General features: G+C 71.1%; 52 protein-coding genes (2 of these 52 only partly in view). 20 read left to right on the forward strand and 32 right to left on the reverse strand.

The annotated features are described in order from the left end of the window. Window positions 1-126 carry the beginning of a sugar phosphate isomerase/epimerase family protein gene (locus AW271_RS26265; RefSeq protein ID WP_083977241.1) on the reverse strand. 684 nt of this gene lie to the left of the window's left edge, so 126 of the gene's 810 nt are visible here — the first part of the coding sequence; its start codon is at window positions 124-126; its stop codon lies beyond the left edge, outside the window. Next, entirely contained in the window at window positions 123-977 is an 855-nt protein-coding gene (locus AW271_RS26270) for an SCO3242 family prenyltransferase (protein ID WP_062340274.1), read from the reverse strand. The genes AW271_RS26265 and AW271_RS26270 overlap by 4 nt, the downstream gene beginning before the upstream one ends. A 121-nt stretch (window positions 978-1,098) precedes the next feature. On the opposite strand from AW271_RS26270, the gene AW271_RS26275 reads away from it, so the two are divergent. Then, window positions 1,099-1,605, forward strand: a complete 507-nt coding sequence (locus tag AW271_RS26275) for a hypothetical protein (protein ID WP_157554640.1) — start codon at window positions 1,099-1,101, stop codon at window positions 1,603-1,605. On the opposite strand, the gene AW271_RS26280 is transcribed toward AW271_RS26275, so the two are convergent. From AW271_RS26280 to AW271_RS26305, 6 genes are all read right to left on the reverse strand, one after another. Continuing rightward, window positions 1,602-2,615 (reverse strand): ABC transporter ATP-binding protein, encoded by a 1,014-nt coding sequence (locus AW271_RS26280; protein ID WP_062340276.1) that lies wholly within the window; start codon window positions 2,613-2,615, stop codon window positions 1,602-1,604. The two genes, AW271_RS26275 and AW271_RS26280, sit on opposite strands and share 4 nt — an antisense overlap. Then, complete coding sequence (locus AW271_RS26285) at window positions 2,615-3,637, reverse strand: ABC transporter ATP-binding protein (protein WP_062340277.1); 1,023 nt, start codon at window positions 3,635-3,637, stop codon at window positions 2,615-2,617. The genes AW271_RS26280 and AW271_RS26285 overlap by 1 nt, the downstream gene beginning before the upstream one ends. Next, window positions 3,634-4,647 (reverse strand): ABC transporter permease, encoded by a 1,014-nt coding sequence (locus AW271_RS26290; RefSeq protein ID WP_062340278.1) that lies wholly within the window; start codon window positions 4,645-4,647, stop codon window positions 3,634-3,636. Before AW271_RS26290 ends, AW271_RS26285 begins: the two co-directional genes overlap by 4 nt. Before the next feature lie 72 nt (window positions 4,648-4,719). After that, window positions 4,720-6,489 (reverse strand): ABC transporter substrate-binding protein, encoded by a 1,770-nt coding sequence (locus tag AW271_RS26295; protein WP_062340279.1) that lies wholly within the window; start codon window positions 6,487-6,489, stop codon window positions 4,720-4,722. A 46-nt stretch (window positions 6,490-6,535) separates the two neighbouring features. Further along, complete coding sequence (locus AW271_RS26300) at window positions 6,536-7,537, reverse strand: ABC transporter permease (protein WP_062340280.1); 1,002 nt, start codon at window positions 7,535-7,537, stop codon at window positions 6,536-6,538. Window positions 7,538-7,833: 296 nt separating this feature from the next. After that, window positions 7,834-8,325, reverse strand: a complete 492-nt coding sequence (locus AW271_RS26305) for a hypothetical protein (RefSeq protein WP_062340281.1) — start codon at window positions 8,323-8,325, stop codon at window positions 7,834-7,836. Between the two features lie 181 nt (window positions 8,326-8,506). Between AW271_RS26305 and AW271_RS26310 the strand changes: the two genes are divergently transcribed. Beyond that, window positions 8,507-9,613 (forward strand): LuxR C-terminal-related transcriptional regulator, encoded by a 1,107-nt coding sequence (locus tag AW271_RS26310; RefSeq protein WP_157554641.1) that lies wholly within the window; start codon window positions 8,507-8,509, stop codon window positions 9,611-9,613. 88 nt (window positions 9,614-9,701) lie between these two features. Further along, entirely contained in the window at window positions 9,702-10,631 is a 930-nt protein-coding gene (locus tag AW271_RS26315; protein ID WP_062340283.1) for a hypothetical protein, read from the forward strand. Here the strand turns inward: AW271_RS26315 and AW271_RS26320 are convergent. Beyond that, window positions 10,628-11,278, reverse strand: coding sequence for an HAD family hydrolase (locus AW271_RS26320; protein ID WP_062340284.1), 651 nt, complete (start codon window positions 11,276-11,278; stop codon window positions 10,628-10,630). The two genes, AW271_RS26315 and AW271_RS26320, sit on opposite strands and share 4 nt — an antisense overlap. 117 nt (window positions 11,279-11,395) lie before the next feature. Here AW271_RS26320 and AW271_RS26325 point away from each other — a divergent pair, with 117 nt between their 5' ends. From AW271_RS26325 to AW271_RS26345, 5 genes are all read left to right on the forward strand, one after another. Then, complete coding sequence (locus AW271_RS26325) at window positions 11,396-12,250, forward strand: PAC2 family protein (RefSeq protein ID WP_062340285.1); 855 nt, start codon at window positions 11,396-11,398, stop codon at window positions 12,248-12,250. 124 nt (window positions 12,251-12,374) lie between these two features. Continuing rightward, a complete protein-coding gene (locus AW271_RS26330) occupies window positions 12,375-13,388 on the forward strand; it encodes a sensor histidine kinase (protein WP_245653203.1) in 1,014 nt (337 codons plus the stop codon). After that, a complete protein-coding gene (locus AW271_RS26335; protein ID WP_062340286.1) occupies window positions 13,385-13,990 on the forward strand; it encodes a response regulator transcription factor in 606 nt (201 codons plus the stop codon). Before AW271_RS26330 ends, AW271_RS26335 begins: the two co-directional genes overlap by 4 nt. Before the next feature lie 89 nt (window positions 13,991-14,079). Beyond that, entirely contained in the window at window positions 14,080-14,985 is a 906-nt protein-coding gene (locus AW271_RS26340; RefSeq protein WP_062340287.1) for a CPBP family intramembrane glutamic endopeptidase, read from the forward strand. Window positions 14,986-15,180: 195 nt separating this feature from the next. Beyond that, the gene (locus AW271_RS26345) at window positions 15,181-15,690 is read left to right on the forward strand and encodes a TetR/AcrR family transcriptional regulator (protein ID WP_157554643.1); all 510 of its coding nucleotides are present in this window, start codon (window positions 15,181-15,183) and stop codon (window positions 15,688-15,690) included. On the opposite strand, the gene AW271_RS26350 is transcribed toward AW271_RS26345, so the two are convergent. From AW271_RS26350 to AW271_RS26380, 7 genes are all read right to left on the reverse strand, one after another. Further along, on the reverse strand, window positions 15,603-16,355 hold the full coding sequence (locus AW271_RS26350) for a sirohydrochlorin chelatase (RefSeq protein ID WP_157554645.1): 753 nt from the start codon (window positions 16,353-16,355) through the stop codon (window positions 15,603-15,605). The two genes, AW271_RS26345 and AW271_RS26350, sit on opposite strands and share 88 nt — an antisense overlap. Then, window positions 16,352-17,536 (reverse strand): uroporphyrinogen-III synthase, encoded by a 1,185-nt coding sequence (locus AW271_RS26355; RefSeq protein ID WP_062340289.1) that lies wholly within the window; start codon window positions 17,534-17,536, stop codon window positions 16,352-16,354. Before AW271_RS26355 ends, AW271_RS26350 begins: the two co-directional genes overlap by 4 nt. Beyond that, on the reverse strand, window positions 17,533-17,856 hold the full coding sequence (nirD, locus tag AW271_RS26360) for a nitrite reductase small subunit NirD (RefSeq protein ID WP_062340290.1): 324 nt from the start codon (window positions 17,854-17,856) through the stop codon (window positions 17,533-17,535). The genes AW271_RS26355 and nirD overlap by 4 nt, the downstream gene beginning before the upstream one ends. Next, on the reverse strand, window positions 17,853-20,270 hold the full coding sequence (gene nirB / locus AW271_RS26365; protein WP_062340291.1) for a nitrite reductase large subunit NirB: 2,418 nt from the start codon (window positions 20,268-20,270) through the stop codon (window positions 17,853-17,855). Before nirB ends, nirD begins: the two co-directional genes overlap by 4 nt. Then, entirely contained in the window at window positions 20,267-21,670 is a 1,404-nt protein-coding gene (locus AW271_RS26370; protein WP_062340292.1) for an FAD-dependent oxidoreductase, read from the reverse strand. The genes nirB and AW271_RS26370 overlap by 4 nt, the downstream gene beginning before the upstream one ends. Further along, the gene (locus tag AW271_RS26375; protein ID WP_083977243.1) at window positions 21,667-23,769 is read right to left on the reverse strand and encodes a molybdopterin oxidoreductase family protein; all 2,103 of its coding nucleotides are present in this window, start codon (window positions 23,767-23,769) and stop codon (window positions 21,667-21,669) included. The genes AW271_RS26370 and AW271_RS26375 overlap by 4 nt, the downstream gene beginning before the upstream one ends. Before the next feature lie 78 nt (window positions 23,770-23,847). Then, the gene (locus AW271_RS26380; RefSeq protein WP_062340294.1) at window positions 23,848-25,173 is read right to left on the reverse strand and encodes an MFS transporter; all 1,326 of its coding nucleotides are present in this window, start codon (window positions 25,171-25,173) and stop codon (window positions 23,848-23,850) included. A gap of 276 nt (window positions 25,174-25,449) precedes the next feature. Between AW271_RS26380 and def the strand changes: the two genes are divergently transcribed. From def to AW271_RS26405, 5 genes are all read left to right on the forward strand, one after another. Continuing rightward, window positions 25,450-25,923 carry a peptide deformylase gene (gene def, locus AW271_RS26385; protein ID WP_062340295.1) on the forward strand — a complete coding sequence of 158 codons (474 nt, stop codon included), beginning with the start codon at window positions 25,450-25,452 and terminating at the stop codon, window positions 25,921-25,923. Window positions 25,924-26,016: 93 nt separating this feature from the next. Further along, window positions 26,017-26,802, forward strand: coding sequence for a peptidoglycan recognition protein family protein (locus tag AW271_RS26390; protein WP_062340296.1), 786 nt, complete (start codon window positions 26,017-26,019; stop codon window positions 26,800-26,802). Between the two features lie 456 nt (window positions 26,803-27,258). After that, entirely contained in the window at window positions 27,259-27,999 is a 741-nt protein-coding gene (locus AW271_RS26395) for a glycosyltransferase family 2 protein (protein WP_245653204.1), read from the forward strand. Window positions 28,000-28,023: 24 nt separating this feature from the next. Continuing rightward, window positions 28,024-31,878, forward strand: a complete 3,855-nt coding sequence (locus AW271_RS26400; RefSeq protein ID WP_062340298.1) for a lipopolysaccharide biosynthesis protein — start codon at window positions 28,024-28,026, stop codon at window positions 31,876-31,878. 42 nt (window positions 31,879-31,920) lie between these two features. After that, the gene (locus AW271_RS26405) at window positions 31,921-32,406 is read left to right on the forward strand and encodes a winged helix-turn-helix transcriptional regulator (RefSeq protein ID WP_062340299.1); all 486 of its coding nucleotides are present in this window, start codon (window positions 31,921-31,923) and stop codon (window positions 32,404-32,406) included. Here AW271_RS26405 and AW271_RS26410 read toward each other — a convergent pair. From AW271_RS26410 to AW271_RS26425, 4 genes are all read right to left on the reverse strand, one after another. Beyond that, window positions 32,364-34,034, reverse strand: coding sequence for an MBL fold metallo-hydrolase (locus AW271_RS26410; protein ID WP_157554648.1), 1,671 nt, complete (start codon window positions 34,032-34,034; stop codon window positions 32,364-32,366). The two genes, AW271_RS26405 and AW271_RS26410, sit on opposite strands and share 43 nt — an antisense overlap. A gap of 77 nt (window positions 34,035-34,111) precedes the next feature. Next, window positions 34,112-35,011 (reverse strand): glycosyltransferase family 2 protein, encoded by a 900-nt coding sequence (locus AW271_RS26415; protein ID WP_063818129.1) that lies wholly within the window; start codon window positions 35,009-35,011, stop codon window positions 34,112-34,114. After that, window positions 35,008-36,414, reverse strand: a complete 1,407-nt coding sequence (locus AW271_RS26420) for a GH39 family glycosyl hydrolase (protein ID WP_157554650.1) — start codon at window positions 36,412-36,414, stop codon at window positions 35,008-35,010. The genes AW271_RS26415 and AW271_RS26420 overlap by 4 nt, the downstream gene beginning before the upstream one ends. 48 nt (window positions 36,415-36,462) lie before the next feature. Continuing rightward, a complete protein-coding gene (locus AW271_RS26425; protein WP_062340302.1) occupies window positions 36,463-37,707 on the reverse strand; it encodes a cytochrome P450 in 1,245 nt (414 codons plus the stop codon). Window positions 37,708-38,011: 304 nt separating this feature from the next. Here AW271_RS26425 and AW271_RS26430 point away from each other — a divergent pair, with 304 nt between their 5' ends. Further along, the gene (locus tag AW271_RS26430) at window positions 38,012-38,914 is read left to right on the forward strand and encodes a GNAT family N-acetyltransferase (RefSeq protein ID WP_245653205.1); all 903 of its coding nucleotides are present in this window, start codon (window positions 38,012-38,014) and stop codon (window positions 38,912-38,914) included. Next, a complete protein-coding gene (locus tag AW271_RS26435; RefSeq protein WP_062340304.1) occupies window positions 38,911-39,987 on the forward strand; it encodes a GNAT family N-acetyltransferase in 1,077 nt (358 codons plus the stop codon). The genes AW271_RS26430 and AW271_RS26435 overlap by 4 nt, the downstream gene beginning before the upstream one ends. Here AW271_RS26435 and AW271_RS26440 read toward each other — a convergent pair. The 7 genes from AW271_RS26440 to AW271_RS26470 form a co-directional block, all read right to left on the reverse strand. Beyond that, window positions 39,965-41,284, reverse strand: a complete 1,320-nt coding sequence (locus AW271_RS26440; protein ID WP_157554652.1) for an LVIVD repeat-containing protein — start codon at window positions 41,282-41,284, stop codon at window positions 39,965-39,967. The genes AW271_RS26435 and AW271_RS26440 overlap by 23 nt on opposite strands. A gap of 44 nt (window positions 41,285-41,328) precedes the next feature. Continuing rightward, a complete protein-coding gene (gene mshC / locus AW271_RS26445; RefSeq protein ID WP_062340306.1) occupies window positions 41,329-42,534 on the reverse strand; it encodes a cysteine--1-D-myo-inosityl 2-amino-2-deoxy-alpha-D-glucopyranoside ligase in 1,206 nt (401 codons plus the stop codon). Between the two features lie 9 nt (window positions 42,535-42,543). Beyond that, entirely contained in the window at window positions 42,544-43,284 is a 741-nt protein-coding gene (locus AW271_RS26450; RefSeq protein ID WP_245653206.1) for an NRDE family protein, read from the reverse strand. A gap of 104 nt (window positions 43,285-43,388) precedes the next feature. Next, the gene (locus AW271_RS26455; protein ID WP_062340308.1) at window positions 43,389-44,135 is read right to left on the reverse strand and encodes an SCO1664 family protein; all 747 of its coding nucleotides are present in this window, start codon (window positions 44,133-44,135) and stop codon (window positions 43,389-43,391) included. Beyond that, window positions 44,132-44,701, reverse strand: a complete 570-nt coding sequence (locus AW271_RS26460; protein ID WP_062340309.1) for a DUF3090 family protein — start codon at window positions 44,699-44,701, stop codon at window positions 44,132-44,134. Before AW271_RS26460 ends, AW271_RS26455 begins: the two co-directional genes overlap by 4 nt. A 10-nt stretch (window positions 44,702-44,711) precedes the next feature. Then, entirely contained in the window at window positions 44,712-45,392 is a 681-nt protein-coding gene (locus tag AW271_RS26465) for an MSMEG_4193 family putative phosphomutase (protein WP_062340310.1), read from the reverse strand. Further along, complete coding sequence (locus AW271_RS26470; RefSeq protein WP_174553120.1) at window positions 45,389-46,207, reverse strand: undecaprenyl-diphosphate phosphatase; 819 nt, start codon at window positions 46,205-46,207, stop codon at window positions 45,389-45,391. Before AW271_RS26470 ends, AW271_RS26465 begins: the two co-directional genes overlap by 4 nt. Window positions 46,208-46,250: 43 nt before the next feature. Here AW271_RS26470 and AW271_RS26475 point away from each other — a divergent pair, with 43 nt between their 5' ends. Then, entirely contained in the window at window positions 46,251-47,183 is a 933-nt protein-coding gene (locus AW271_RS26475; protein WP_062340312.1) for an aldo/keto reductase, read from the forward strand. Between the two features lie 40 nt (window positions 47,184-47,223). Here AW271_RS26475 and AW271_RS26480 read toward each other — a convergent pair whose 3' ends face one another. Beyond that, window positions 47,224-48,237 (reverse strand): cellulose binding domain-containing protein, encoded by a 1,014-nt coding sequence (locus AW271_RS26480; RefSeq protein ID WP_062340313.1) that lies wholly within the window; start codon window positions 48,235-48,237, stop codon window positions 47,224-47,226. Between the two features lie 239 nt (window positions 48,238-48,476). Here AW271_RS26480 and AW271_RS26485 point away from each other — a divergent pair, with 239 nt between their 5' ends. Continuing rightward, entirely contained in the window at window positions 48,477-49,370 is an 894-nt protein-coding gene (locus AW271_RS26485; protein ID WP_062340314.1) for a hypothetical protein, read from the forward strand. A 6-nt stretch (window positions 49,371-49,376) separates the two neighbouring features. Here AW271_RS26485 and fabI read toward each other — a convergent pair whose 3' ends face one another. Both fabI and fabG read right to left on the reverse strand, forming a co-directional pair. Next, complete coding sequence (gene fabI / locus AW271_RS26490; RefSeq protein ID WP_062340315.1) at window positions 49,377-50,141, reverse strand: enoyl-ACP reductase FabI; 765 nt, start codon at window positions 50,139-50,141, stop codon at window positions 49,377-49,379. Window positions 50,142-50,143: 2 nt separating this feature from the next. Further along, on the reverse strand, window positions 50,144-50,848 hold the full coding sequence (fabG, locus tag AW271_RS26495; RefSeq protein WP_062340316.1) for a beta-ketoacyl-ACP reductase: 705 nt from the start codon (window positions 50,846-50,848) through the stop codon (window positions 50,144-50,146). Window positions 50,849-50,966: 118 nt separating this feature from the next. On the opposite strand from fabG, the gene AW271_RS26500 reads away from it, so the two are divergent. After that, on the forward strand, window positions 50,967-52,460 hold the full coding sequence (locus AW271_RS26500; protein WP_062340317.1) for a TldD/PmbA family protein: 1,494 nt from the start codon (window positions 50,967-50,969) through the stop codon (window positions 52,458-52,460). Beyond that, window positions 52,457-53,824, forward strand: a complete 1,368-nt coding sequence (locus AW271_RS26505; RefSeq protein ID WP_062340318.1) for a metallopeptidase TldD-related protein — start codon at window positions 52,457-52,459, stop codon at window positions 53,822-53,824. Before AW271_RS26500 ends, AW271_RS26505 begins: the two co-directional genes overlap by 4 nt. A gap of 54 nt (window positions 53,825-53,878) precedes the next feature. On the opposite strand, the gene AW271_RS26510 is transcribed toward AW271_RS26505, so the two are convergent. Next, a complete protein-coding gene (locus AW271_RS26510) occupies window positions 53,879-54,094 on the reverse strand; it encodes a dodecin (RefSeq protein WP_030452318.1) in 216 nt (71 codons plus the stop codon). A 54-nt stretch (window positions 54,095-54,148) separates the two neighbouring features. Between AW271_RS26510 and AW271_RS26515 the strand changes: the two genes are divergently transcribed. Further along, the gene (locus AW271_RS26515; RefSeq protein WP_062340319.1) at window positions 54,149-54,466 is read left to right on the forward strand and encodes a DUF3099 domain-containing protein; all 318 of its coding nucleotides are present in this window, start codon (window positions 54,149-54,151) and stop codon (window positions 54,464-54,466) included. 217 nt (window positions 54,467-54,683) lie between these two features. On the opposite strand, the gene AW271_RS26520 is transcribed toward AW271_RS26515, so the two are convergent. Continuing rightward, window positions 54,684-56,368, reverse strand: the 3' portion of a protein-coding gene (locus AW271_RS26520; RefSeq protein ID WP_062340320.1) for a WD40 repeat domain-containing serine/threonine protein kinase. It continues 277 nt past the right edge of the window; 1,685 of the gene's 1,962 nt are visible here — the last part of the coding sequence; its start codon lies off the right edge, out of view; the stop codon is at window positions 54,684-54,686.

Raw genomic sequence — 56,368 nt, forward strand, 5'->3', positions numbered from 1 at the left:
GTCGGGGCCGAGGTGGCCGTGGTCGAGGGTGAGCGCCACGCCGGTGTACCCGAGGTCGGCGAGCACGCTGAGCGCGTCGTCGAGGGAGTGGTCGCGGAACCCGTTCGAGCAGTAGCCGAAGTTCATGCCGTCGACATCTTCGACGAGAGCCAGCGGCCCACCGGGAGCGCGGCCAGCAGGCCCAGCCCCGACAGCGTCTTGCCGCCGCCCGCCACGGCGGCCGACTGCAGCGGCACGAAGCCCATGATCGAGGCCCGGACCGCCTGGCGGACCTGCTCGGGGTCGGGCTTGCCGCGCAGCGCCAGCGTCGCCTTGCCGCCGCTGGCGGCGTACCCGGCGATGAGGGCGGCCGCGGTGGCCTTGTCGACGGCCGAGCCCGCGCCCCTGGCCACCGAGACGGCCGCGAGGCCGGTGGCGGCGGCCGTACAGGCCAGGGCTCCGCGGACGGTGGCCGGGCTCGCCCCGGACACCTCCGCGCGGCCGAGGATGCTGATCCCGTAGGTGTGCGCCCCCACGGCGAATGCCATCGGCGTGGGACGGCCGGCGCCGAGCATCACGTCGAGCGTGCGGCAGGCCGCCATCGAGGCCGGCCCGGCCGGGGTGTGCTTCAGGCCCATGTCGTACGCCCACACCGCCCCCGCCAGCAGCGCGGAGATGGCGAAGCCCTTCCTGCCGCCCGCGAGCGTGGCCGCGGCGATCCCGGCCCCGGTGAGGCCGGCGGCGATGCCGAGGGCCTGGTTGGCTGAGATGCGCCCGGAGGGGATGGGCCGCTCGGGCCGCTCGACCGCGTCGATGTCGCGGTCGGCCCAGTCGTTCAGGGCCATCCCGGCCCAGTAGAGCAGCACCGAGGCGGCGGCCAGGCCGGGGGTTCCGCTGCGCCCGGCGAGCGCGGCGCCCGCCATGGTGTCGCCGGGGACGGAGAGGGTGGCCGGGGCGCGCACCAGTTCGAGTGCCGCCCTTAACCCGATTCGACTCATTTACGACTTCCGATCACTTACCAAGCTAGATGATCGGATGTTTCCAGACTTTTCGTCCGGAAGCGAGCCCTTGACCTGCTTTAAGGGAGATATCCGCTCATAAAGGGAACTGGGAGCAGGCATGGTTCGTCCCCCTGACGAGGGGGTGGCCATGGCGAAGGCATCGTGGTCCCGGCGGCTGCGATACGCGCTGACAATGGCGTGGGTCGTGCCGGTGGCCGCCGTCGAACACGTCCTGGTCCGGCTCGGCCTCCGGCCGGGGGTGATGCCCGTCCCGGTGCCCCACCCCGACGGGTCGATGACGTGTCTCGTGATCGCGCACGGTTTCCCGGTGCCGGAGAACGCGATATCCCACCACGGATGGACGCCCGGACTCCTGACGGTCCACCGGGACCGGGTGGAGTTCCGGCTCTTCGACGACGAGGTGGTGGGCTCGTTTCGCCGTGAGGGCGTGGTCGTCACCCTCAGGTGGCCCGGCGAGGGCGTGCTGAAGCGCGCGGTCATGGCCCGCGTGCGGGTGGAACTGCCCGACGGGCGGGTGTTCCGCATCAACCTGCGGACGGCGTACAAGGAGGTCGTCGAGGACCTGGCGGGCCGCCCGCTCGGGAAGCGGGCGGCCGGCGGCTAGGCCACCGTCGCCGGGGTCTCCGTCTTCGACGGCGCGTTCTCGGGGAAGTGGCAGGCGACCGCGTGACCCGGCGCGAGCTCCGCCAGCGGCGGCTCCTGGGTCTTGCAGATCTCCTGGGCCTTCCAGCAGCGCGTGTGGAAGCGGCAGGCCGGCGGCGGGTTGAGCGGCGAGGGCACGTCGCCGGTGAGGCGGATGCGCTCGCGGCCCTCACGCTGCTTCGGGTCGGGGATCGGCACCGCCGACAACAACGCGTTGGTGTAGGGGTGCATCGGCGCGCTGTAGAGGCCCGCGCGCTCCCCCACCTCGACGATCTTGCCGAGGTACATGACCGCGACCCGGTCGGAGATGTGCCGCACGACCGACAGGTCGTGGGCGATCACCACGTAGGTCAGGTCGAGCTCGTTCTGCAGGTCTTCCAGCAGGTTGACGACCTGGGCCTGGATCGACACGTCGAGCGCGGAGACCGGCTCGTCGGCGATGATCAGCTTGGGCTTCAGGGCGAGGGTGCGGGCGATGCCGATACGCTGCCGCTGGCCGCCGGAGAACTCGTGCGGGTAGCGGTTGTAGTGCTCGGGGTTGAGGCCGACCAGCTCCAGGATGTCCTGGACGGCCTTCTTGATGCCCTGCTCGGTCTGGATGCCCTGGATCCGGAACGGCGCGCCCACGATGGCCCCGACAGTGTGCCGGGGGTTCAGGCTGCTGTACGGGTCCTGGAAGATCATCTGCATGTCACGCCGGAGCGGGCGGAGCTTGCCCTGCTTCATGTGCGTGATGTCGTGACCCTCGAAGGTGATCTTCCCGCCGGTCGGCTCGATCAGCCGGGTGATCAGGCGGCCGGTGGTGGTCTTGCCGCAGCCCGACTCGCCCACCAGGCCCAGCGTCTCGCCCTTGCGCACGTCGAAGCTGATGCCGTCGACCGCCTTGACCGCGCCCACCTGGCTCTTGAACAGCCCCTTGGTGACCGGGAAGTGCTTCTCCAGCCCCTGGACGGACAGGATGCTTTCGGACATCAGGACTCCAGCTTCGGCTTGATCTCGGTGGCCCAGATGTCCCGCCGCTCCTCACGGGAGAGGTGGCAGCGCACCAGGTGGCCTCCCTCGGTCTCGACCAGGTCGGGCACCAGCGTGCTCCCCTTGCCGCCGGTCCGCGGCTCGAAGGCGCACCGCGGGTGGAAGGCGCAGCCGGACGGCACGTTGATGAGCGAGGGCGGGCTGCCCTTGATCGGCAGCAGCCGCTCGGTCACCTCGCGGTCGAGGCGGGGCATGGACCCCAGTAGACCCCAGGTGTAGGGGTGCTCGGGCCGCTCGAAGATGTCCTCGGCGGTGCCGTACTCGATGCACTTGCCGCCGTACATGACCAGGATGTCGTCGGACAACTCGGCGACCACGCCCAGGTCGTGGGTGATGATGATCAGCGCGGCGTTGAAGTCGCGCTGCAGGTCGCGCATCAGGTCGAGGATCTGCGCCTGAACGGTCACGTCGAGCGCGGTGGTCGGCTCGTCGGCGATGAGCAGCTCGGGGTCGCACGACAGGGCCATGGCGATCATCGCGCGCTGGCGCATGCCGCCGGAGAACTCGTGCGGGTAGCTGTCGACGCGGCGGTCGGGCTGCGGGATGCCGACCCGGCCGAGCATGTCGATCGCGTGCTTCTTGGCGACCTTCTTCGAGACGGCGTTGTGGATCCGGTACGCCTCGATGATCTGGTCGCCCACCGTGTAGTACGGGTGCATCGCCGACAGCGGGTCCTGGAAGATCATCGCCATCTTCTTGCCGCGCAGCGAGCGCACGTGCTCCTGCGAGGCCGAGACGAGCTCCTCGCCGTCGAGCCAGATCTCGCCGGAGATCTTGGCCCGGCCGCCCTTGTGCAGGCCGAGGACGCTGAGCGAGGTGACGCTCTTGCCGGAGCCCGACTCGCCCACGATGCCCAGGGTCTTGCCGCGTTCGAGCTGGAACGACAGGCCGTCGACCGACTTGACCAGGCCGTCGTCGGTCGGGAAGTGCACCTTCAGGTCGTTGAGCTGGAGGAAGGTCATGACAGCCGCACCCTCGGGTCCACGACCGCGTAGAGCAGGTCGACGATCAGGTTGGCCACGACGATGAAGAACGCGGCCAGCATGGTGAAGCCCATGATCTTGGGCAGGTCGTTGGCGGCGATGGCCGTCGTGGCGTACTTGCCGAGGCCCTGGAGGGAGAAGGCGTTCTCCGTCAGGATCGCGCCGCCGACCAGGATGCCCACGTCGAGGCCGAAGATCGTGACGATCGGGGTGAGCGCGGCCCGCAGGCCGTGCTTGCCGATGACCTTGCTCTCCTTGAGGCCCTTGGCTCTCGCGGTGCGGATGTAGTCCTCACCCATCGTGTCGAGCATGCCGGCCCGGGTGAGCCGGGCGTAGGCCGCGGCGTTCAGGAACGCCAGGGTGAGCCAGGGCAGGATCAGGTTGTACGCCCACAACCCCGGATTCTCCGTCAACGGGGTGTACGCGCCACCTGGGGCGGTGATGCCCAGACCGTACGAGAGCAGGGAGAGCGCCACCAGACCCGTGAAGAAGGGCGGCAGCGACACGCCCGCCAAGGCGATGATCATCGCTCCCCGGTCGAAGATCGAGCGTCTCTTCAGCGCGGAGAGCACGCCGACCGAGACGCCGATCACCAGCCAGATGACCGAGGCGCCCGCGGCGAGCGAGAGCGTCACGGGTAGCCGGTCGACCAGGTCGGGCCAGACCGGTTGCTTGGTGACGAAGGAGTACCCGAGGCAGGGGGCGGGGCACTGCTCGACGCCCGTGCCGTAGTCGTACTCGGCACCGACGAAGACGCCTTTCACCCATCGGCCGTACTGGACGACGACGGGGTCGTGCAACCCGAGCTTCTCCGCGACGGCGGTGACCGTTTCCGCGGTGGCCGCGCGCCCGACGTACCGGTTGGCGATGTCGTCGGGCGTGACGCCCGCGAGGCGGGGCACCACGAAGAAGATCGAGAACGTGACCGCGCTGACGATGAACAGCATGGCCAGGGCGCCGATCAGGCGCCGGATGATGTAGGTGACCACTGTCCCCCCTCGGCGATAGGGGGCCGGTCCGGTGGGACCGGCCCCCTGCCTGCCGAACCTAAGGCCGGTTTGTTACTGCTGGACGCCGAGCGCCAGGTAGTCGTACATGTCGAAGGCGCCGGTGATGAACTGGTTCGTCACACCCTTGCCCCGGAGCAGCAGACCCTTGGCGTAGACGGCCGGGAGGACGTAGGCGCCCTCCATGACCTTCTGGTCGATCTCGCCCCACACCGCGTCACGGGCGGCGGTGTCGGCGGTGGCGAAGGCCTTGTCGACGAGGGCGTCGATCTCGGGCGACTTCACCGACAGGTTGTAGTTGCCGGCCTCGCGGATGGTGCGGCTGTCGACGATCTGCGACAGGAAGCCGAAGCCGTCGTTCCAGTCGGCGCCCCAGCCGTTGGTGGCCAGGCCGATGCCGTTGGCCTTGGTGTACTCGGGCTTGCCGGCGTAGGCGGTGAAGTACTCCGAGGTCGGGAAGCCCTTGAGGGTCAGCTTGATGCCGACCTTGGCGAGCGCCTGCTGCATCGACTCGGCCGCCGCGACCTCCTTGGGACGGTCGGAGCGGAAGGTCATCGTGGTCTCGAAGCCGTTGGGCTGACCGCAGGCCGTGAGGGCCTCCTTGGCCTTGGCGTCGTCGCCGCTGGCGGTCGGGTAGAGGTCGAGCTTCTTCCAGCCGCCGATGCCGGAGGGCAGCAGCGAGGTGGCGATGTCACCCGCGAGCTGGCCGCCGTAGGCGTTCTGCAGGCCCACGCGGTCGGCGGCGTAGATGACCGCCTTGCGGCACTCGACGTTGTCGAGCGGCGGGTTGTCGTTGAGGATCGAGATGTACCAGGTGCGGGCCGAGACCGGGTTGTCGGCGCGCTCACGCAGGGCCGGGTCGGTCTGGATGGAGCCGAGGGCGGCCGGCTGGACGCCGGTGCCGGCGATGTCGATGTGCAGGTCGCCGGCGATGATCCGGTTGTCGAGGTCGTTGGCCTCGACGCCCAGGCTGATCTCGTACTTGTCCGGCAGGGCCTTGCGCACCGGGTCGGTGGCCTGGTCCCAGTTGGGGTTGCGGACCAGCACGTACTGCTTGCCCTGCTCGACGGTCTCGAACATGTACGGACCGGAGGCCACGACGTGGTCGCGGTACTTGATGCCGGTGTCCTTGGCCTGCGGGACCGGCACGGTGGCCGGGAGCGCGGCGAAGTTGTCGAAGCCGGAGTAGGGCTTGTTCAGGTGGAAGACGATCGTCTGGTCGTCGGGGGTCTCGATCGCCGAGTCGGTGTTGACGTCGGGCGTCGTGTAGACCGACTCGAAGTCCTTCGGCAGGTCCAGCCAGTCGTTGAAGTACGTCGGGCCGTTGACGAAGGTCTTCTTGTCGAGCTGGCGGAGCACCGCGTACTTCACGTCCTTGGACGTGATCGCGGTGCCGTCCTCGAACTTCACACCGGCGCGCAGCTTGTACGTCCAGGTCTTGCCGTCGTCGCTGCTCTGACCCAGGCTCTCGGCCAGGTCGGGCACGAGCTCGCGGCCCTTGGCGCCCGGCGCGGGGTTGTAGGTCACCAGCGGACGGCCGTAGATGCGCAGGAGGTTCCACGACATGCCGTAGTAGGTGTCACCGGGGTCGATGGAGTCCCAGTCCTCGGTGACGGCCATCTTGAGGGTGCCGCCCTTCACGTCGGAAGGGTTGGTCACGTTCTCAAGACCGGCGTTGAAGCCGGCCGCCCCGGCCGACGGCGCCGAGGTGGAGCCACCGCCCTCAGTGGCGGCCGGGGTCGTCGTGCCGCCGCCGCCGCAGGCCGACAGGGCCAGCGCCAGGACGGCACCGGCGGCCGAGACGACCAGTGCTTTCTTCTTCATTGCGTAAACCCCTTGTTGGTAGGAGCCGGGGAAACAGGGTGGAAGCTCAGCGGCCCGACTTGGGGTCGAGCGCGTCGCGCAGGCCGTCGCCGAAGAGGTTGAAGGCCAGCACGGTGATGAAGATCGCCATGCCGGGGAAGAACATGAAGTGCGGCACGGTGTAGTACTTCGTCGCCGCGGCGAGCATGCCGCCCCAGGTCGCGGTGGGCGGCTGGATGCCGACCCCCAGGAACGACAACGCCGCCTCGAACAGCACGTTCGTCGGGATGAGCAGCGTGGCGTAGATCAGGACCGGCGCGATCAGGTTCGGCAGGATCTCCCGGAACAGGATGTACGGCCCCCGCGCGCCCAGGCTGCGGGCGGCGTCGACGAACTCGCGCTCCCGCAGCGACAGGGTCTGGCCCCGGATGATGCGGGCGATGTAACCCCAGTTGAAGAAGCCGATGACGAAGATCAGCAGCAGGATGCGGAGGGAGTCGCCCTTCACTTCGAGCTGGGTCTCGAACTGGCCGAGCACGCCCACCAGCGCCATGGCGAAGACCAGGACGGGGAAGGCGAGGAAGATGTCCATGAGCCGGCTGATGATCATGTCGACCCAGCCGCCGAAGTAACCGGCGATGACGCCCATGACGGTCCCGATGAAGACCGAGAGCAGGGTGGCGAGGAAGGCGATCAGCAGCGAGATCCGGGCGCCGTACACGACCCGGCTGAACAGGTCGCGGCCGTTGACGGGTTCGACCCCGAACAGGTAGTCCCAGCTGATGCCGGACCCGCCCTTGGGGATCATCGTCATGGTGTCGATCTGGTCCTGGTTGAACTGGTTGGGCGGGTGCCCGAACCAGCTCACGATCAGTGGCGCGAAGACGGCGACCAAGATCAGGAAGATGATGACACCGGCACCGGTGAGGGCGACCTTGTCCCGCTTCAGGCGCATCCAGGCGATCTGTCCAAGAGACCGCCCCTGGATCGCCTTCGCGCCCGCTCCCTCGGCAACGGACTCCGGCGTGGCTTTCAGCTCATCGCCGGAGACGTCAAGTGGTGCGGTCATGCGTTGGGCCCCCTGGGTTCCAGACGACGTTGTGCCGACGGGAGCACGACACGTCCGGAGCGCTCCCATGTGGATCCAGACCCACATGGTGAGCGGGTCTCGGAGGCAGAATCTATGTGCTGATCTGCGTAAACAAGACCCAGTAGGCGCTATGTGGCCCAACTGTGACGCACGCGAAACTCATTCGTGTTGATCTTGAAGAGAATGTCGGAGTCCGGTTTCGGTTGTGTCGCGGATCTGTGACATTGCACTGGCCGGTAACTTGGGTCTCGCCATGCGAGATTTCCGAGTCGGCCTCAGCTGATCCCGCGCTTCCGCAAGATGTCCTCGATGTCGGAGAAGTCGTCGTTCTTCGACTCGACGGGACGGGCCATCGGCTTGGTGACGTCGGCCGGCCGGCCGGGCTGAGCCGGCTGGGTGGGCTGGGTCGCCGTCGCGGGCGCGGGCGCCTTCTTCTCGGTACGGGATCTGCGCCCCAACCGGAGGGTGCGGCCCCGCATGACCCCCGACACCAGGAACAAGACCACCGAGAGCCCGGCCAGCGCAACCCCTGCCCACACTGTGGGCGAGAGCACCAGACGGGTCACGAAGGTGACGACCGAGGCGACCATGTTCCAGATCGTCTCCAGCACCCCGGTCAGATAGGCCGCCAGCGGCAGCAGGGCCCACGCGGTGACACGCAGGCCCGCCGCCGCCCCCCGGCGGCGGAAGGCGAGAAACGCGAGCACCACTCCCGCTGCGGTCAGCCCCGCGCACAGCGGCAGCCACGCGATCTGGGCAAAAGTCATGCCGGCCCCCTCAGGTAAGTGTCACGCGTCATGGCCTGATTTCCATCCTGTCACGTGGGTCTCCGCCGCGCGCTCCTCCCTGAGGAGGGCGCGACCCCTAGGCACTCCCCCGGGTTACCCCTGGGGGACCGTGGGGTTCACTCTGATCCGCCCGGCCCGCCGGATTCCTACCGTCGGAGGCATGTGGCCATTCATGGGGCGTACGGCCGAACGTGATCAGATCAGGGCGGCGGCCCGCGACGGGGGCGGGGTGCTGGTGGCGGGCCCGGCCGGATCGGGGCGGAGCCGGCTGCTCACCGAGGCGCTCGCACCCTTCTCCTTCCTCCTCGTCCGCGCCCGCGCGGCCGGCGTGCCGTTCGGGGCCTTCGCCCACCTTCTTCCCGACCCGGGGCACACCCCGGTCAACCCCGTGGTGTGGGCGGCCGGCGCCCTCGGGGCGGTCCCGCCGGTGCTGGCCGTCGACGACGCCCACCTGCTCGACCCCAGCTCCGCCGCGCTGGTCGCCCACCTGGCCGAGCACCACGGCACGATCCCGGTCGTCACGGCCAGGGCGGGGGCCCCGCTGCCGGAGCCGGTCGCGGCCCTGTGGCGCGACGGCGCGCTGACCCGGATCGACCTCTCCCCGCTGACGGTCCGCGAGACCGGCCGCCTGCTGGCCGCCGCCCTGGGCGGCCCCGCCGACCTCGCGACGGTCCGCCGCCTCCACCACACCACCGGCGGCAACCTCCGCCTGATCACCGAACTGCTGCCGGGCACCGGCATGACCCTGGCGGGCGGCGTCTGGCGCTGGGAGGGCGAGCTGACCCTGCCGCCCCGGCTGCGCCAGCTGCTGGAGGCCGAACTGGCCGGGCTGACCCCGGCCGAGACCACCGCGATCGAACTGGTCGCCCTCACCGAGCCGGTCGACCTGGACGTCTTACTCGACGCGGCCGAGCACGCGGCCGTCACCCGGCTGGAGCGCCGGGGCCTGATCACCGTGCTGCGGGACACCTCTCCCCCGCGGGTCCGGCTGGCCTGCCCGTTGCACGCGTACGTGGTGCGCGAGCGGGCCACCGCCCTGGGCGTGCGCGACGGGCTCGCGCTGCTCGGCGGGGCCACGCCCCGCGTCGAGGGGCTCAGCGCCCGGGAGGCCGAGGTCGCCCGGCTGGCCTCGTGGAACCTGACCAACCGCGAGATCGCCGACTGGCTGGTGTTGTCACCGCGTACGGTCGCCAACCACCTGTGCCGGGTCTACACGAAACTGGGCGTGAACAACCGCGCCGATCTGGCGCCCCTGCTCGCCGCCTAAACGGACTATGCCTTTATGGTCAGTATCCGGCGATAGGCGGCGACTCATAGATTCCCGTCTCGATCCGTTTCCGAGACGAAGGCGACCCGTGCCGAATCTGCAGTTCTACATCGATTACCTGAAAAGCAACAATTCCGGCCAATACGACGACGAGCACGATCTGGCCGTCAAAGCCCAGCAGGTCAAAGACGTCGTCGAGGACGTCGACGTCCCCGAGGAGCTCATCTCCCTGCTGCTGCGCCGCGCCATCGGCGACGACCTGCACGGCGCCGTCTTCGGCGACCAGACGACGCTGCGCGGCGAACTGCTCGACTTCACCCTCCTGGCCCGGGCGCACGATGACAAATGGGTCGCCGATCTGAAGACGTACCTGGAGAAGAAGAAAGACGCCGACATGGTGACGCCGGAGATGTTCTTCCAGGACGTCGTGGTGCCCACCTTCGAAAAGGCCGGCGGGTCGATCACGTTTCCCGAGCCCACCGTTTACCACCGGGCGCCGCGAATCCGCCGGACCGACACGAGCCTGGTGATCGACGGCGGGAAGTTCGGGGTGATCGCGGGCGTCGCGGGCCCCGGGGAGCCCACCTTCCAGTTCCTCCAGTTCGCCTCCAGCGACCGCGTCGCCGACTATTCCGACGGCTCGACCACGACCAAGACGTTCGACGACCTCTACGACATCGACGAGGAGAGAGCGGTGACGGCCGGGAGGCCCGGCGAGTACGTCACCGTCGGCCACGCCGACGCCCCACGGTGGCGGGCGGCGCTGCGGCTCGGCACGGCGGCCCTCACCCGGGTGAAGGTCGCCGACACCTATACGACCCATCTGGTCAGGCGGCTGAAGCCGGGGTCGTTCGAGATCCTCTGGACCGTCGTCTGGACCTTCACCGTCGCCTACGGCTCGGGTGAGGAGGCGGCGGCGTACCAGGTCGGGTCCGCGAAGCGGGAACGCCGCGGCCTCACCCTTCCCGAGCGGCCCGTCCGGGCCAACGGGGTGGAGGAGAAGACCGTGCGCGCCTAGACCAGGGACCTGATGAGCGGCAGGTCGACGTCGAGGAGGGACTCGACGATCGTGCGGCGGGGGGCCGGGGTGATGGGCACCAGGTTGGGCACCGCGATCACGTGGCAGCCGGCCGCGGTGGCGGCGGCGACGCCGTTCGGGGAGTCCTCGCAGACCACGGTGTGGCGCGGGTCGGCGTCCAGAAGACGGAGGGCGAGCTCGTAGGGCTCGGGGTCGGGCTTGGTGCGGGTCACGTCGTCGGCGGTGACGACCACGTCGAAGTGGTGGCGGCCGATCGAGGCGAGCACGGCGTCGGCCATCGGCTTCAGCGAGGCGGTGACCAGGGCGGTGCGCACGCCCCCGGCCTTGACCTCGGCGAGGAGTTCGAGGGCGCCGGGCAGCGGCTCGACCCCCGACTCCAGCCGGGTCAGCATGCCCTCGAGGAGCCAGCGGCCCACCACCTCGGGGGCGACGTCGGAGCCGGTCAGGGCGAGCATGTAGGCGACCGTGGTGTCCCACGATCCGCCGACCATGCGCTCCTGGTGCTCGGGGCCCCACTGGCCGCCGAGCCGGTCGACGACCTCGGCCTCGACGAGGCCCCACACCTTCTCGGTGTCGACCAGCAGGCCGTCCATGTCGAAGAGAACGGCGTGCAGATGTGCGGACATGAAGTATCGGCCTCGGGAGCAGTCGGGGGTGTCGGCCCTCAGCTTATCGGTGGCCACGGATAACGCTCGGGGGCGCACTACAACTAGGCTGGGTCCACGACTATGTGAGGAGGCGGCTTGATCGAGCTCGAAGGGCTCCCTGAGCTCGTCGACCCGGTGCTGATCGCCGCGTTCGAAGGCTGGAACGATGCGGGTGAGGCGTCGAGCGCGGTGCTCGCCCACCTGGAGGCCGAGTGGAAGGCCACCCCGCTGGTGGAGCTCGACCCGGAAGACTATTACGACTTCCAGGTGACCCGGCCCATCGTGGAGCTGGGCGAGGGCATGACCCGGTCGATCACCTGGCCCACCACCCGCCTGCTGGTGGCCCGCCCGCCGGGGGCCAAGCGTGACGTCGTGCTGCTGCGCGGCATCGAGCCCAACATGCGCTGGCGCACCTTCTGCCAGGAGATCGTCGGGCTCTGCCACGAACTCGGCATCGAGCTGGCCCTCCTCCTGGGCGCTCTGCTGAACGACTCCCCCCACACCCGGCCGGTGCCCATCGTGGGCTCGGTCAGCGACCCCGGCCTGGCCCGGGTTCTCAACCTCGAACTGACCAAGTACGAAGGCCCCACCGGCATCATCGGCGTGCTCCAGCACACCCTCGGCCACGCGGGGCTGCAGACGATCTCCCTGTGGGCCTCGGTGCCCCACTACGTCGCCCAGCCGCCCAACCCGAAGGCGACCCTGGCCCTGCTGCGCCGGGTCGAAGACCTCCTCGACATCCCGATGCCCTACGGCGAGCTGCCCGAAGAGGCCCGCGCCTGGGAGACCGGCGTCGACGAGCTCGCGGCACAGGACTCCGAGGTCGCCGAGTACGTCAAGGAGCTGGAAGAGCGCAAGGACGCCGCCGACCTGCCCGAGGCGAGCGGCGACGCGATCGCCGCCGAGTTCGAGCGCTACCTGCGGCGCCGCGACCGGGGCACCGACGGCTGAGGTCCGTGGCGGGTGGCCGGCCGTCAGCGCGCGACGGTTCGAGACCTACGCCCGCTGGTCCGCCTACGTCGCCGTCTCGACCCCGCTCGCCCCTCTCGCGGCCGGGCCCTCCGTCGTGGTCGTCGTGCCGACGGTCGCCCTGGTGGCCGGGAACGTGCTGGTCAGCCGGTGGAGCTTCGACGTCCTCGGCGGCCGGGCCCGGCGGTTGCCGGTCGGCTGGGTGATCGTCTGGGTGCTCGCGCTGGTCGCGGTCGCCGCGGCGTCATTCACGCTCGCGGCTCCCGTGCGGGCTGTGGTGATCGCGGCGGCGGCCGGGTCGGCGGCGGCGAGCTTCGTGCCCGTGCTCGACGCCCGGCGCACGCTCTGGCTCAACGGGGCGATTTTGGTCTTGGCGGTTCCGCTGGCGGCGGTGGCCGACGTGCCGCTCCTGGTCGTCGGGGCGGCCGTCGTCAGCGTCACGTTGTGGGCCTGCTGGTCGGGCGGGTGGATGCTCCAGGTTCTGCGGGAGCTGCAGCGCGCGCACGACGACCGGGCCGCGCTCGCCCTGGCGACCGAGCGGCTGCGCATCTCCCGTGACCTGCACGACGTGTTCGGCCGCACCCTCGCCGCCATCGCGGTGAAGAGCGAACTCGCGGCCGAACTCGTGCGCCGGGGCAGCACCGGGCGGGCGGCCGACGAGCTCGCGGGTGTCCGGCGGCTGGCCGAGGAGGCCGGCGGCGAGGTCCGCCGCGTGGTGCGCGGCGAGGTCGGGGTGACGTGGGAGGGCGAGGTCGCGGGCGCCCGCGCCCTGCTGGGCTCGGCCGGCATCCGCTGCGTGGTCAGCGGCGGCCCGGTGCCGGAGGCGTGCGCCGAGGCGCTGGCATGGGTGGTCCGCGAGGGCGTCACGAACGTCCTCCGCCACTCGACGGCCACCGAGGTCGCCCTCACCACGATGACGGGCGACGGCGAGATCCACCTCACCATCGCCAACGACGGCGCCACGGCCGAACCGGCCACCGACTACGGAGCCGCCGGTACAGGGCTGCGGGCGATGGCCGAGCGGATCGGGGCCCTCGGCGGGCGGGTGACCGCCGGTCGCGACGGGGATCGCTTCCTCCTGGAGGCCGTGCTCACGATCCCGGAGGGAGACCGCGCGTGATCCGGATTCTCGTCGCCGACGACGAGCATCTCATTCGGGATGCGGTCGCCGGGCTGCTGGAGCTCGATGACGGGTTCGAGGTCGTCGGGCGGGCGGCGTCCGGCGACGAGGCCCTGGTCACGGCGTTGCGGGTGCGGCCCGATGTGGCGTTGCTCGATCTGCGGATGCCGGGGCCCGACGGGATCGAGGTGGCGCGGCGGCTGGCGGCCGAGTTGCCCGCCTGCGGGTGTGTGATCCTCACCTCGCACGGGCGGCCGGGCTATCTGAGGGCGGCGCTGGCCGCCGGGGTGCGGGGGTTCCTGCCGAAGACCACCTCCGCGCGGGAGCTGGCGGCGGCGGTGCGGAAGGTCGCGGCGGGCGGGCGGCACGTCGATCCGGAGCTCGCGGCCGAGGCGATCAGCGCGGGTGACTCCCCGCTCACCCCTCGGGAGAGCGACGTGCTGGCCCTCGCGCGGGACGGCGCGCCCGTCGAGGAGATCGCGCGGCGGGTGGCGCTCTCGCGGGGGACGGTGCGGAACTATCTGACCTCGGCCATCGGCAAGCTGGGCGCGGCCAACCGGCACGACGCCGCGCGGGTCGCGGCCGAGCGCGGGTGGATCTGACAAATGTCACGTCAGTGACCTGCGGATCGCATCGGATCTCGTGAACGACGGCACTGCTTCCGCGGGCCGGGCCGCAGAAGGCTGGAGGCATGCGATCCCGTTCTTCCCGGCGTGTTCCGCCGGGCCTCCCCTACCATCTCGTGCTCGCCGGCCCGGAGCGCCGCGTCGGGCGTGGCGTGCTGGCGCTGGTGTTGCTGGTCGTCGGGCTGTTCGGCTTCGGCGGGGTGATCAGCCTCGCCGGCTCGGCGATCGACGCGTCGATGGGCCGGGCCAACCCGATCTCCGGCGGCACGGAGTTCACGCCGGTCTACCATGCCGCCAACCTCGTCTCGATCGCGCTGCTGATCCCGTGGAGCATGCTGCTCCAGCGCTGGTTGTACGGGGTGCGGGGCGCGTCCCTGAGCTCGGTGCTCTCGGTGTTCCGGCCCGCCGTGTTCGGCCGGGCGGCACTGACGATCGGGCCCGTGTGGGTGCTCTACATGACGGGGTTCTTCCTGCTGTCCCCGTACACGGCGAAGGAGTGGACGTTCGCCGACGCGATGGGCGTGTTCGTCGTGACGATCCTGCTGTCGCCGCTGCAGGCGGCGGGTGAGGAGTACGGCTACCGCGGCCTGGCCTTCCGGGTGGCGGCGAGCTGGGGGCGCGGCCCCCGGACCGCGATGGCGCTGGGCCTGGGCGTGTCGAGTGTGCTGTTCGCGGCCATCCACATATCGACCGACCCGTGGCTGAACCTCTACTACCTGACGCTCGGCGTCACGTTCGGGCTGATGACGTGGCGGACGGGCGGGCTGGAGACCTCCGTCGTCGTGCACGCCGCCAACAACACCCTGGTCTACCTGTTCATGGTCGCCACGCACGCCGACCCGCTCGCGGGGGCCGACCGGTCGGCGGGCGCCGGGTCGACGATCATGCTGCTGCCGTGCGCCCTGCTGGTCGCGGTCACCGCCGCCGTCTGGGCGGGCACGCGGCGGACCGGTCCGGCCTTGACACGGTGAAGATTCATCCGGCGGAAACCGGATGCTTGTTTTCCTCCCACTTCACCGCCCTTCTGAGGTAATAATTAGCGCTTCCTTCCTCACAAGCGTCTTCTGTGGACTGCGCACACAAGGGCGAAAATGGTAACTCCCTCCTCACAACCGCACCATTCTTCTCAGGAAACCCGTCGGCGTGTCCTCGACATGGCGATGCGGATGAAAACGGGCACCACCGAACCGATGGGAGCCGCCACCCCCCAGATCCGGGGCACCACCCCGGCCCAGGCGGTCGAGACCTTCCTGGCTCTCCTGCAGGACCGGCTGCCCTCGTGGCTCCGCCTGCTGCACGACCTGCGCCCCGGCCACGGCGACGTGACCGCGAACCTGCGGCCGGTGGCCCTGGCCGGCATCCACTACTACACGGAGATCCAGGCCGCCGCCCTCCCGGCCTTCGTCTCCCCGATCCTCACGGTCCGCTTCCGGCAGGCCATGCGCGAGTCGGAACTCGGGCCCGAGGGCGAGGTGCTGCCGCTGGCGGCCTACCTCGCCGGCGAGCAGGAGCTCGGGCGGATCAGGGCCGACGTGGACCCCGAGTCGAGCGCCCGGCTGCTGCTGGCCGGCTGTTTCCGGCACGCCTACTACGAGATCTTCACCGGCGCCGAGTCGGAGCCGTCGCGGCCCGAGGCGGCCGAGGCCATCGTGCGGGAGTTGCGGCTCGATCCCTGACGCGCCTCGTCGTAGCGGTGCCACACCAGCCTGGCCAGGTCGTCGTCGACGCCCAGCGGGGCGCTGACCACGTCGGCGCCGCTCTCGGCCAGGCGGGTGTGGAACAGGCCGGGGGCCAGCAGGTAGGAGGCCACCACGGTCCGGGGTGCCGGGCCCGACCTGACCTCGGCCACCGCCTCGGCGATGCCCGGCCGGCCCGACGACGCGAACGCGGCGGTGACCGGGCGGGAGAGGCGTACCGAAAGCAGGCGGGCGGCCGCGCGGACGGCGGCGAGGGCCGCCGGGTCGGACGAGCCGGCCGCGCCCAGGATCACCGCGTCGCGAGGCCGCAACCCGGCGGCGGCCAGCCGCCGGGCCAGCACGTCGGTGAGCAGCGGGTGCGGGCCCAGCGGGCCTGCGACGACCGCGTCGGGGCGGGTCCGGGCGATCACCTCGGGCAGGTCGATGTGGACGTGGTAACCGCCCGCGAGCAGCAGCGGCACCACCACGACCGGGCCGGCGACCTCGGCGAGCACCCGGTCGAGCGGCGGGTCGCTCAGCTCCAGGAACGCGAGCCGGGCCGGGGCGCCCGGCCGGATCCGGCGCACCCGCCCGGCGAGGTCGGCGAGGACGGCGTCCCATTCGGGGTTGCGGGCGCCGTGGGCCGCCATGACGAGGGTCGTCACACGTCTTCCCGGTCACAGGCCAGGCGGTAGCCGCGCTTGACGACCGTCTCGACGATGCCGCTCGGGCCCAGGGCGCGGCGCAGCCGGGTGATGGCCATCTCGACGGCGTGCTCGGCCGAGTCGCGGGACGGGCCGCCGGGCAGCACCATGCGCAGGTCGCCGCGGGCGACGACGTGGCCGGGCCGGTCGGCCAGCCGCTTCAGCACCGCCATCGGCGCCGGGGGCAGCGGCTTGAGCTCGCCGTCGACGACCACCGCGTGGCCGCGGATCTCCAGCTCGTGGCCTCCGGCGGTGAGCCGGGTGACGCTGTTCTCCGGCAGATGCCGGGCCAGCGTGCGGGCCAGCGAGCCGAGCCGCGACCGCTCGGGCTGGATCACCGGCACGCCCTTGGCGACCAGCGGCTGCGCGGTGACCGGCCCGACGCAGGCCGCCGTCACCGGCCCCCGGAAGGCGGCCAGCAGGGCCTCCTCCAGCCCGTCGGCGCGGGCCGCGTTGAGCATGGCGTGCACGGCCGGGGCGCTGGTGAACGCCACCGCGTCGATCGCGCCCGAGGCGACCTGGCTGACCAGGCGGCGCAGCGGCGAGATGTCGCGGTAGGGCAGCCACTGGTAGACCGGCACCTCGATGACCTCGGCCCCGGCGGCGCGCAGGTCGGCGACGAACCCGGTCAGCGGCTCGCCGTGCAGCTGGATGGCGATGCGGCGGCCGCGGAGGTCCTGGCTCAGGAGGTAGCGCAGGACCTCCTCGCACGACTCGGTCGCGGGCGTCCAGTGGTCGGTGAGCCCGGCGGCCCTGACGGCGCCGCGCGCCTTGGGGCCGCGGGTGAGCAGCCGGGCGTCGGCCAGCCGGGCGGTCAGGTGGCCGGCCAGGCCCCAGCCCTCGGCGGCGGCGACCCAGCCGCGGAACCCGACGCCGGTGGTGACGACGACGTCGTCGACCGGCGAGGCCAGGCACTCGCGGGTGGCGGCCATCAGGTCGACGTCCTCGGAGAGCGGCACCAGCCGGATCGCGGGCGCCCTCACCACGCGCGCGCCCCGGCGTTCGAGCAGCGCCGAGAACTCCTCGCGACGGCGGGTCGCGGTGACGCCGATCGTGAAGCCGGACAGCGCGTTGGGCGCGGTCTCCGGAGACAGCCCCTCGGCCAGCGCGGCCAGTTGCGTCTCTTCGAGCAGTGCGGTCATTTGACGCTCACCTCAACCATCCCCATGGTGACGCGAATCGGAAATGTCGGAATCACAGTCCCGGGATCGTCCAGGCAGACCCCGCTGGTGAGCGAGAACACCTGTTTGTGCATCGGGGAGGCCACGGTCGGCTCCCCGTTCCTGGTGCCGACGATCCCCCGGGACAGGATGTAGGCACCGCTGAAGGGGTCCTGGTTGCCGATGGCGTACAGGGACCCGTCGTGGGCTCGGAAGACGGCCACCTGCTCGCCGCCGATCAGGGCGCAGGCGCCGCGCTCTGGCAGCAGGTCGGGAAAGGGGCAGACGGGAATCCAGTTCATCGGCTCGTCACCTGCAGGATCTCGGGCTTGATCTGGTCGCGCTCGGTGGTGAACGCGATCGACGGGTCGGGCGTGCCGGGCGCGTTCACGAAGCTGACGAAACGGCGCAGCTTCACCGGGTCGTCGAGGGTGGCCCGCCACTCGTCGGCGTAGGTCGCGACGTGGGCGGCCATCTGGGCGTCGAGGTCGGCGCAGATGCCCAGGGCGTCGTCCACGACGATCTCGCGGAGCCGGTCGAGGCCGCCTTCGAGGTTCTCCAGCCACGCGGCGGTGCGCTGGAGCCGGTCGGCGGTGCGGATGTAGAACATCAGGAACCGGTCGATCGTGCGGATGAGGGTCGCGGTGTCGACGTCCTGGACCAGCAGGTCGGCGTGGCGGGGGGTGAAGCCGCCGTTGCCGCCGACGTAGAGGTTCCAGCCCTTCTCGGTGGCGATGATGCCGAAGTCCTTCGACCGGGCCTCGGCGCACTCGCGGGCGCAGCCGCTGACCGCCGACTTGAGCTTGTGGGGCGACCGCAGGCCCCGGTAGCGCAGCTCCAGGTCGATGGCGAGGGTCACCGAGTCCTGTACGCCGTAACGGCACCAGGTGGAGCCGACGCACGACTTCACCGTGCGCAGGGCCTTGCCGTAGGCGTGGCCCGACTCGAACCCGGCGTCGACCAGGCGCCGCCAGATGCGGGGCAGCTCTTCGACGCGGGCGCCGAACAGGTCGATGCGCTGGCCTCCAGTGATCTTGGTGTACAGGCCGAAGTCGCGGGCGACCTCGCCGATCACGATCAGTTTCTCTGGGGTGATCTCGCCCCCCGGGATCCGGGGCACGATCGAGTATGTCCCATTTTTTTGTAGGTTAGCTAGGAAATGGTCGTTGGTGTCCTGCAGCGCGGCCTGCTCGCCCTCCAGCACGTGGCCGTTGTGCAGCGAGGCCAGGATCGAGGCCACCACGGGCTTGCAGATGTCGCAGCCCCGGCCGGTCCCGTGCTCGTCGATGAGCTGGGTGAACGTGGTGATGCCGCGGACCTGGACGATCGTGAACAACTCGGCCCGGCTGTGCGTGAAGTGCTCGCACAGGCCGGTCCCGGTGTCGACGCCCGACTCGGTGAGGATCTTCTTCAGCAGCGGCAGGCAGCTGCCACAGGTGGTGCCGGCCCGGGTGCACGCCTTGACCCCGGCGACGTCGGTGAGGTCGTGCTCCTTGATGGCCGCGGTGACGTCGTTCTTGGTCACGTTGTTGCACGAGCAGACCGGCGCGTCGCCCGGCAGCTCCACGGCCGTCGGGCTGAACAGCAGGTCGCTCGGGGCGGCCGGGAGTTCGGAGCCGACGAACGACCGCAGCGTGGCGTACGGGGAGGCGTCGCCGACGCAGATGCCGCCGAGCAGGGTCGAGGCGTCGTCGCTGACGAACAGCTTCTTGTAGACCCCCGCGACCGGGTCGAGGTAGGTGACGTCGAGGGCGCCCGCCATCGCGCCGAACTGGGCCACCTCGACGCCGAGCAGCTTCAGCTTGGTCGACAGGTCGGCCCCGGTGAAGGCGGCCGTGCCGCCCATGATGCGGTCGGCGGCCACCTCGGCCATCGTCATGCACGGCGCGACCAGGCCGTAGACCTGGCCGTCGTGCAGCGCGCACTCGCCGATCGCCAGGATCGACGGGTCGCTGGTGCGCATGCCGTCGTCGACCACGATGCCGCCGCGCTCGCCGACCTGGAGCCCCGCGCCCCGGGCCAGTTCGTCGCGGGGCCGGATTCCGGCGGAGAACACCACGACCTGCGCGTCGATGACGCCCTTGTCGGGGGTGAGCAGGCCGGTGACCCGCTCGTCGCCCTCGATGCGGGTGACGCCCGAGCCGGTGTGCACGGTCAGCCCGAGCGACTCCACGTGCTTCTTCAGCACCGCTCCGCCGCCCTCGTCGACCTGGCGGGGCATCAGCCAGGGGCTCATCTCGACGATGTGCGTCTCCAGGCCCAGCCCGCGCAGGGCGTCGGCGGCCTCCAGGCCGAGCAGGCCGCCGCCCACGACGATCCCGGCCGTCGCCGTGGCGGCGGAGGCCCTGATGGCGTCGAGGTCGTCGATGGTCCGGTAGACGTGGCAACCGTCGAGGTCGCGTCCGGGCACGGGCGGCACGAACGGCGCCGAGCCGGTGGCCAGCACCAGCACGTCGTAGGGGATCGAGCCGTTGACCGTCTTGGCGGCGGGCTCGATCGAGACGACCTTCGTGCCGACGACCGCCGTCACACCCGGGATGTCGGGGTAGGCGAGGTCACGGCCCTCGGTCAGGTGGGTGGTGAGGGCCACCCGGTCGTACGCACCCCGGGGCTCCTCCCCCAGGATCGTCACCGAGCCGGTGAAGCCCCGGGTCGTGAGCGTTTCGGCCAGCCGGTGCGCGGACGGGCCATTACCGACGATGAGAACGCGGGTCATGCGCTCGCCCCTTCCTGTTCGCACAGCCATTCCACGATTCCGCCGACGGTCTCGGCGCAACTTCCGCATCCGGTGGTCGCCCGGGTCGCCGCCGCCACGGCGGCCACGTCGCGGGCCCCGGCCTCCCAGCAGGCCCGGATCTGTCCCTTCGTCACGTTGTTGCAGCGGCAGACCTGCGCCGCGTCGGGCATGCGCACCGGGCTGGGACTGACCGGGGCCGCGCCGGACAGGGACGGGAACAGCAGGCCCGCCCGGTCGGCGGGCAGCGGGCCGCCCCGGTCGAAGAGCTGGGTGAGCGTGCCGACCGTGGCCGGGTCGCCCACGAGGATCGCGCCGACCAGGCGGCCGTCGCGGATGACGAGCTTGCGGTAGGTGCCGCCGCGCCGATGGGTGAAGCGCACGATCTCGGCGTCGGCGTCGGTCAGGTGGGTCTCGCCCATCGCGGCCAGCTCCACGCTCTTGGCCTTCAGCCGGGTGACCAGCCGCGAGCCCCGGTAGCGGGCCCGCGCGTCGGCGCCGGTGATCAGGTCGGCGACGATGGCGGCCTGCTCCCAGCAGGGCGCGACCAGGCCGTAGACCTGGCCGTCGTGCTGGGCGCACTCGCCGACGGCGAAGATCGCCGGGTCGTCGGTACGCATCTCGTCGTCGACGACGATGCCGCGTTCGACGTGCAGACCGGCGTCGTGGGCCAGCGTGGTGACCGGCCGGACCCCGCAGGCCGCCACGACCAGGTCGGCCTCGACGTGGCCGGAGGTCAGCTCGACCTTGCCCTCGGTGATCCCGGTGACGGTGACGCCGGTCATGATCTCGACGCCGAGCCCCGCGAGGGTGTCGCCGAGCACCTGCCCGGCCTCGTGGTCGAGCTGGCGGTCCATCAGGTGGCCCTTGAGGTGGAGCAGAGTGACCGGCAGGCCGCGCCCGGCCAGGCCCCGGGCGGCCTCGACGCCGAGCAGCCCGCCGCCGATGACCACGGCCCGCCGCGACGCCTTCGCCGCCGCGAGGATGCGCTCGCAGTCGTCCATCGTGCGGAACGCGATGGCCCGCTCGGCCCCGGGCACCGCCGGAACGACGGGCTCGCTGCCGGTGGCCAGCACCAGCACGCTGTAGGGGGTGCGCCGTCCGTCGCCGGTGATGACGCAGCGGGTCTCCCGGTCGATCGCGACGACCTCGGTGCCCAGATGGACGGTGACGTCGTGGTCGGCGTACCAGGAGGGGCCGTGCAGGCGCACCTGGTCGGCCCGGGTGGTGCCGGCCAGCACGTTCGACAACAACACCCGGTTGTACGGCGCCCGCTCCTCCGCCCCGAACACCGTGACGCGCGCCTTCTTGTCACGGGCGCGCACCTCGCTGACCAGGCGGGATCCGGCCATGCCGTTCCCCACCACGACGATGCCCCTCATCGGCCACCCCCGACGACCGCGAGGTTGACCGCGCACACCTTGAACTCGGGCATGCGGGAGACCGGGTCGAGGGCCGGGTTGGTCAGCCGGTTGGGGCCCTCCCAGTGGAAGGGCAGGAAAACGGTGTCGGCCCGGATCGCCGCGCTGATCCGGGCCGTCGCCTCGGTGACCCCCCGCCGGCCGGTCACCCTGACCAGGTCGCCGGGGCGGATGCCGAGGTGGTCGGCGAGGTCGGGATGCAGTTCGAGGAACGGCTGCGGGGCGGCCTCGGTGAGGTCGGCCACCCGGCGGGTCTGCGCGCCGCTCTGGTAGTGGGCCAGCAGGCGGCCGGTGGTCAGGTAGTAGGGGAAGTCGGCGTCGACGTCCTCGACGGGCGGCCGGTGGTCGACGGCGACCATGCGGGCCCTGCCGTCGGGCGTCGGGAACCGGTCGAGGAAGATCCGCGGGGTGCCGGGGTGGTCGTCGGCGGGGCACGGCCAGAAGACCCCGCCCTGGTCGGCGATCTTCTCGTAGGTGATGCCCGAGTAGTCGGCGACGCCGCCGGCGCTGGCCCGGCGCAGCTCGTCGAAGACGGTGCGGGGGTCGTCGGGGAACACGCCACCCCGGCCGAGCCGGTCGGCCAGGCCGGAGAGGATCTCCAGGTCGCTCCGCACCCCCGAGGGCGGAGCGACGGCCCGGCGGCGCAGCAGCACGCGCCCTTCGAGGTTGGTCATCGTGCCCGCCTCCTCGGCCCACTGGGCCGTGGGCAGCACGACGGTGGCCAGCTCGGCGGTGTCCGAGAGCACGAGGTCGGCCACGACCAGCAGGTCGAGCGCCGCCAGCCGCCCGGCGACGTGGCCGGAGCGGGGCGAGGAGACGACCGGGTTGGAGCCGAACAGCAGCAGGGCCTTGGGGCCCTCGGGGGTGCCCAGCGCGTCGAGCAGCTCGTAGGCGGAGCGGCCGGGGCCGGGCAGGTCGGCGGGGTCGACGCCCCAGACGGCGGCGACGTGGGCGCGGGCCGCCGGATCGTCGATCTTGCGGTAGCCGGGCAGCTGGTCGGCCTTCTGGCCGTGCTCCCGGCCGCCCTGGCCGTTGCCCTGGCCGGTGACGCAGCCGTAGCCGGAGCCTCGGCGGCCGGGCAGGCCGAGGGTGAGCGCCAGGTTGATGTAGGCGGTGACGGTGTCGGTGCCCTTGGCGTGCTGCTCGGCGCCGCGCCCGGTCAGGATGACGGCGTTGCCCGCCTCGGCGAGCATCGCCACGGCCCGCCGCATGCCGGCGACCGGGACCCCGGTGACACGTTCGGCGCGTTCGGGCCACCACGCCGAGACGCTGTCGCGGACGGCGTCGAAGCCGGTCGTGCGGGCCGCGACGTACTCCTCGGCCACGTGGCCGTCGGCGATGGCGATGTGCAGCAGCGCGAGGGCCAGGGCCAGGTCGGTGCCGGGGGCGTTCTGCAGGTGCAGCGCGGCCAGCCGGGCGGTGGCGGTCTCGCGCGGGTCGACGACGATGAGCCCGGCAGGATTCAGGTGGCGCACGAAGGGCGGCATGGTCTCGGCGACGTTGCCGCCCGCCAGCAGCACCGCGCCGGCCTCGGCCAGGTCGGTGACCGGAAAGGGCAGCCCCCGGTCGAGCCCGAAGGCGCGGTTGGTCGCGGCGGCGGCCGACGACATGCAGAACCGGCCGTTGTAGTCGATCTGGCTGGTGCGCAGCGCGACCCGGGCGAACTTGCCCAGCTGGTAGGCCTTCTCGTTGGTCAGCCCGCCGCCGCCGAAGACGGCGACGGCGTCGGGGCCGTGGACGTCCTGGATCCGGGCGATACGGGCGGCGGCGTAGCCGAGGGCCTCGTCCCAGCCCACCGGCTTGCCGTGGACGAGGGGGGTGGTCAGCCGGTGCGGCGAGCGCAGCAGGGCTCCGGCGGTCCAGCCCTTCTGGCACAGGCCGCCCTGGTTGGCCGGCACGTCGTCGCGCGGGGTGATCTCCACCTGGTCGATCTCCACCTGGCCGATCTCCAGGGGCGTGACGTGCATGCCGCACTGCAGCGCGCAGTACGGGCAGTGTGTGGCCGTCCCCTCGGGCAGCGGCGCCATCACAGACGCCGGAGCGGAAAGTGAGAACGGCATGGGTCCGATGGTGCTTTCAGGGGGTTTCACCGCTGGGTCCCTTCTGTTACCGCTGTGCTACAAGGTGCCGTTCCTTCGTTAAACACGGGCGGCCGCGAGGCTGGGGGTGGTCCCGGTGGCGTGACGTCGCAGGTAGCAGAACCAGGTCAGAACGAAACAAATGCCGTAGAAAATGGCGAAAGCGGTTATTGCCGCCCCGGCTCCCCCGGTCGCGGCGATGGACGAACCGAACCCGCGATTGATGAAGAAGCCGCCGAAAGCGCCGACGGCGGAGATGAAGCCGATGGCGGCCGCGGCGTCCCGGCGGCCGGCCGCCAGGGCGTCGTCGTAGGCCGGGGTGCCCGGCTCCAGGCCCTCGATCGCCTTGGCCCGGAAGATCGCCGGGATCATCCGGTACGTCGACCCGTTGCCGACCCCCGCGGTGCCGATGAGCAGGAGGTAGGCGCCGAAGAACAGGAGCACGTTGTGGGCCGCGAGGCCGGCGTACACGAGGAGGACCGCGCCCGCCATGGCGGCGAAGTTCCACAACGTGACCGCCGCGCCGCCGAGGCGGTCGGAGAGCCAGCCGCCCACGGGCCGGATCAGCGAGCCGAGCAGCGCGCCCAGGAACGCCAGCGAGGTCAGCGCCGACTGCTCGGGGAACTGCGTGGTGAGCAGCAGCGGGAAGGCGGTCGAGTAGCCGATGAACGAGCCGAAGGTGCCGATGTAGAGCACCGACATGATCCAGGTCTGCGGCTTGGCCGCCGCCTTGGCCATCTCGCGCGGCTCGGCCTTGGCGACGGTCAGGTTGTCCATGAAGAAGTACGCGCCCAGCGCCGCCGCCAGGATGAACGGCACCCAGAACAGCCCGGCCGCGGCCAGCCCGAAGGCCCCGATGACCAGCGGCATCACCAGCTGCACCGAGGAGACCCCGATGTTGCCCCCGGCCGCGTTCAGCCCGAGCGCGGCGCCCTGCTTGGACTGCGGGTAGAAGTAGGTGATGTTGGCCATGCTGGAGGCGAAGTTGCCGCCGCCCAGGCCGGCGGTCGCGGCGATGACGAGGAAGATCCAGTAGGGTGTCGCCGGGTCGCTGACCGCCACCGCGAGCAGGCCCGCGGGCACCAGCAGCAGCAACGCGCTGACCACCGTGAAGTTGCGCCCGCCGAACTTCGCCGGCCCGAACGTGTAGGGCAGCCGCAGCGCCGACCCCACCAGGTTCGGCAGCGCGACGATCCAGAACAACTGGTCGGTCGTGAACTCGTAGGAGCTCAGGCGCACCGCGACGATGCTCCACACCGTCCAGAGCGTGAACCCGAGATGCTCGGCGAAGATCGAGAAGATGAGGTTGCGGCGGGCGACCCGCCGCCCACCGGACGCCCAGAAGTCGGGGTCGTCGGGGCGCCAGTCGGCGATCCAGCGTGCCATGAGGGGGTCCTTCCTCGGTTTCCAGGGTTGCCTGGAACGTAGGAGGCCGCCGTTACGCACACTGACGATCGGTGACGGTGCGCCCGTTAAGTGGGTCGCACGTACGAAACAAGGAACTCATACGACGCACCGACGTAACGCCGATTTAACGGCGATTAGGGCGAGTGCGGGCCGGGCATTTCGTTCGGGTGTCGCAAGCGAGACGCGGACGGCCGAAGGCCGACCGTGGCTCGCGCCGGGAATCTGCCTCAAAGTAAGCGCCGCGGGGAGCGTGCCGTGACTGCTCATCAGATCGTCCCCTTCACCGATCCGTCGCTGCGGACCGTAGCCCAACACGTCACCACCTTCGACAAGGAGCTGCGTGAGCTGGTCAAGTCGCTCACGCTGACCCTCCGCGCGGGCGCCGGCCGGGCCGGCCTGGCCGCGCCGCAACTCGGCGTGCCCCTGCGGGTGTTCGCCTTCTCCCTCGACGGCCGGGCGGGCCACCTGGTGAACCCGCGCCTGGAGACCTCCGAACGGAAGGTCGTCGCCGACGAGGCGTGCCTGTCGGCCGCCGGGATCTGGTGGCCCCTGGAACGATCCTTCTCGGTCACCGCGCGTGGCCGCGACATGTTCGGCAAGCCGGTGACCGTCCGGGCCGTCGGGCTGCTGGCGCGGGTGCTGCAGCACGAGGCCGACCACCTCGACGGAATGTTGTTCAGCGACCGGCTCGCGCCCGAAGAGCGGGAGAGGTTCCTGGCACAGGTGTGATGCCCGGTTTGGGCGCGGCGTTCTCGAGGTATTCATCCTACCTGTCACGCTGTGTAACCGAATCTTCTCCTCCCGCCTCTCGGAGGAGCGCGCATGCCCCTGGACCGCCGCCACGTCCTCTCCCTCGGCCTCTCTCTCGGCGTCGCCGGCGCCGCGGTCCCCCTCCTGGGCGCCGGGCGGGCGGAGGCCTCGCGGGGGCCGATCCGCCCGCGCATCCACGAACGGCTCGAATGGGAGGCCAGGGAACCCCGGGAGACGGCGACGATCCTGCGCCGGGCGCCCGCGTACATCGTGATCCACCACACCGCGACGTCCAACACGATGGACGACACCCTGGAGCACGCCTACCGGCTCTCGCGGGCGATCCAGAAGCACCACATGCGCCGCAACCGGTGGGACGACATCGGCGAGCAGTTCACCATCAGCCGGGGCGGCCACATCATGGAGGGCCGCAACCGCACCCTGCTGGCGCTCTCGCGCGGCATGCACGCCGTGGGCGCGCACACCGCCGACCACAACCGGACCTCGGTCGGCATCGAGAACGAGGGCACCTACGCCCGGACCAGCCCGCCGCTGGCCCTCCTCGGGTCGCTGGTCAAGCTGACGGCGTGGTTGTGCGCGACCTACGACCTCGACCCCTATGAGGCGATCGTCGGCCACCGCGACCTGAACAACACCCGCTGCCCCGGCGACTACCTCTACGACCTGCTGCCCGAGTTGCGCGAGCGGGTGTGGCACCGGCTGGTCGGCCGGCGGTTCAGCCCGCTGGCGTGGGAGCTGGAGCAGGCGTCGCTGGCGCGCCGGGGCGTCATGTTCGCCGAACGGCCGGATCGGGTGTTCGACCACGGGCCCGAGGTCGGCCTTTCGGACTTTCGGTGACCCTGACCAGAATTGGTCGGCACGGTTGACTGTGGTGATCAAACTTGCTCAGATGTATACATCGTTCTAATACACCTGGAATGTGGACGTACATACGCCTAACGTCCAGCGAGGGAACTTCCTGGTGATACGAGGTGGGGGCCGAATGAAGATCTTCTTTACGTCCTGGCGTGTTTCGGCGGGATCTCCACCCGGCACGAGATCAGGACATGTAGCGTCTTAGCGCTCCTTGTTTCGGCCGCGTTCCGGCTCGGACACATCCGGACGGACGCGGTTCCCAAGGCGAGCCCATCCCTGGTACGTTTCACGTCCTCGCAGCTCGCGATGGCAATCGTGCCCCCTTTGCAACGACGCAGCACGCACCTTGCCCCGGAGGATCCCCGCACCATGAATCCCGAGAGCAGCATTTCTCGTCCTATATCCCATTTAGGGTCTTTCACCACTATTACCCCTTTAATGGCGATCGCACCTCGGGTGAGCGTCGTGGTCCCCGCGATGAACGAGGCGGAGAACCTGCCCCACGTCTTCGCGACGCTCCCCCGGTGGGTGCACGAGGTCGTGCTGGTCGACGGCGACTCGACCGACGACACGGTCGCGGTGGCGCGGCGGCTGCGTCCGGGGCTGCGGGTGGTGACCCAGCCGGGCCGGGGCAAGGGCGACGCGCTGGCCGCCGGGTTCGCCGCCTGCACCGGCGAGATCATCGTGATGATCGACGCCGACGGTTCGACCGACGGCCGCGAGATCGTGCGCTTCGTCGCCGCGCTGGTCGCCGGGGCCGACTACGCGAAGGGCTCCCGCTTCACCCACGGCGGCGGCAGCGACGACATCACCCTCGGCCGCCGCCTGGGCAACCTGCTGCTGTCGGGCCTGGTCAACCTGATCTACGGCACCCGCTACACCGACCTCTGCTACGGCTACAACGCGTTCTGGGCCAGCGGCCTCGACGTGCTGGCGCCCGACTGCGCCGGGTTCGAGGTCGAGACCCTGATGAACATCCGCGCCGCCAAGGCCGGGCTGAAGGTGCACGAGGTGCCCAGCCACGAGCGCGGCCGCATCCACGGCGCCAGCAACCTGCGCACGTTCCGCGACGGCTGGCGGGTGCTGAAGACCATCCTCCGGGAACGCGACACCCGGTTGCCGGTCCCCGCCCGGGTGGACGCCGAGGCCGGGGTCCCGGCCGACCAGGGCGCGGCCTGACCCCACGACACCGCCCGACCCGTGATGACCGAGACGCTCCGCCGGCGGCTGCCCGCCGACCTCCAGGACCCGCTGCTGCGCAACGCGTACGCGCTGGTCGTCAACGCGGGCATCGGGGCGGCGCTCGGCGTGGGCTACTGGGTGATCGCGGCCCGGCTCTTCCCCGCCGCCGACGTGGGCGAGGGCCAGGCGCTGATCAACGCGATGCGGATGCTGGCGGCGCTCACCTCGTTCGGGTTCGTGGGGGCGCTGACCCGGTTCGTGTCCGAGACCGGGCGGGCGACCGGGCGGTTCGTCGGCGCGGTCTACCTGCTCGGCGGCGGGCTCGGCCTGGTCGCGACGGCGGTGTTCGTCGTGGTGACCAAGGACGAGCCGGGTTTCCGCATCCTGTGGGGCTGGCTGCCCGCCGGGGTGTTCGCGCTGGTCGTGATCGTGTGGTCGGTCTACACGCTGCAAGAGGTGGTGCTGTCGGCGCTGCGGCGCTCGACGTGGGTGCCCGTGGTGAACGTGGCCGTCGGGTTCGTGAAGGTCACGGCGGTGGCGGCGTGCGCGTTCCTGGTGGCGGCGCGCGGCGACGTGGTCTCGTGGCAGGTGTTCCTGGCCTGGATCGTGCCCTGCGCGCTGGCCGTGCTCCCGGTCAACTACCTGCTGTTCGCCCGGGTGATCCCGCGTCACGTCGCCGAGACGGCGCACCGCACGCCCCCGTCGCTGAAGCGCATCCTCCGGTTCGCCGGGGGCGACTACTTCGGCTCGGTGTTCACGCTGGCCGCCATCTACCTGGTCCCGGTCGTGGTGGCCACCCAGGTCGACCACCGGACCTACGCCTACTACGGCATCGCGGTCACCGTCGGCGGCCTGCTGGAGATCTTCGCGTTCACGATGGCGACCAGCCTGACCGTCGAGGGCTCCTTCGACCCGGCCGCGCTCGGCCGCAACACCCGCCGGGCGCTGCACCGCAGCCTGACCGTGCTGATCCCGATGATCGTCGTGGTGGTGCTGGCGGCGCCGCTGGTGTTGTCGGTCTTCGGCGCCGAGTTCGCCGACAACGGCACCACCCTGCTGCGGCTGATCGCGCTGGCCACGCTGGCGCGGGCGTTCGTCGAGCTCTACCTGGGCGCGCTGCGGGCCATGGGGCGCGGCCGCCCGCTGCTCTACATCCAGGCGGCGCGGTGCGCGCTGGCCCTCGGGCTGACGTGGCTGCTGCTGCCCCGCCACGGCATCGAGGGCGTCGGCATCGCGCTGGTCGTCACGCAGAGTGTCACGGCGGCCGCGGTGGCCCCCGCGCTGTTCCGGCTCTGCCGGCCGAAAGGCTGGAAAACAGATCCCGTGCCCCCGAACGAACCCCCACCGTCGCGGCACACCTCCGACGACTCGGAAACGGTGGACACCATCAAATCCGTAGCCCTCCCCTTCGGCGGCATCCGCCGGCTGACCATGGCCAGGATTCCGGGCCAGGAAGGCCGCCCCGACCCGATCGTCGACGGCCCCGACGGAGAAGATCCGCCCGAAAGGGAATCGCCGCCGGATCCCGGCGAGAATGACGACGGTGGAATTCCGGCCGAAGAACCGGTGACCGATCCGGAAACGGAGAACGCCGAACCCGCCGAAACTCCGGCCGACGAAGAAGCCGGCGAAGAAGCCATCGAAGAAGCCGTCGAGGAACACGTCGACTGGAGCGATTCCGAGGTCGGCCCCAAGACCGAGGAGTTCCCCTCCTCGGGGCTGATCCGGGTCGTCGCCCCCGGCTGGGACGTCGCGCCCGCCGGGGAACTCGTCGTGGTGCCCGAGCGGGTCGCGCCGTCCAGGGGAAGCCGCTGGGCGGCGAGCGCGGCGCTGCTGCTGCGGCAGCCGCGCGAGTGGCTGGGCGCCGTCATCACGGTCCAGGCCCTGGTCATGTACGTCCTGGCGATGAAGGCCCGCCCCACCGGCCTGGTCGGCGTGGATCTCTACGCGATGACCGGCCTGGGCCTGGTGTCGGTCATGCCGCCGGTCGCCCTGCTGGCCGTCGGGCTGCTGATCCTGAGCTTCTTCGACACCCTCACGCAGAAGCGCAACCGGCCGATCCTGCTGCTGTTCCAGATCCTGGCCGTCATGTTCGCCCTGCACGGCGCGGCGGTCCTGGTCGAGCCGCTCCCCCGGTTCCCGGTCGCCTGGACGATCGGCGGCTTCGTCGACTACATCGCCCGCACCGGCGAGACCCTCACGGCCCTGGACGCCCGCTTCAACTGGCCCGGCTTCTCGGTCTTCTCGGCGTTCATGATCAGGGCGGCCGGGGTCGAGGACGCGGCGGCGCTGCTCAACTGGTGGCCGCTGATCTCCAACGTCGCCTACCTCGTGCCGCTGATCGTCATCGTCCGGCGGCTGCAGGCCGACCGGCGGGCCAAGTGGCTGGCGCTGATGATCTTCGTCGTGTCGCAGTGGGTGGGGCAGGACTACTTCTCGCCGCAGGGCATGACGTACCTGCTCTATCTGCTGTTCGTGGCGATCCTGGTGACCTGGTTCCTGCGCGTCGACCCGGCCTCGTCGTTCTGGAAACGCCGCTGGACGCTCATCCCGGGCGAGCGCGCCCCGAAGAAGACCACGGTCACCGACCGGGTCATCATCCTGGTCCTGATCGTGATGATCTTCGTGGCGACCGCGACGTCCCACCAGATCACCCCGTTCATGATGTGCGGGGTGCTGCTCGGCTTCGTCGTGCTGCGGCGGACCCGGCTCAGCTTCATGATGGTCGTGCTGTTCGGCGCGATCGTGGCGGCGTACGTCAACTACATGGCCGTCGCCTACTGGTCGGGCCACCTCGACGCGATGGTCGGCTCGGTCGGCCAGGTCGGCGGCAACCTCACCTCGCAGACCACCGGCCGGATCAGCTCGACCAACCCCGAACGCCTGATCGTGCTCTACACGCGGCTGGCCATCACCGGGGTGATCCTGGGCCTGGCCGGGCTGGGCCTGCTGCGGCGGCTGAAGAAGGGCGTCGGCGACCGGGTCGTCTTCGTCATGATGGTGGTGCCGGTGTTGTCGCTGGCCATGCTCAGCTACGGCGGCGAACTGGGCCTGCGCGTCTACCTGTTCACCCTGCCGGCCACCAGCATCATGGTGGCCTACCTCTTCTACCCCGCCCTGCCGAGCAAGGTCGCGCCCAAGCGCCGTTTCCCGGTGCTGGCCAGACTGCGCCCGGTCGTCGCCTGCGCCCTGGTGCTGGGCCTCGCGGGCGCGTTCCTGCTGGCCCGCTTCGGCAACGAGAAGTACGAGTGGACCTCCCCCCAGGAACGCGCCGCCATCGACTACATCTACGAGCAGGACCTGGAGACCACCCGCATCCTCTACCTCGTTCCGGAGGGCGACGGCGGCTCGTCGATCTCGTGGAGCCTGACGGGGGTCGAACGGGTGCGGCAGATCCGCGCGACGGCGGGGCGCGACCCGTACAAGGTCGACAACGTGGTCGAGCAGCTCCGCGACGCGGGCCCCGGCTCGTTCATCCTGGCCACCCGCAGCCAGGAGGCGTCGCTGGAGATCGACGCCAACTACCCGGCCGACTGGGGCCCCAAGATGCGGGTGTCGCTGGCCCAGCACCCCGACCTGAAGACCCTGGTCTGGAACGACGACGCGGCCGTCTACGCCCTGAAGGAACAACCGACGGGCCGCATCGCCCCCCAGCTCCGCGGCACCCCGTTCCGCATCGGCGAGACCCCGTGGACGCCCTACGGCCTGATCGCCCTGGCGGTCTTCGTGCTGATCGTGCTGACCCGCGAGGTGATCCGGATCAGGCAGCGCCCCGGCACCTGGTACTGGAGCAGGCGACTGGCCTGGTTGTCGCTCCCGTTCCTGCTGCTCGCGGGCTGGGTCGTGCTGGAGAGGTTCATGCTGCTCAGCGTCTAGCCCACCATGACTTGCGTGATGCAATGGACCTAGGATGGGAGCATGCTCCCGCGCACGTACGAAGGCCAGGTCTGTTCGATCGCCCGCACGCTCGAAGTGATCGGAGAGCGCTGGACGCTGCTGATCGTGCGCGACGCGCTGCGCGGCACCCGCCGGTTCGAGGACTTCCGGGCCAACCTCGGCATCGCCCACAACATCCTCTCCGACCGGCTCGGCAAGCTCCGCGAGGCGGGCGTCCTGGAACGGCGCCTCTACCAGACCAAGCCCGACCGGCACGAATACCACGTGACGGCGGCCGGGCTCGACCTGTGGCCGATCGTCATGTCGTCGTTGTTGTGGGGCGACCGCCACCGGGCGCCCGAGGGCCCGCCGCTGCTGGTCCGGCACCGGGGCTGCGGCGGGTCGCTGCGGCCCGGGCTGACCTGTGACCGGTGCGGCCGGTCGCTCGGGCCGCACGACTGCGACATGGAACCGGGGCCGGGGGCTCAGCCGGCGGGAGCCAGCGTCAGTCCCGCCCGTCCGGCGTAGTAGGCGAACTTGAACGGATCGAGGAACTGGTTCCGTTCGACGAGCACGAGCAGGAGCCGCTCACGCAACGAGGCGAGCGCGGGTTCGAGCGGGTGCCGGAGCAGCCCGTTGTCGACGATCTTCAGCGCGAGGGCGGGCTCCCCCCGGGCGAGCAGTTCCTCGCCGGTCCGGGCGAACGCCGCCGCGCCGCCGCCCAGCAGGTCGAGCGCGGCGGCCCATTCGGCGGCGGAGAAGTGCTCCACGCCCGTTCCGTCGGCCCGCCAGTAGCCGGTCGCCTGCCGGTTCACCCGCTGGACGAAGCCGTCGCGCATGACCAGGTAGGGCGTGATCGCGGCGGGGTGGTCGCGCAGCACCTCGGGCAGGTGGTCGAGGTCGAGGAGGTCGACGAGCGGCCGCCCGCCGGCGATGCCCGCCAGCACCACGGCGTGCAGCTCGCGCAGGGCGGCCGCCAGTCCGGGGAGGGCCTCGATCGTGAAGTTGTCGGTCAACGCCGTGTGCCCGTGGATCAGCAGATCGGGCCGCAGGCCGCCGACGGTTTCGATGGCCTCGAAGAGCCCCTCGGCCGACCCCTCCGCGAGGAACGGCGCCCCGAGATAGGGCATGCACATGTCTCCCACGAACACCACCCCCGATCCGGGCAGGTGGACGACCAGCCCGTCGGCGCTCTCGCCGCCGCTGATCGGGATGAGCCCGAACTCGACCCCGCCGACGGTCAGCGTCTCGGCCGAGGCGACCAGCCGGTCGGGCACGGCGTGCCGGCGGTGGTCGCGGCCGCGCGGCAGGAGGTAGGGGAACGGCGGCGGGCTCGCCGCCTGCGACCTGAGCTCGTCGGGAAACCGGGCCTGCGCGATGACCTGGGCGCCGGTGAAGGCGTCGAGGCCGCCGACGTGGTCGAAGTGGGCGTGGGTGAGGATGACGTGGGTGATCGGCCGGTCGGTGACGGCGCGCAGGTCCCGCAGGGCGGCCGCCACGTGGCCGGGGTCGCTGCCGGCGTCGATCGCCACGACTCCCTCGTCCGTGACGACGAACCCGAAGTCGGCGAAGTCGTAGCCCTGCGCGACGTGCACCCCGGGGGCCTTCTCCACCAGGCGGGGCAGGCCGAAACGGATTCCGTGGTCGGCGTCGGCGACGTAGTCGGTGGCCAGGGCCACGTCGTGGTCGTGCCCGACCCGGCGGCGCGCGTCGAGGGCGTCCTGCGGGCGGCCCGCGCAATCGTAGGCCCGGGCCAGCGCCCACTGGACGGTGCGCAGGAATCCGGGCGGGAACTGGTCGCGTACCGCGAGCACGAACTCGAGGTCGGCGACGGCGGTCTCGGCCCGGCCCGCGCACCCGGGGAGGGACGCCAGGGTGGTGCCCCGGAAGTAGTGGGGCAGGCCGAGTTCCCGTTCGGCGGCGGCGTCGAGGGCGGCGAGCGCCTCCTCGACCGGGCCGTCGAGGCGGGCCCGGAAGACGCCGGCGAGGCTCTGGAGCAGCGCCGACCCGGGCCGTTCCGCGCTGAGCGCCGCGAAGTGCTCCAGGCCCTCCCGGTCTCTGCGCTCGGACAGCAGCTGGACGGCCAGCAGCGCCATCAGGCGGTCGGGCACGCCGGGCCATCTGCTGGCGCGGAGTAACGCCGAGCTCGGTTTCACGACGTCTCCCCAGAGTCGATTGCTTGATGCAAGTGACTCTAGACGAGGAAACTTGCATCACACAATCGACCGAGGAATCAGGTCCCGCTGCCGCGCGCCTGGACCTTCGCGATGACCCACTCGCCGGAGACGATCCTGGACGTGATCGCCAGCGCGGCGTAGGTGCGCGGCTCCAGCGGTGAGGCGAAGAACGCGCGGCGGGCCCACTTCAGGGAGCGGCCCCAGTCGCGGGCCATCGAGCTCTCGAAGGCCACCTGGCCCGCCAGGCGGGCGTAACCGCGCCGGTCGCGGCGGAACTCGGGGTAGTGGTCGAGCAGCCACTCGTGGGAGTCGGCGATCATCGACCAGCGGCCGTAGAAGTGCGAGCCCTCGTGCGGCGGGACCTCGACGAGGATCTCCGGCACGTAGGGGATGGGGGCGTGCCGGGCGCAGCGCAGCAGCAGTTCGTAGTCTTCGGCGAAGCCGCGCGGGATCTCCTCGGAGAAGACGCCGACCGGGCCCGTCAGCAGCGAGCGGCGCATCAGGAACGACGACGTCGTGGCCGCCGGGATGCGGGAGCGCAGCAGGTCGTCGAAGGTGATGTGGGAGGAGGGCCAGAGGCGTTCCTGCGTCGAGACCATGCCGCACGACACCAGTGCGGCGTCGGGGTTCGCCTCGAAGGCCGCGACCTGGAGGCGGAGCTTGGCGGGCCGCCAGGTGTTGTCGTCGTCGCAGAAGGCGACCAGATCGTCCGGAGCCGCGAGGATGCCGCTGTTGCGGCTGCCGGCCACGTTGGGAACCCGTTCGTTGGTCGTCCAGGTCACGCGGCGGTGCGGGTCGTCCGACAGCACCTCCTTGTCGGGTTCGCACCGGTCGAACACGATGACGGCGGTGACGTCGCCCTCGTAGTCCTGCGCCCGGATCGACGCCAGCGCCGCGCGCAGCATCTCGGGGCGGTTGCCGGTCGTGCAGACGACCACGCTGACGGGGCTCTTCATCGGGTCACCCACCGCACTTCGTAGGACTTGAGCGTGAGCCGCTTCCCGTCGACCGTGGCCGTGGTCTCCTCGCCCCGGGTGTTGACGACGACCATCTTCTTCGCCGAGGCCAGCAGCCGGATCGACGGATGGGCCGACCGCACGCTCGCCAGGCGGGTGCCGGCCGGGAACCACTTCGCGAAGTCCTGCAGCATCGACAGGGCGGGCAGCGGCTGGCCGGCCTTCGGCTGGTCGAGGTTGGTCCACAGGCAGCCGTCGCACTCGGGGCCCTCGCCCTGCGGCGACCAGTAGAGGGCGGCGGCGGTGCCGCTCTTGGCGAACTCGATCATCGCCGCGGCCTGGACGGCCAGCCGGCGGCCGGTCGTCCAGTCGGACTCGGCCGGCTCGAAGTACCACTCGGCCCACCAGACCGGCAGGTTGCTCTGCTTGCGCAACCACGCGTTGACGGCCGAGAACTTCGCCAGCGCCCGGAACTCGTCGGGATACATGCCCTTGGACGACTCGGAGGTGCCGTCGACCACCATGAAGTCGGCGCCGTGCTTGTTCTTCAGCCAGAACCTGATGGCGTCGAGGCCGCGCTGGTCCTGGCTGCCCCACGGGCCGGACACCTCGGACTTCCAGCCCGGCCGGTCGGTGACGTTGATGTAGGGGCCGCCGACCTGGATCTTCGGGTTGACCTTCTTCAGGGCGTCGTACACGAGGTTGTACATCTCGGTGTAGCCCTCGTAGTCCCACCGCTTGAGGCCCTCGTTGAAGAAGCCCTTGAACTCGTTCCAGACGATGAAGTGGCGGACATACGGGTAGCGCTTGGCCGCGGCGGAGGCCAGGTTCGCGAAGTCCTTGTAGTGCTTGCGCAGCGGCGACTGGGTGAAGTTGTTCTCCCAGTCGGTCTCGCCGGGCTTGCCGCCGACCATCCAGTCGGGGGCGCAGCACAGGGTGATGACCGGCAGGCCGCCCGACCGCCTGATGGCGGCCATCCGGCTGTCCATGGACTTCCAGTCGTACCTGCCGGGCGAGGGCTCGGGGTTGAGGGTGCCGAAGCCCATGATGTGCTGGTTCTGGATGATCCGGCCGCGCGCGAGGCTCTTTTCGGCGACGGCCGTCACGTCGGGCGGGCCCGAGTCGACGCTGAACCGGGTGTGCGAGAAGCCCCAGACGGGGAACCCGGCGGGCGCGCCGCCGCCGACCACGATCGGCTTGGCCTCCGCGGGCCCGGCCACCGCCTCGGGCGGCGGGTTCCCCTGGTCGCCCAACGGCTGCCAGGGGACGGCCGGGGGCCCGGACATCGCCAGGATGAGGGCGCCGACCGCGCCGGCGACCGTGACGGTCGCGAAGAGCATGACGAGCCTGGTGCGGAGGGAACGGCGCGCGTGACGCCAGTGCCGCCGATTCTCTCGTGCCACGCGGCCACGATATCGGGCGAAACAATGAATCGCCGGATACCCCGGAATCTAGAAGCCGAATCGCAACTCGGTCAGTCCGTTCTCGAAGTTGGAGCGCAGTTGGCGGCCTTCGCCGATGGCGTGGATGTCCGGAAGACGGCGGAACAGTTCCCGGAACGCGACCGTCAGTTCTTTCCGGACGAGATTCGCACCGAGGCAGAAATGGATGCCCGGTGCCCCGAACCCGACATGTGGATTCGGGTCACGGGTGATGTCGAACACGTCGGGATTGACGAAGACGGACTCGTCGCGATTGGCCGAGAGGAAATAGAGCACGACCTTGTCGCCCGGTTTGAGCACCTGGCCGCCGACCTCGTGCTCGACCTTGATCGTGCGGCCGGTGCGCATGCCGGGCGTGACGTAGCGGACGATCTCCTCGATGCAGGTGCCGATGTGCGCGTCGAAGTCGTTGACGAGCAGTTCGCGCTGGTCGGGGTGGTCGGTGAGGAGCCGCAGGCCGTGGGCCATCGCGTTGCTGGCGGTGTTGATGCCGGCGGTGACCAGGAGGGTGAAGAACGCGCCGAGCTCCATGCTGGTGAGCTTCTCGCCGTCGATGTTGGCGGTGACGAGCTGGGAGATGACGTCCTCGCGGGGGTTCTTCCTGCGCTCCTTGCCGAGCTCGATGACCATCCGCCGCAGGCCGACCAGGCCCATGGTGTTCTTGGCGGCCAGGCGCAGGGAGGAGACGAACCCCGGCCGCACGCCGGTGTAGTCGGCCCAGGTGTGCACCCGCTCGATGACCAGCCCCCGGTGCTCCTCCGGCACCCCGACGATGTCGCAGATGACGCCCGCCGCGATCGGGTTGGCGATCTGGGTGATGAAGTCGCCGCCCGGCCCCGCGGCGACGACGCCGTCGATGATGCGGTTGACGTTGGCGGTGACGTCGTGCTCGCTCTTGTCGAGCATGCGCGGGGTGAAGGCGCGGGCGATGATGCGGCGCAGGCGGCCGTGCTGGGGGTCGTCGAGGTTCACCATCGAGTTGCCGAAGATGTACTTGGCCCAGAACGGCGGCGGCGGGATCGACACCGACGGGTAGCTGCTGAACACCCCCGGGTTGCGCAGCGCCTCGGTGATCTCCCGGTGCCGGACCAGCGCGTAGAACCCCTTGCCCGACCGCAGCCCCGGCACGCGCGGCTCCCCGAAGTACATCGGCCGCTCGATCTCCCTCAGCCGCTCGAAGGCCGCCAGCCGCTCGGGATGGGGCCGGCCCCAGAAGGACAGGCTGCCCAGGTCGATGTCCTGTACGACGGTCATAAGGGGCAGCACCTCAGGTCGGGGGACGAGACGTTATTCGCAGTGTCTTTTCGGGGCATATTCACCACGCGAGCCACGGCCGGCCTTCGGCCGTCCGCGTCTCGCTTTAGTATGGCGCGGTCACCACCCCCTAGGTCACCGGAATTCATCGCATATGAAGATCGATGTCGTACGCCCCCGCGATCTCGGCGAGCCGGAATTATCGGCGTGGAGACGGATGCGCCGGGCCTCGCCCCATCTGGCCAGCCCGTGGCTGGCGCCCGAGTTCGCGCAGGCGGTCGGCGACGTCAGCGACGCCGCCAGAGTGGCCGTGATCTGGGAGGACACCGACCTGGCGGGCTTCCTGCCGTTCGAGCCGTGCGGCCCCAGGGCGGCCCGGCCGCTGGCCGCGTGGGTCACCCTCGCGCAAGGGCTGGTGCACCGGCCCGGATTCGAGATCAGCGGTCGCGACCTGCTGAAAGGCTGCGGGCTCGACGTGTTCGAGTTCGAATATCTGGTCGGCGGCCAGCCATGGTTCACCTCGGACGAGAATCGGACGGCGATGCTGCTCGATCTCGAATCCGGATATGACGGATATATCAAGTTCTTTCGCGAGACTTCGCCGAAGTCGTACAAGACAATCGCCTACAAGGAGCGCAAGATCCAGCGGGACCTCGGCCCGCTGACCTACGAATACGCGTCGAATGATCATTTCGGCGCGCTGCTGCGCTGGAAGTCCGACCAGTATCGCCGCATCGGCCGCGCCGACCGCACGGCGAAACCGTGGGTGGCCGCGCTGATCGAACGGCTGCGCGAGGTCCAGACGCCCGAATTCAGCGCCCCGCTGTCGGTCCTGACGATCGGCGACCGCCCGGTCGCCGCGCATTTCGGCCTGGTCAGCGAAGGGGTGATGGCGGGCTGGTTCCCCGCCTACGATCCGGAACTCGGCTCGTATTCACCCGGCCTGATCCACCATTTACGCCTGGTCGAGGCCGCCGCCGCACGCGGACTGCGGCACATCGACACCGGCACCGCCGGCGACTACAAACAGACCATCTGCAACGGCACCCTGCCGCTGTCGGAGGGGGTGGCGCGGCGGCCGGGCGCGGCCTCGGCCCTCCACTGGCTGCGCACCGCGCCCGCGCGGCGGATCAAGAAGACGATCGTCGGCGACCCGCGCCTGCACGCGCTGGCCGACCGGGCGCTGAAGATGCGGGGCCGCGCGTGAGGATCGACGTCGTGCGGCCGTCGGAGCTCACCGAGGCGCAGCTGGCCGACTGGCGGGCGCTGGAGCGCGCGGGCCGCCGCCGTCCCAACCCGTTCCTGGCCCCCGAGTACACCCGGGCCGTCGGCGCGGTGCGCGACGACGCCCACGTGGCCGTGGTCGACGGCGGCCGGGCCTTCTTCCCGTTCGAGCGGCGCGGCGCGGTCGGCCTGCCGATCGGCTCGGTGCTCTCCGACCTCCAGGGCCTGGCGGCCGAACCCGGCCTGGAGATCGCGCCGAGGGAGCTGCTGCGCGCCTGCGACCTGAAGGTCTGGGCGTTCGACCACCTCGACCCGGCCCAGTTCGTCCAGCACCACAAGGCCCTGCACCCCTCCCCCGTCATCGACCTGACCGGCGGCTACGACGTCTACGCCAAGGGGCTGGCCGAGCGGTCGAACAAGATCTACAAGTCGACCCTGAAGAAGGAGCGGCGGCTGGCCCGCGAGGTCGGCGAGGTCCGGTTCGTGCTCGACTCGCCCGACCGCGCCGCCCTGCGCACCCTCCAGCGGTGGAAGTCGGCGCAGTACCGCCGCACCGGCCGCCCCGACCGCTTCGCCGAGCCGTGGGTGGTCGCCGTCACCGAACGCCTCCACGACGTCCGCACGCCGGTGTTCACCGGCACCCTCGGCCTGCTCTACGCCGGCGACACCCTGGTCGCGGGCAACTTCGGGGTCCGCACCGAGACCACGGTCATCGCCTGGTTCCCCGTCTACGACCCGGCCTTCGCCGTCTACTCCCCCGGCCTCATCCACCGTTTGCGGTTGTGCCGCGCGGTCGCCGAGGCGGGCGTGACCCTGATGGACCTGGGCCGGGGCGAGAAGGGCTACAAGGACAGCCTCAAGACCGGCGACCTGATGGTCGCCGAGGGCCGCCTGGCCCGCCCGTCGGCCGCCGCCGCCCGCCACTGGCTGACGCACGAGCCGCGGCGCCGCGCGGTGAACCTGGTGCTCTCCACCCCGGTCCTGTACGGCGCCGCCGACCGCGCGGCCCGATGGGTCGCGGCCCGGCGCGGCACTACTCCTGCGTCTGCGGATTGAGCCCCGGCAGCCGCTTCGCCCCGGCGACCGACGGCTCGGTGAGCTCCAGCACGTCGAGCCCCTGGGTGATGTCGCTGGAGTAGATGTAGCCGTTGTAGAAGTAGGCCGACCACGACCCGCCGAGCGTGCCGGGCGCCAGCGGCGCCCGTTCGAAGGCGGCCACCTCGCGGGCGTTCGCCGGGTCGGTGAAGTCCCAGACCGAGACGCCGCCCTGGTACCAGGCCTGCACCATCAGGTTCCGGCCCTCGACCGGGATCACGTTGCCGTTGTGGGCGACGCAGTTCTCCTCGCCGGTCTGCGTCCGGGGGATCTTGAACAGGCCGAGCGGCCGCATCCGGCGGTCGGCGGTGATCTCGTAGATCGCCGTGCCGCCCTTGTTCCGCGGCGTCTTCGCGGTGCACATCGGGGCCGCCCCGCCGCCCAGTTCGTCGCTCAGCACGACCTTCGTCCCGTCGGGGGTGAAGGCCGCCGAGTGCCAGATCGAGAAGTTCTTCCGGTCGGTGACCCGCTGGAGCACCTTCGGGTCGGCCCGGTCGGTGATGTCGAGCAGCAGGCCGTCGCCGTAGCAGGCGGCCACCGCGAGGTTCCGGGCCGGGAACACGCTGACGTCGTGGCACCCGCCGAACCGGCCCGGGTCGCGGTCGGTGAACAACACCGGGGTGGCCACCACCCGCGCGGCGGCCGGATCGGCGGCCGGCACCTCGATGACCGAGATGAGCTCGTGGGGCGCGGGACAGTTGGCGGTGTCCGGGATCGGTCCCGCCGCCGAGACGTAGACGTGGTGGACGTCGTCGCCCGGGATGATCGTGTTGGTGTGGGACCCGCACTGGGTGCGCACGGCCGTCACGTACCGGGGGTTGGCGACGTCGGTGATGTCGAAGATCCGCACGCCCTCGAACTGCGTGGCCGACGACGGGTCGCCGGGGCCGCTCGAACAGTCGGGCCCGGCGCGGGGCACGTCGACCGACAGGAACAGCAGGTTGTTGTAGACCGAGACGTCGTTCTGGTCGGCGGGGCAGAGCACCCGGGTCACCACCGCGGGCTTGGCCGGATCGCCGATGTCGTAGACGGTGAAGCCGCCGTAGTTGCCGGCGAAGGCGTATCTCCCCTGGAAGGCCAGGTCGGTGCCGAACGACTGCGGGGTGTCGAACGGCGCGCCCGGCGGCACGTTGGCGACGTGCCGCAGGCCGGCCGTGACGGTGAACTCCGGGGTCGGGGCGCTCTTCGGCGTGACGGGAGGCGGCGGCGCGGTCGTGCATCCCGCGATCAGGACAAGACCCAGCAATAGCCGCTTCAACCGCGATCCTCACTAATCGGGGCGCTCTACCGGCAGCGTACCGATCAGAGGGCGATCCCGAGCAGTGCGTCGGCGAGGTCGCGGACCACTTCCGGCGCCTTCGGGTCGTCGCCCTCGGCGGCGGCCCAGGCGTCGATCGCGACCAGCGCCCCGGGCGCGTCGAGGTCGTCGGCGATGCGCTCGCGGACCCGCGCCAGCACGTCGGCGCCCGACGGACCGGACGGCCGGGCGACCGCCGCGCGCCAGCGGGCCAGCCGGTCGCCCGCCGCGGCGAGGTCGGCGTCGGTCCACTCCCAGTCGGTGCGGTAGTGGTGGGCGAGCAGGGCCAGCCGGATCGCCATCGGGTCGGTGTGCCGCCGCAGTCTGGAGACGAACACCAGGTTGCCGCGCGACTTCGACATCTTCTCGCCGTCGAGGCCGACCATGCCCGAGTGCACGTACGCCTTGGCGAACGGCCACTCGCCGGTCGCCACGTGGCCCTCGCAGGCGCCCATCTCGTGGTGGGGGAAGATCAGGTCGGTGCCGCCGCCCGAGACGTCGAAGCCGGCGCCGAGGTTGTTCAGCGCGATCGTGGTGCACTCGACGTGCCAGCCGGGACGGCCGGGGCCGAAGGGCGAGGGCCACGACGGCTCGCCAGGGCGCTCGGCCCGCCAGAGCAGCCAGTCGAGCGGGTCGCGCTTGCCCGGCCGCTCGGGGTCGCCGCCGCGCTCCCCGAACAGGGCCAGCATGGTCTCCTCGTCGTAACCGGAGACCGCGCCGAACTTGGGGGCGGCGGTGCGGGCGAAGTAGACGTCTCCGTCGATCGTGTACGTCGCCTCGCCGAGCCGCTCGATGAGGGCGGCGACCTGGTCGACGACCTCGGTGACGCCGACGTACTCGGCCGGGGGCAGGATGCGCAGGGCGGCCATGTCGGTGCGGAACAGCTCGATCTGGTCTTCGGCCAGCTCCCGCCAGTCTTGCCCGTCGCGCTGGGCGCGTTCGAGCAGCGGGTCGTCGACGTCGGTCGCGTTCTGCGTGTAGTGGACCTCGTGGCCGGCGTCGCGCCAGGCGCGGTTCACCAGGTCGAAGGCCAGGTAGGTGTTCGCGTGGCCGAGGTGGGTCGCGTCGTAGGGGGTGATGCCGCAGACGTACATGCGGGCCACCGGGCCGGGCTCCGTGGTCCGGATCTCGCGGGCGGCGGTGTCGTAGAGGCGGAGCGGGTGACCTTGGCCCGGCAGGCTGGGGACGTTCGACGAAGACCACGATTGCATGGTGTGAGCCTATCCGCGTGCCTCGCGCGGGATGTCCACCGGATGCCAGGTGAGGGGGTCGTCAGGGGCCGGCAGGAAGTCGTAGCGCACGCCCGATTCGGCCAGCGCGACGAGGCTGACCGACAACGACATGAACAGGCGGCCGTCGCTCAGCTCGTGGCGGACCAGCAGGGCGGCCGGATCTTCGTAGGGCAGGCCGTCGCCGGAGGCGAGGGCGAGCCACTCGCCCCAGTAGCGGTCGGGGCTCCCGCCGCCCGGCCGGCCGGGCCGGGGGGCCTTGGCGAAGGCGGGCTGGAAGTGGGCCACCCGGGCGTTGTCGTGGGGGTCGGGCAGCCCGGCGTTGACCACGACGTGGGTGCCGGGGCGCAACTTCTCCTCAGACAGCCTGTCGCCCGTCCAGGTCCAGAGGCGGACGCCGTCGAGCCCGCCGAGCAGCAGGTGGAAGGGGTCGTAGCGGGTCAGCTCGACCAGCGGCATCTCGCCGCCCGAGGCGGCCAGCAGCGGCAGCTCGCCGCGGGAGGCCCGGTTGCGGGCGCCGGAGAGCAGGCCGTGGCCGTTGAGCAGGGCCGCGACGCGCCGCGCGGCGGGGTTGAGGGCCAGCCAGGTGCCGCCCGCCAGGAGGTCACGGCCGCCGACGACGCCCTGATGGTCGGGCCAGTAGGCCGAGGGGGACATCCAGGGACGGTTGACGAACTCGTCGCGGACCCCGGCCAGCAGGATCGGCGACTCCGCATCGGGGTCGAAGCTCACGATGACCGTACACAATGCCCGTTCCCTCCACTATCGGTAGAGACTCATGCAGAGTGCCGGAAATAAAGGGTTACGTCCAGCTCAGTGAGGCTCCGGGAAAGCAGTTATATCGGGGGCCAGGGGATCGCGGGCCAGTCGCCCGAGGGGTAAGGGTGAATTCCGGTGTCCAGCAGTCTGCGTACCCGGTTCCACGTCGCCTCCACCTCGGCTGCGGTGAGCAGTTCGCGCAATCTTCGTCCGAGTCGTCCTCTTTCCAGTTCCTGATCGAGATGGACGAGGACCGAGACCGCCTCGCGGGAGAGCGGCCGGCCCTTCCACTGCCACAACACGGTGCGCAGCTTGGTGTCGACGGAGAAGCAGACGCCGTGGTCGACGCCGTAGACGTGGCCGTCGGGCAGCGGCAGCAGGTGGCCGCCCTTGCGGTCGGCGTTGTTGATCACGGCGTCGAGGACGGCCATGCGGCGCAGCGCGGGCTGGCGGCTGCGCATGACGGCCATCAGGTCGGCGTCGGGGTCGGCGTCGATCCAGAGCTGGACCATGCCGGGGCCGAACGGGCCGTCGCGGTAGACGGTCGGCGGCACCAGCCGCCAGCCGGTGGCCACCGCCACCTCGTAGGCGGCGACCTCGCGGGCGGCGAGGGTGCCGTCGGGAAAGTCCCAGAGCGGGCGTTCGCCCTTCACGGGCTTGTAGACGCAGGCCGCGACCTGGTCGCCCGCGCTGATCGTGCAGTAGAGGGTCATGTTGGTGGCCTCGACCAGACGGCCGGCGACCTCCAGCCGCCCGCCGCGCAGCAGGCGCATGGCCGCCGCGTCGTCGAGCTTCGTCCCCTCTTCCGCGTTCTCAGCGGTCATGCGGTGAGTCCCCCGGGGTGGTGTCCGTTGAGCCTGACGCAGATGTGACCCTCGGGATCGAGGGGCTGCCCGCACAGCGGGCACGGCGGCCGCCCGGCGGCCACGACGTCGAGGGCGCGGCGGCTGAAGGCACGCGCGGCGGCGGCGCTGATGCGCACCCGCAGGACGGCGGGCTCGGGCCGGTCGGGATCGCCGAAGATCGGGTCCTCCTCCTCTTCGGCGGTGGCCTCCTGCGCCTCGATGATCACCTGGGCGGTGTCGGGATCCCAGGCCAGGGCCATGGTGCCGACCCGGAAGTCCTCTTCGATGGGGGTGTCGAGGGGGGCCTCGTCGGAGACCTCTCCGGGAGCCACGGCCGGGACGGGGGCGCGGCCGCCACTGCGGCGCAGCACCTCGTCGAGCAGTTCGTCGAGCCGGTCGGCCAGCACGGCGACCTGGAACTTCTCGAGCGACACCGTGGTGAGGCGCCCCTGCGCCCTCGCCTGCAGAAAGAAGGTTCGCGCGCCCGGTTGCCCAACGGCACCGGCCACGAACCTCTCAGGCGGATCGTAATCGAAGACCGGCATAGCCCCGACCTTACGTGGTCCCGGCTCCGCCGCCGACGGCGGCGTCGCTCCCGGCGATGTTTTCTCCCCCATCTTTGTGCTCCGGAGGCGGCTCCGGAAGCCCGAAATTTCGGGTGTCGTTAAGTCTGCGAAGAAAGGGGCGTATGGGGGTGTATTCGATGACTGTGACCGATCCCGGATCGACGTTGATGCGCTGGAACTGGTCGAGGTGCAACCCCAGCGCGTCGGCCACGATCGCCTTGATCACGTCGCCGTGGGAGCAGACCAGATAGGTCGCCCGTTCCCCCAGCCGGGCGTTCCAGTCGCGCACGCCGGCCACCGCGCGGGCCGAGACGGCGGCCAGCGACTCGCCGCCCGGGAAGACGGCGGCGCTCGGGTGGGCCTGCACGACCTTCCACTCGGGCTCCTTGGCGAGGTCGCCGAGCTTCTTCCCGGTCCAGTCGCCGTAGTCGCACTCGGCGAATCGGTCGTCGATCTGGAGGTTTTCGGCGCTGAAAGGTTCGACGGTCTCGCGGCAGCGCTCCAGCGGGCTGGAGACGACCGCGTCGAGCCGCACGTCTCTGAGCCGTTCGGCGGCGTCGGCGGCCTGCCGGCGGCCCCGCTCGTCGAGGTGCACGCCCGGCGCGCGCCCGGCCAGCACCGGCCCGGTCAGCGGCGTCAGGCCGTGGCGCAGCAGCAGGAGGGTGGTCATGCCGTGATCACGCCCAGTCCGAGAAGGGTCAGCAGCAGGGTGCCGGCGAACACCCGGTAGATCACGAATATGTTGACCGAGTTCTTCGCCACCCACTTGAGCAACCAGGCGATCGAGGCGTAGCCGACGACGAACGACACGATCGTGGCCACGGCCGTGCCGACCAGGGGCGGGCCGCCGCCGTCGCCGACGTGGCGCATCTCGTAGACGCCCGACAACACCACCGCCGGGATCGACAGCAGGAACGAGTAGCGGGCCGCCGCCTCGCGGGTGTAGCCGAGGAACATCGCCCCGGTCATTGTGGAACCGGAGCGGGAGGCCCCGGGGATCAGCGGGAGCATCTGCCACGCGCCGATGATGAGGCCGTCTTTCAGCCCCAGGTCGGACAGCTGCTTGGCCTTGCGGCCGAACTGCTCGGCGCCCAGCAGGATCAGCCCGAACACGATCAGCATGGCCGAGTTGAGCCACAGGTTGCGGGCCGGGCCCTCGATCGCGTCGGAGAACAGCAGGCCGGCGACCGAGATCGGGATCGTGCCGAGGATGATGTACCACCCCATGCGGGCGTCGAGGTGGTCGCGCAGCTCCCGGTTTCCCAGGCTGCGCAGCCAGACGCCGGTGATCCGCAGGATGTCGCGCCAGAAGAAGATCAGCACCGCCAGCATGGTGCCGAGCTGGATGACGGCGGTGAACGCGGCTCCGGGGTCTTCCCAGCCCGCCAGCTTGGGCACGATGAGCAGGTGCGCCGAGCTGGAGATCGGCAGGAACTCGGTCAGCCCCTGCACGATGCCGAGGACGACCGCCTCAAAGACGTTCACGGTCGGCCAGCTTAGAGCCTCGGACACGATACTCTGACTCGCAATGGATCAGCGATATGTCGGGCGCAGCGGCCTGTCGGTCTCGCGCATCGGCCTCGGCACCATGACCTGGGCGCGCGACACGTCGGCCGACGAGGCCTCCGCCCAGCTCATGACGTTCGCCGACGAGGGCGGCACGCTGGTCGACACCGCCGACGTCTACGCGGGCGGCGACGCCGAGCGGCTGATCGGCCGGCTGCTCAAAGAGGTGGTCCCCAGAGAAGACCTGGTGATCGCCACCAAGGCCGTCCTGACACCCGGCGGCAAGGACGGCTCGCGCCGCCACCTGATCCGCGCCCTCGACGCCTCGCTCGACCGCCTGGGCGTCGACGAGGTCGACTTATGGCAGCTGCACGCCTTCGATCCCGACGTACCGCTCGAAGAGACCCTGCTGGCCGTCGACATCGCGGTCTCGACCGGCCGGGCCGCCTACGCCGGGGTGTGCAACTACGCGGGCTGGCAGCTCGCGGCGGCCGGGGTGCACCAGCGCTCGGCGCCGGGCCGGGCCCCGATCGTGGCCGCGCAGGTCGAATACTCGCTGGTGGCGCGGGAGGCCGAAGACGAGCTGATCCCGGCCGCCGCCCATGTCGGCGCGGGCGTGCTGGCCTGGTCGCCGCTCGGGCGGGGCGTGCTGACCGGCAAGTACCGGACCGGCATCCCGGCCGACTCGCGCGCCGCCACCCCCCACTTCGCCGACTTCATCCAGCCCTATCTCGACGAGCGCTCGCGCCGGATCGTCGAGTCGTGCGTGACCGCCGCCGAGGGCCTGGGCGCCTCGCCGCTCGCGGTGGCGCTGGCCTGGGTCCGCGACCGGCCCGGCGTCGCCTCGGCGATCGTGGGCGCGCGCACCCACGCCCAGCTGCTGGGCGTGCTGCAGTCCGAGACGCTCGTGCTCCCCTGGGAGATCCGCGAGGCCCTGGACGACGTGTCGTCGTGACACCTCGCCCAGGGCCTCCCGGGTGAACGCCGCCTGCGGGTCAGGCGCAGGCGGAGCCGTTGACGGTGAAGTCGGCCGGCGCGGGGTTCGCGCCGGTGTGCTCACCGTTGAATCCGATCCACAGGGTCCGGCCGGGCGCGATGTCCCTGTTCCAGTTCACGCCGGTGGCGGTGACCCGCTGGCCGCTCTGCGCCCAGTCGGCCGACCAGCCCCGTTCGAGCTGCTGCCCGGCCGAGGGGAAGGTGAACGCGAGCGCCCAGTCCTCGATCGGCTCGTCGCCGGTGTTCTTGATCGCCACGTTCGCGGTCATGCCGCGGCCCCAGGTGGTGGCCGAGTAGGAGACCTGGCACGACACGGCGGGCGCGCTGGGGGTGAAGACCACCGGCGGCGACTCGGGTCCCCAGCTGTTGTCCCCGTAGATGGGGCGGACCGTGACGGAGTACTGCGTGCCCGGCGTCAGCCCGGTGAGGGTCGCGGTGGTGCCCGGGACCGTCGTGAGCAGCTGCCCGCCCGAGATGACCTGGTAGGCCGTGGCGGGTGAGCTGTAGGAGGGCAGCGTCCACGACAGGCGCACGCTGGTGGGGCTCAGCGGGGCGGCGACCGGGCGGCTCGGCTGCGGCTGCACGATGTCGTTGCTGATGCGCACCTGGGTGACCGGCGACCGGGCGCCGCGCACGCCGTAGCGGTCGACGGCGACCACGTAGACGGGATAGATCCGGGTCCCGATGGGGGTCGGGAGGTTGACCCAGCCCTGGTTGGGCCCCTGGAAGACGGCCCGGATGATCCCGTTGGCGCCGTCGTCCTGGTAGACCTCGTAGCAGGCCACGCCGTGATCGTCGGTCGACGGCTCCCAGCGCAGCTCCGCGCCGTTGAAGAACGACCAGACGACCACCGGCGCCCCGGGCGCGGTCGGCGGGGCGTTCACGGGCGGGCTCGGGGGGATCGGGCCGGTCCGGCAGACCATCGGATAACCGGACGGGCCCGGGGTCGGCGAGGTCGTCGGCACGGGGGCCGCGAGCAGAGCGGCGGTGAGGACCACTGCGGTGATCTGCATGGACCCGATCGTCCGGACCGGCCGGGCGCGCCGTCAACGCGGGGGCCTTCGGGGCCCGGCCCGCAGCAGGTGGCCGGTGAAAGGTTCAACCGAACGAGAAATGGTCTCGCGTATCACACCTGGATACCGAAGGGCGACTCAGCGCGAAATTCACCGGGCGTTGGAGAGAGACTGGAGCGCGCCAACGGGAGCGGTGCGCCCACAGGGGAGGGGGCCCGCCGGTGACTGGGGAGGGGCTCATGAGGATCGGACGGCGCGCGTCCGCCCTCGGCGCCGGCGTTCTCGCCGTGGCCATCGGCGCCGCCTTCCCCGTGGTCATGGCCGAGGCCGCCCGGGCCGCCGACTGCGACCGGGGCGGCCTGCTGCCGGGCGTGACCGACACCCTGTGCAAGGTCGTCGACGGCGCGACCGACGTGGTCGACGACGTGACCAAGGGCGGCCTCGACGACGTCACCGACACGGTCGACAAGGTCGTCGGCGGGGTGACCGGAAGCGACTCCTCGTCCTCCGACGAGAAGACCAAGCCCGGCAACAACGGCAACGCCAACGGCAAGTCGAAGAACGGCAACAACGGGAACAACGGCAACAAGGCCGAGACGTCGACCGGCGTCGAGACCGGAACCTCCGACGGCGGTTCGGTCGACGCCTGCGTGCTCGACTGCGGCCACAGCCCGGCGCCGACGCTCGACGCCGAACCGGTGCGGGTGCAGCCTGCCGACACGGCCACGGCCTCGGCCGCGCCGCGCAAGACCCGCAGGGAGCGGCGGCCGGAGCCGCGCCCCCAGTTCGTCACCACGGGCGAGTCGATCACCGCCTCGCCGGAGCCGACTCCCCCGCCGGTCGCCGACGCCGAGCCGATCCGCGTCGACGAGGTGGCCCCGCCGTTGTTGTGGCCGGGCCAGCTGATCCCCGAGCTGATGAGCGACACCCGCAAGGCGCCGGTGCGGCCGAAGCAGGCCTACGACCCGGTCGCGACCGGGCTGACGACGCTGCTGCTGGTGTCGGCGGTGCTGGCCGCGCGGGTCGCCTGGATCAAGCGGGCCAGGAAGGACGAGCTTGAGGCGATGTGCCCGGAGTCGCTGCCGCTCTCCGGGCTCCCGTCGCCGTCGCGCCGGCGTCAGCGCATCGCCTAAAGGCGGTCAGGCGCCGATGGCGTGGACGCCGCCGTCGACGTGCACGATCTCGCCGGTGGTGGCCGGGAACCAGTCGCTCAGCAGGGCGACGCACGCCTTCGCGGCCGGCACGGTGTCGGCCAGATCCCAGCCCAGCGGGGCCTTGGCGGGCCAGGAGTCCTCGAACTCCTTGAAGCCGGGGATGCTCTTGGCCGCCATCGTGCGCAGCGGGCCGGCCGCCACGAGGTTGGCCCTGATGCCGTGCTTGCCCAGGTCGCGCGCGAGGTAGCGGTTGGTCGCCTCCAGCCCCGCCTTGGCCACGCCCATCCAGTCGTAGACCGGCCACGCCTTGGACGCGTCGAAGTCGAGGCCGACGACCGAGCTGCCCTGCTTCATCAGCGGCAGGCAGGCCATCGACAACGACTTGTAGGAGAACGTGGAGATCTGGAAGGCGGTGGCGACGTCTTCCCACGAGGTGTTGAGGAAGTTGCCGCCGAGGGCGGTCTGCGGCGCGAACCCGATGGAGTGCACGACCCCGTCGAGCCCGCCGAGGTGTTCGCCGACCCGCTCGGCCAGGCTGTCGAGGTGTTCGGTGTTGCTGACGTCGAGCTCCAGCACCGGCGGCGGCTCGGGCAGCCGCTTGGCGATGCGCTCGACCAGGCTCAGGCGGCCGAACCCGGTGAGGACGATCTGGGCGCCCTCCTCCTGGGCCAGCTTGGCCACGCTGAACGCGATCGAGGCGTCGGTCAGCACGCCGGTGACGAGGATGCGCTTGCCCTCGAGGATTCCCATGGTCAGTGCCCCATTCCCAGGCCGCCGTCGACGGGGATCACGGCCCCGGTGATGTAGGAGGCGTCGTCGCTCGCGAGGAAGCGGACGACGCGGGCGACCTCGCCCACCTTGGCCTGGCGGCCGAGCGGGATCTGCTTCTGGATGGCGGCCTGCTGCTCCTCGGTGAGGACTGCGGTCATGTCGGTCTCGACGAAACCGGGGGCCACGATGTTGACGGTGATGCTCCGCGAGCCGAGCTCGCGGGCCAGCGACCGGCCGAAGCCGACCAGCCCGGCCTTGGAGGCGGCGTAGTTGGCCTGCCCGGCCGAGCCGAGGAGGCCGACGACCGAGGAGACGAGGATGATGCGGCCGCGCTTGAGGCGCAGCATCGGGCGGACGGCGCGCTTGGCGACGCGGTAGGCCCCGGTCAGGTTGGTGTCGATGACGTCGGTGAAGGTCTCTTCCTTCATCATCGCCAGCAGGGTGTCTTTGGTGATGCCGGCGTTGGCCACGACGACCTCGACCGGGCCGTGTTCGGCCTCGGCCTTCTCGAAGGCGGCGTCGACCGACTCCTGGCTGGTGACGTCGCACTGGACGCCGAAGAGGCCCTCGGGGGCCTGGCCGGATCGGTGGGTGACGGCGACGAGGTCTCCGGCCGCGGAGAGTTCCCGGGCGATCGCGAGGCCGATGCCGCGGTTGCCGCCGGTGACGAGTACAGAGCGAGGCATGTACCCGACGTTACTAGTTACCCGCAGGTAGCCTCTTGTCCGCCGGAGACAAGATCGCGGCTGCGGCGTGGTGGGGTTACTCCAGATCGACTCGCGTGGCGCGGACTAGGATCCCTGCATGCGTCAGATCGATCCCGACTTCCTCGCCCTGCCGCTGCGGCAGCTGGCCGACGCCGCCCTCCAGCGGGCCCGCGAGCTGGGCGCCGAGTTCGCCGCCTTCCGCCTCGAACGGGTGCGCGCCGAGACGCTCCGCCTGTTCGACGCGCGGCTCGAAGGCTCCAGCGACGCCGACGACCTCGGTTTCGCCGTACGGGTGGTCAAGAACGGCACCTGGGGGTTCGCCGGCGGCATCACGCTCACGCCCGAGGCCGTGGCCGAGGTGGCGGCGCAGGCCGTCCAGGTGGCCGAGGTGAGCGCGCCCCTCAACCGGGAGCCCGTCGAGCTGGCCGCCGAGCCGGTGCACGAGGGCGTCTGGGTGTCCCTCTACGACGTCGACCCGTTCGACGTGCCGCTGCGCGACAAGGTCGCGCTGCTCGGCGACTGGTCCGCCGGCCTGCTGGCCAAGGGGGTCGACCACGTGTCGGCCTCGTTGATGCAGGTCAAGGAGCAGAAGTTCTACGCCGACTCGGCCGGCACGGTGACCACGCAGCAGCGGGTCCGCGTCCATCCCTCCCTGACCGCGATGAAGTCCGAGGGCGCCGCCTTCGACGACATGCGCACCCTCGCGCCCCCGGTGGGCCGGGGCTACGAATACCTGACCGGCACCGGCTGGGACTTCCCGGCCGAGCTGGCCGAGCTGCCCGACCTGCTGGCCGAGAAGCTGGCCGCCCCCTCGGTGAAGGCGGGCACGTACGACCTGGTGATCGACCCGTCGAACCTGTGGCTGACCATCCACGAGTCGATCGGCCACGCAACCGAGCTCGACCGTGCGCTGGGCTACGAGGCGGCGTACGCGGGCACCTCGTTCGCGACCTTCGACCAGCTGAACACGCTCGCCTACGGCTCCCCGATCATGAACGTGACCGGCGACCGGACCGCCGACCACGGCCTGGCCACCGTCGGCTGGGACGACGAGGGCGTGCAGGGCCAGCGGTTCGACATCGTGCGCGACGGCACCCTGGTCGGCTACCAGCTCGACCGGCGCATGGCCCTGCTCAAGGGCCTGGGCCGCTCGAACGGCTGCGCGTTCGCCGATTCCCCCGGCCACACCCCGATCCAGCGCATGGCCAACGTCTCGCTCCAGCCCGCCGAGGGCGGCCCGTCGGCCGAAGAACTGATCGCGGGCGTCGACGACGGGATCTACGTCCTGGGCGACAAGAGCTGGTCGATCGACATGCAGCGCTACAACTTCCAGTTCACCGGCCAGCGCTTCTACAAGATCGAGAACGGCCGGCTCGCGGGCCAGCTCCGCGACGTCGCCTACCAGGCCACCACCACCGACTTCTGGCGCTCGATGGACGCCGTCGGCGGGCCGGAGACCTACGTGCTCGGCGGCGCGTTCAACTGCGGGAAGGGCCAGCCCGGCCAGGTGGCCCCGGTGAGCCACGGCACCCCGGCCGCCCGGTTCCGCGGTGTGAAGATCCTCAACACGGTGCAGGAGGGCGGCAAGTGACCCCGCAGGAAGTAGTCGAGCGCGCGCTGGCGCTGCCCGGCGCCGACGACCGCGTCGTCATCGTCGACGAGGACACCACCGCGAACCTCCGGTTCGCCGGGAACACCCTGACGACCAACGGGGTGGCCCGGGGCTCGCGGCTGACGGTCATCTCGATCGCCGGCAGCGGCACCGGGGTGGTCTCCCGGTCGGGCGTCACGCCCGACCAGATCGCCGACGTCGTGGGCGCGGCCGACCGGGCGGCGCGTGACGCGCAGCCGTCGGAGGACGCGCGCCCGCTGGTGGCCGGAGAGGCCGCCGCCGACTGGGACCGCCCGGCCGAGGAGACCTCGATCGCGGTCTTCCGCGACCTGGCGCCGGCGCTGGGTGAGGCGTTCGCTGCCGCCGAGGCCGGCGGCCGCCGGCTCTACGGCTTCGCCGAACACCTGGTCAACTCGGTCTTCGTCGGCACCAGCACCGGCCTGCGCCGCCGGCACGACCAGCCGACCGGCCGCCTGGAGCTGAACGCCAAATCGCCCGACATGACCCGCTCGGCGTGGGTCGGCGCGGCCACCCGCGACTTCACCGACGTCGACATCGCGGCCCTCGACGCGACGCTGGCCCAGCGCCTCGAATGGGCCAAGCGCAGGGTCGACCTGGCCCCGGGCCGCTACGAGACCCTGCTGCCCCCGGGCGCGGTGGCCGACCTGATGATCTATCTGTACTGGTCGGCGGGCGCCCGCGACGCCTTCGACGGCCGCACCGTCTTCTCCAAGCCCGGCGGCGGCACCCGCGTCGGCGAGGAGCTGGCCAAGCTGCCGATCGACCTCTACAGCGACCCGGCCAGGGCCGGGGTGGAGTGCGGCGGCTTCACCGTCTCCCACGCGTCGAGCCGCGAGTCGTCGGTCTTCGACAACGGCTTCTCGCTGGGCCAGACCAGGTGGATCGCCGACGGCAAGCTGGCCAACCTGATCCAGACCCGCCACTCGGCCGAGGTCACCGGCCTCGCCGAGACCCCCGCGATCGACAACCTGATCATGGAGGGCCCGGCGGGCGGGAAGTCACTGGAGGAGATGATCGCGGCCACCGAGCGCGGCCTGCTGCTGACCTGCCTGTGGTACATCCGCGAGGTCGACCCGCAGACGCTGCTGCTCACCGGCCTGACCCGCGACGGCGTCTACCTGGTCGAGAACGGCGAGGTCACCGGCGAGGTGAACAACTTCCGGTTCAACGAGTCGCCGGTCGACCTGCTCTCGCGGGTCACCGAGGTCGGCGCGGCGTCGCAGACCCTGCCGCGCGAGTGGAACGACTACTTCACCCGTACGATCATGCCGCCGCTGCGGGTGCCCGACTTCAACATGTCGACCGTGAGCCAGGCCAACTGATCTGACAAGGCAGTCAAGGGGCGGTCCGGAGTTGCACCGGGCCGCCCCCTTCTGCTATTCGGAGTCTTCCAGGCGGAAACCGACCTTCATGCCCACCTGGAAGTGGGCGACCTCGCCGTCCTGGATGTGGCCGCGGACCTCCGTCACCTCGAACCAGTCGAGATGGCGCAGCGTCTGCGACGCCCGCCTGATCCCGTTGCGAATGGCCTGGTCGACGGACTCCCCCGACGTTCCCACGATCTCGGTCACCCGGTAGGTGCGGTCAGACATCGTGCCTCCCTGTCGTCGCGAAACGATCATATGCCCCGGGCGTAGGGTTGGATCGTGAAGCTGTTTCATCGGCGGAAGACGACCGTTCACCAGGTGACCGACGCGCAGCCGTCGTTGTCGGCCGACATCCGCAGGCGCGAGATCAGCTACGTGATCAAGATGTCGATCCGTGTCGTCTGCCTGATCCTGGCCGTGGCCTGGCCCGGGGCGCCCCTGTGGCTGCGAGGGGTCTTCATCGCGGGCGCGGTGCTTTTGCCGTACCTTGCCGTGATCGGGGCCAACGAGCGGGGAAAGGACCTTCCCCCACTTCAGGACATGGATGGAGCTAACCAAAACGAGATACCACGGCATCGACGCGAGATCGGGTCGTGACTAAGTCTTGACGCATCCTAAGGGTGGTAGGTGTACAGTTTAGCCAAGCGCTCTGGTCCCCCGTCGGAGCGCTGGTGCCGGCGTTCCGGGCCCCCGTCGGAACGCCGATGAAGCGACGCCGGGTGGTTTGCCCCCGTAACCACCCGGCGTCGCCCTATGTCCAGACCTTTTCTGCCGCCTTTACTCGCGGCGCGGTCTGACTGTCTTCGCGAAAAGATCAGCGAATCTCCCAGACCCTGACCGTGGCGTCGGCCCCGCCGGTGGCCAGCAGGCTTCCATCGTGGTTGAACGCCACCGCCCCGACCGCCGCCGTGTGCCCGGTGAGCGTGGCCAGCCGGGTGCGGGACACCGGATCCCACAACCTTGTGGTGCGGTCGCCGCTGCCGGTGGCGAGCAGCCTCCCGTCACGGGAGAACGCCGCCGCCGCGACCCCGGCGTCATGACCGGGCAGCGTGCCCCGCTCGGCGCCGGCCGGATCCCACAACCGCACCACCCGGTCCGCTCCCCCGCTGACCAGCAGCTTTCCATCGGGGCTGAACGCCACCGCGGTGACCCAGCCCTCATGTGCGGTCAGCGTGTGCAGGGGCGCGCGACGGGCGACGTCCCAGATCCGCACGGTTTTATCGGCGCCGCCGCTGGCCAGCACTCTTCCGTCAGGGTCGAACGCCACCGCGACGACCGCTTCCTCATGCCCGGCCAGCTTGCCGAGCCGGGCCCCGCCGGCCGGATCCCAGAGCGTTATGGTCCCGTCGCCACCGCCCGTGGCGATCACGGTCCCCTCGGTGTTGGACGCCACCGCGTTCACGCCGTCGTCACCACCCGGCAGGCCGGTGAGCATGACCCGGTCGGCGACGTCCCACAACCGCACCAGCCGGTCGCCGCCGGCGGAGACCAGCAGGCGGGCGTCGCCGGTGAAGGTCACCGCGTAGACCCCGCTCTCGTGACCGGTGAGCGCCTCGGGCCGCGCCTTCCCGGCGGGATCCCACAGGCGCACCGTGCGGTCGGCGCCGCCGCTGGCCAGCAGGGTGCCATCGGGGCTGAACGCCACCGCGAACACCTCCCCCACGTGCCCGGTGAGGGTCTTCGTGAGCCGCGCCGAGACCGGCGTGACCGGCGCGAGCTCCTCCGCGCCGAAGACCTGGGAGACCCCGACGACCACGACCGTGGCCCCCACCGCCAGCCCACCGGCCAGCAGGGCCCGCCGGGGCAACCCGGGCGTCCGGTCCGACACGGGCCCCGCCGACGAAGGCGGTCCCACGTCTGCCGACTGTCCCACCAACGCGTCTGGGGCAGAGTTTCCGGCCGGTGCGAGGCTCCCGGGTGGCGAGACGTGGCCAAGTGGCCCGACATCTCCGAATGGCGGGAGGCCTCCGGGTGGCACGGGCGGGCCGAGGGTGGTGAGGATCTCGGCGACGGTCGGGCGGGCCGCGGGGTCGGTGGACAGGCAGGCGGCGATGAGAGGGCGTAACCGCTCTGGGACGTCGCTCAGGTCGCCGTCGCCGGTGGTGATGCGGTGGATGACCGCAGGCAGAGTGCCCGCCGGGAAGGGGCCGTGGCCGGTGGCGGCGAAGACCAGGACGCAGCCGAGGGCGAAGACGTCGGCGGCCGGGGTGGCGGGGTGGCCGTTGAGCCGCTCGGGCGACATGTGGGAGCAGGTGCCGACGAGCGCGCCCGTCTCGGTCAGCGGGCCGGCGTCCAGGGGGCGGGCGATGCCGAAGTCGATGATGCGGGGGCCGTCGTCGGCGCAGATCACGTTGGACGGCTTCAAGTCGCGGTGGATCAGGCCGCAGTCGTGGATGGCGGCCAGGCCCTCCGCGAGTGCCGCGCCCAAGGCGGTCACGGCCTCGACCGGGAGCGGGCCGCGTTCCGAGACCAGGGTGTGGAGCGACGGGCCGGGGATGT

Source organism: Herbidospora sakaeratensis (assembly GCF_001570525.1).
GTDB classification, from domain to species: Bacteria; Actinomycetota; Actinomycetes; order Streptosporangiales; family Streptosporangiaceae; genus Herbidospora; species Herbidospora sakaeratensis.

Bases quoted from the DNA above. Each gene is read 5' to 3' on its own strand.
- AW271_RS26425 (WP_062340302.1), bottom strand. From the start codon at position 37,707: ATGACCGTCGTACAGGACATCGACCTGGGCAGCCTGTCCTTCTGGGGC.
- AW271_RS26415 (WP_063818129.1), bottom strand. From the start codon at position 35,011: ATGAAGAGCCCCGTCAGCGTGGTCGTCTGCACGACCGGCAACCGCCCC.
- nirB (WP_062340291.1), bottom strand. From the start codon at position 20,270: ATGACCCGCGTTCTCATCGTCGGTAATGGCCCGTCCGCGCACCGGCTG.
- AW271_RS26270 (WP_062340274.1), bottom strand. From the start codon at position 977: ATGAGTCGAATCGGGTTAAGGGCGGCACTCGAACTGGTGCGCGCCCCG.
- AW271_RS26460 (WP_062340309.1), bottom strand. From the start codon at position 44,701: ATGCCGGTCTTCGATTACGATCCGCCTGAGAGGTTCGTGGCCGGTGCC.
- AW271_RS26300 (WP_062340280.1), bottom strand. From the start codon at position 7,537: ATGACCGCACCACTTGACGTCTCCGGCGATGAGCTGAAAGCCACGCCG.
- AW271_RS26340 (WP_062340287.1), top strand. From the start codon at position 14,080: ATGCGATCCCGTTCTTCCCGGCGTGTTCCGCCGGGCCTCCCCTACCAT.
- AW271_RS26455 (WP_062340308.1), bottom strand. From the start codon at position 44,135: ATGACCGCTGAGAACGCGGAAGAGGGGACGAAGCTCGACGACGCGGCG.
- AW271_RS26355 (WP_062340289.1), bottom strand. From the start codon at position 17,536: ATGACCGCACTGCTCGAAGAGACGCAACTGGCCGCGCTGGCCGAGGGG.
- AW271_RS26305 (WP_062340281.1), bottom strand. From the start codon at position 8,325: ATGACTTTTGCCCAGATCGCGTGGCTGCCGCTGTGCGCGGGGCTGACC.
- AW271_RS26280 (WP_062340276.1), bottom strand. From the start codon at position 2,615: ATGTCCGAAAGCATCCTGTCCGTCCAGGGGCTGGAGAAGCACTTCCCG.
- AW271_RS26370 (WP_062340292.1), bottom strand. From the start codon at position 21,670: ATGAGGGGCATCGTCGTGGTGGGGAACGGCATGGCCGGATCCCGCCTG.
- AW271_RS26295 (WP_062340279.1), bottom strand. From the start codon at position 6,489: ATGAAGAAGAAAGCACTGGTCGTCTCGGCCGCCGGTGCCGTCCTGGCG.
- AW271_RS26275 (WP_157554640.1), top strand. From the start codon at position 1,099: ATGGTTCGTCCCCCTGACGAGGGGGTGGCCATGGCGAAGGCATCGTGG.
- AW271_RS26375 (WP_083977243.1), bottom strand. From the start codon at position 23,769: ATGCCGTTCTCACTTTCCGCTCCGGCGTCTGTGATGGCGCCGCTGCCC.
- AW271_RS26320 (WP_062340284.1), bottom strand. From the start codon at position 11,278: ATGTCCGCACATCTGCACGCCGTTCTCTTCGACATGGACGGCCTGCTG.
- AW271_RS26345 (WP_157554643.1), top strand. From the start codon at position 15,181: ATGAAAACGGGCACCACCGAACCGATGGGAGCCGCCACCCCCCAGATC.
- nirD (WP_062340290.1), bottom strand. From the start codon at position 17,856: ATGAACTGGATTCCCGTCTGCCCCTTTCCCGACCTGCTGCCAGAGCGC.
- AW271_RS26510 (WP_030452318.1), bottom strand. From the start codon at position 54,094: ATGTCTGACCGCACCTACCGGGTGACCGAGATCGTGGGAACGTCGGGG.
- fabI (WP_062340315.1), bottom strand. From the start codon at position 50,141: ATGGGAATCCTCGAGGGCAAGCGCATCCTCGTCACCGGCGTGCTGACC.
- AW271_RS26395 (WP_245653204.1), top strand. From the start codon at position 27,259: ATGGCGATCGCACCTCGGGTGAGCGTCGTGGTCCCCGCGATGAACGAG.
- AW271_RS26475 (WP_062340312.1), top strand. From the start codon at position 46,251: ATGGATCAGCGATATGTCGGGCGCAGCGGCCTGTCGGTCTCGCGCATC.
- AW271_RS26390 (WP_062340296.1), top strand. From the start codon at position 26,017: ATGCCCCTGGACCGCCGCCACGTCCTCTCCCTCGGCCTCTCTCTCGGC.
- AW271_RS26380 (WP_062340294.1), bottom strand. From the start codon at position 25,173: ATGGCACGCTGGATCGCCGACTGGCGCCCCGACGACCCCGACTTCTGG.
- AW271_RS26400 (WP_062340298.1), top strand. From the start codon at position 28,024: ATGACCGAGACGCTCCGCCGGCGGCTGCCCGCCGACCTCCAGGACCCG.
- AW271_RS26480 (WP_062340313.1), bottom strand. From the start codon at position 48,237: ATGCAGATCACCGCAGTGGTCCTCACCGCCGCTCTGCTCGCGGCCCCC.
- AW271_RS26285 (WP_062340277.1), bottom strand. From the start codon at position 3,637: ATGACCTTCCTCCAGCTCAACGACCTGAAGGTGCACTTCCCGACCGAC.
- mshC (WP_062340306.1), bottom strand. From the start codon at position 42,534: ATGCAATCGTGGTCTTCGTCGAACGTCCCCAGCCTGCCGGGCCAAGGT.
- AW271_RS26465 (WP_062340310.1), bottom strand. From the start codon at position 45,392: ATGACCACCCTCCTGCTGCTGCGCCACGGCCTGACGCCGCTGACCGGG.
- AW271_RS26405 (WP_062340299.1), top strand. From the start codon at position 31,921: ATGCTCCCGCGCACGTACGAAGGCCAGGTCTGTTCGATCGCCCGCACG.
- fabG (WP_062340316.1), bottom strand. From the start codon at position 50,848: ATGCCTCGCTCTGTACTCGTCACCGGCGGCAACCGCGGCATCGGCCTC.
- AW271_RS26500 (WP_062340317.1), top strand. From the start codon at position 50,967: ATGCGTCAGATCGATCCCGACTTCCTCGCCCTGCCGCTGCGGCAGCTG.
- AW271_RS26485 (WP_062340314.1), top strand. From the start codon at position 48,477: ATGAGGATCGGACGGCGCGCGTCCGCCCTCGGCGCCGGCGTTCTCGCC.
- AW271_RS26310 (WP_157554641.1), top strand. From the start codon at position 8,507: ATGTGGCCATTCATGGGGCGTACGGCCGAACGTGATCAGATCAGGGCG.